The following is a 57671-nucleotide window of genomic DNA, read 5'->3' as shown; positions in this document are numbered from 1 at the left end:
AAACGGCAGAGGACCCGCTGACGCTGATGCACCACTTTGGCCAACTTGCCGCGGAGGTCAGCCCGCTTGTGGTGCCCATTAACCTTCTTATTCGTGATGCCGCGGTGACCGGGGACTCAGCCATGGCCGAGTTGTTGCAAGAGATCGAAGAGGCACGCCACAACCGAATGCTGCGCAACGCGCAGCATTTGCTTGAACGAGGATTCCTCCGAGCGGATGTGAGCGCGGAGCAAGCAGCCGATGTCATGTTTGCCTGCACTGCCCCTGAACTGTTCGAAACCCTCGTGATGAAGCGCGGCTGGACAGCGGAACAGTTCGGCACATTCGTTGCCTCAACCCTGGCGGCCAACCTCTCCTGAGGCTCAGACGGTCCGGTCCACCCGGGAACGCCACAGCAGATACACGAAGTACGGCGCGCCCACCAAAGCCGTCATAATTCCGGCAGGGATCTGGGCCGGTGCGATCAACGTGCGGCCGATGATGTCGGCCAGCACCACCGTGCAGGCACCAATTAACGCTGCCACCGGCAGGACGCGTGAGTGTCGTGCGCCCACGAGCGTGCGGGCGGCGTGGGGTGCTACGAGCCCTACGAAGGCAATGACGCCTACCGAAGAGACGGCGCCGGCCGTCAAAAGTACCGCCACGGCAAGGAGGAGCAACCGGGATCCGGACAGCCCGATTCCGAGCACTCGGGGAGAATCATCATCTACCGCAAAAGATCCAGATCCCGCCGCATGCCCGCGAGCACGGGAAGTGCAAGCACCACTGCCAGCAGCGGGGGCAGGACGGAGACAAAGTTGCGGCCATAGGTGGAGCCGGACAACCAGGTCAGTGCCTTCGTCTGGTTGAACGGGTCAGTGGTTACCAGGAGAACGGTGATTGCCGCTGCCAGTCCTGCGGAGACCCCGATACCGATCAGGACCAGTTTGTTCTGTTGGAGCCCGCCACGGAAGGCCAGCCCGAAGACCAGCAGAGCAGACAGCGCCGCTCCCCCAAGTGCAGAGCCGGTAATCACCCAGGAACCGGCAGTGGGGACAGTGGTGATGACAATGATTGCTGCAAGACCGCCGCCGCCGGAGACACCAAGGATGCCGGGCTCGGCCAGGGAATTGCGGGACACGGCCTGGATCAATGCGCCGGCCAGTGCCAGTGCAGCTCCGGCAAGAACAGCGGCCACAACACGCGGCATCCGGGTTCCCAGCACAGCGCTGACCCGGTTTCCCGACTGACCGGTAAGCCAATTGACGAGATCTCCGAGCAGGAGCTTCGCATCACCCAGCAGCGCTCCGGCCACCAGCAAGCCGGTGAGCAGAATCAAGAGCCCAATCAACACGGCGAGGAAGAACCTACGGGAGCGAAGCCTCGCGAGGGCGTCGCCGGCGACACTCAATCCGGACGCCAGCAGACGCACGATCGCCGGAGCGCAAAGCCCGACGAATCCGATCGGGCCCGCGATCGTCACCGCAGCGGCTGAAAGGACGACGGCAAGGACGACGGCGCCGACCCGGGCCAGGCGCGGATCGGCACCTGCCAGCCTCGAGGCGTCGTCGCCGAGCCCGAGCAGATCCATCCGACGTGAAAGGAGAAGGAGCGCGGCAATAGCTACCAGGATGATGGGCGCGAACTGGATCAACTCATCGGTTCGGGACTGGGCAAGGCTGCCCTGGCCCCACGCATATATGCCAGTGGTCTCCTGGCTGAACAAAAGCAGGAGTGCGCTGGTGGCCGAATGCAGTCCCAACGCCAAAGCTGTGCCGGCGAGCACCAGGCGGATCGGGCCGCCGTTGCCGTTGGCGCCTCCGCCCGAGAGCGCAAGCACCAGCACCGCCGCAGCAAGGCCGCCGATGAATGCGATGCCACCGGACAAGAGCGCCGGAAGTGTCAGGCCGAACGCGGCCACAGCCACAATCGCGAAATGCGCGCCGGCATTGACAGCCAGCGTATCGGGGGAAGCAAGGACGTTACGGGTGGCAGACTGCAAGGCTGTGCCGGCCACCCCCAACGCGACTCCCACCAGCAGGCCTGCGAAAAGGCGCGGTACCCGCGAGGCAAGCAACACCGCAGTTTCCTGGTCTGGTCCGTCTCCGGTGAGCAGCCCCAGCAACTTCAAAGGGCCGACGTCGGCCGTTCCTTGAGTGAGGTGGATCATCGAAAACAGGGCCAGGACAACTACTCCAATGCCAGCCACCAGCGCTGGGCCGGAACGAAAGCGGGCATCTCGTCCAGCAGGCGCGGCTGGCACGGGAGCACCCGCCATGGCCGTGGGTACGGTCATGGCGGGCCTCTTCACAGTGTCGGTCATGCGGGTGGGACTACTTGGTGAGGGACGCGACGATTGCGTCGACGTACTGGGTCATCGAGGCAGGACCGCCGAACATCCAGATGCCATCGACGTCGGTGGAGCCCAGTCCGTAAGCCGGGTCTCCTTCGACCGTCCACGGGTTCACGAGGCCCAGTTCAGTGTTGATATCGGCCAGCAGTGAGCCCTTGGTGAACGGGCGGATGGAGACCTTGCCGTCAGCTACCCAGCCATCGGCGAATGCCACGCGGGAACGGCCGAGGCCGGCCTTCTCAAGCTCAGCTTTGCCCTTGGCAACGGCGGCATCGAAGGCTTCGATGGTCTCATCAGCCTTCTTCTCCGTGCCGGTTGCCTTGGCGACGAGCCTCAGGTTGTCCTCGGCCTGGGCGATCTGGCGGCTGCCATCGGCGGACTTCACCACAACCACGGGGGCCAGTTCTTCGAGCTGCTTGATAATGGGCTCGGCGAGGTCGGTGGTGGCAACGATCAGGTCCGGGTCGAGGGAGGCAATGGTGTCGAAGCTGGGCTGGTTGCGGGTTCCGATGTCCGTGGGGGTGCTGTCCAGCTCGCCGGCGGTAACCCAGGTGCTGTAGCCCTTGACGTCGGCGACACCCACAGGCATGACGCCAAGGGTGGTCAGGTTTTCCACCACGTTCCATTCCGTGCCGACCACGCGCTTGGCGGGGCCGTCGAGCTTAACCTCGGTGCCGCGGGCATCGGTCACGGTGATCGCTTCTCCGGCACCGGCACTGTTCGAAGCGGAGCTCGCGGGGCCTTCGGTGGTACCGCAACCGGTGAGCAGGACTGCCAAGGCAGCCGTGGCGGCCAGGGCTTTGTGGATCTTCATGGACACAGGGGTCCCTTTCGAGTGGGGGGGCTTTCGTCTTTAAAGGGGTGTTCAGCTGTCGCTGTGCCGACCAACCGCGCGCGTGCGCAGCCTGCCGGTCAGCGGCCTTCCGAGAGAACCACCACATGATCGGCAAGTGCGGCTGCCTCATCGAGGTCGTGCAGAACAACACCAATTGCAACGCCGTGAACGCGGGCGAGGTCGTACACGAGGTCGAAGATCTCCACCTTGTAGCGGAGGTCCAAGTGCTTGGTTGGCTCATCGAGCAACAGCACCGACGTGTCCTGTGCAAGGCAGCTGGCCAGCCACACCCGCTGGAGTTGTCCATCGGAAAGTTCGTGGACACCCCGGTTTGCGAGCTCAGCCACACCGGTCAGTTCCATGGCGCGGTGGACGGCGGCCGGCCCCTCGGGATCGGCTGCGCGCCACCGCCCACGGTAGGGGTGGCGACCGAATTCGACCACATCGCGGACACTGAGGCCCCGCGGCACCGGCCGGCTCTGAGAGAGCAATGTCACATGCCGGGCGAAATCGCTGCGCTTCATCATCAACGCATCCGAGGCTTCGCCGTCGGCGGGTTTGACCGTAACGCTTCCCGAGGACGCCTCGTGCAATCGCGCAAGTGCGCGGAGCAGGGTGGATTTGCCGCTGCCGTTCGGACCCACCAGGGCAACGATGCGCCCTGGCTCCAGGCGGAGTCCTGCTCCATGGACCACGTCTTTGTCCCCGTAGCGGAGAACCAGGTCAGTAGCCTCGAGCCCGGAGAGTTCGCTCAGTTCAATCACAAAATGAAAAATTAGCTTAGGGTTACCTAATTATGAAAAACGTGTCGGAGAATGTTCGCCGAACCCGTCCGCACGTGCGCCAGTGGCATGAAAGGCTTGACCCATGGACCTGGAAATTCCGCCTTCGCTGACTATCCCCGCCTCGGAACTGAGCTGGCGATTCTCCCGCTCGTCCGGGCCTGGCGGCCAACACGTCAACACCACGGACAGCCGGGCGGAACTAACGTTTAACGTTGCCGAGTCCGCAACTCTAACGGATGAGCAACGGCAGATGCTGCTTAAGCGCCTCGCGCGAAAACTCGTCGGCGGTGCCATCACCGTGACTGCATCCGAGGAACGGTCGCAGCTGCGAAATCGCGAGATCGCCATGGCCAAGCTCGCTGAGCTGATCAAGGCGGGTCTCGTCCCCGAGTCCGTCCGCCGCGCCTCCAAGCCAACGCGCGGTTCGGCCCGCCGTCACCGTGCAGCGAAAGAACTTAGATCGGTAACCAAACAACAACGACGACGACCTGCCGCCGAGTAGCCAAACTCCCCTGTTGATGGACGGCCTTCGGTGGGACTATACAGTCATGGCACCTATCCAACGCCTCCGCCCTGACGGCCTCGTATCCAGCCCTGCTTTCAGTCACGTGGCCGTGGTTCCACCTGGTGCAACCATGATCTACATCGGCGGACAGAACGCCGTGGACGCAAGCGGTGCACTCGTAGGAGAAGGCGATGCGGCCGTTCAGTCTGCGCGGGCATTGGACAACGCCAAGACCGCACTGGAAGCTGCGGACGCGACACTCGGAGACGTTATCCAGTGGACCGTGCTCTTCGTCGAAGGCGCTGACCTGGCGGCCGGCTATGGAGCGATTGCGGGCAAACTCGTCTCCGAGGAGCCACCCTTGGTCACCGCAGCGTTTGTCACCGGACTTGGCGTTCCCGGAGCGCTGGTGGAGATCAGCGCGGTAGCCGCCGTGGAGCGTCAGTGAACAGGACGTTCGAAAAATACACCTGAGAAAGCGTGGCAAGACCGGCGCATATTTGCATGACAGCATGGGCCAGTCAAGCGAAGAGTCACAAGGCCACTATGTCCGGGCCCTGGCATTCGGACTTGTGCCGGATCAGGTGGCTCCCAAGACTGCCGAACGCCTGGTTGAGCTCATCCGCCTCAACGGAAACCGGCTCGGCACAGGCTTCCTCACCACAGGGCATTTGCTCCCAACGCTGGCTGGCCATGGCTACGCCGACGTCGCCTACGAGCTCCTGCTCTCCGGCCACACCTTCCTGGCTCGGAATGCTCGACGCCGGGGCCACCACCTCGGCGAGTGCCGCCGTCGAGACCGTCCAGGGCCGCATCAGCAGTGCCTGGACAATCTCACTAGGGGTGTTCCGCCTCAACGTCGTGATTCCGCCTGCCGTCCAAGCGGTGGTGAGAAACTGCCGGACGGGTCAACGCATACTGCTACCGCAGGTTCACATCACTTCAGTGCGCCGCTTCTTCAATCCCGCACCACTCCGCGATGAACAATGCAATGCTTTTGGTGATCCGCCGGATGGATTCCACGGAGACACGTTCGTCGAACCCGTGGATTGCTTCCGAGACCGGGCCGTACACCAGCGTAGGAGTGTCCGCGTAGAGGGTGAACACCCGTCCGTCGAGGTAGCCGGGGGTGGTGAAGCTGCCCAGCTCAGTGCCGAACACCTGCGCATGGGTACGCTCCAGCACGGCTTCGGCGTCGCTTCCTGGTTCCAGAACGTACCCCTCGGCGAAGAAGCCCGTCTTTACCGGAACGGCATCAATGGGCTCCTCACCGCGGCCCAGGTTGGCAAGGCATTCCTGGAGCTCAGACCAAGCCTGATCGGCACTGATTCCCGGGTAGATCGCTGCCCTGACATCGAACTCGCACCACGCAGGGACGCTGGAAGGCCAGTCGCCGCCCACTATGCCGCCGAAGTTGAAGTTGATGGGATGATCCAGATCCTCGAAGTACCGATGATTGGCTCGTTCAGTGTTCCATTTGCCTTCCACCTCGCGAAGGGCGGCGATGGCTGTGTACGCGGCGTCAATGGCATTGAAGCCCGAGCCCATTTCACGGGGATGGGTGGGGTTACCGGACACCCTGACCTTGAACCACAGGACGCCCACGTTGGCCCGCACCAACATGTCTTCCTCAGGTTCAGGGATGACGACGGCGTCCGCCCGGTAGCCGCGCATGAGGGCCGAGAGTGATCCGTTTCCCGTGCATTCCTCTTCCACCACCGACTGGAGATGAATCCGACCCGCGGGGTCGTAACCGGCAGCACGGACGGCGTCGAACGCGAACAGGTTCGCCGCCAGACCTGCCTTCATGTCTCCTGCCCCGCGCCCGTACATCCACCCGTCAATGATGGGCGCGTCCCACGGGGAGCGGGACCACATATCTGCCGGTCCTTCCGGGACGACGTCCACGTGTCCGTTCAGGATGAGCGACCGCCCCGTTTCGGTGACAGGCTGGTAGGTGCCCACAACGTTGGTGACATTCTCGTAGGAAACTGTCACCGCCCCGTGGCCCGAATGGGTGGAAAGCTCCTCTGCGTCCAACTCCCACTGGTCCATCGCCAAACCGCGGCCGGCCATAGCCGCGTGGAGCAGGTCCTGGGCACTGCCCTCATTGGTGCGGAGCGAGGGGTGTTTGACCAGTTCCTGGGTGAAAGCCAGTTGTTCATCGAAGGCGGCGTCCACGGCGTGGAGGATTCGCTGGGCCTGTTCGTCTGTGATCATGTTCGGCGTCCCTTGTTCTCGTTCGGCGTGTCTAGTTATCCCGAACCAGACGCTTGTCTTCCACCCTCAGGCGCTCCCCGAGGAAGCCGCCCACTGCGGTAAGCACCGAGATGATGGCCAGGATCAGAGCTGCGCCCCACGACTGGTTGCCTGATACTCCGAGCATGGCGGTGGCGAGCAAAGGCATGAAACCGCTGGTGGCACCGGCGATGTTGTAACCCAGAGCCACACCGGAATAACGCAGCTTCGGCGGGAACAGCTCGGTCAGCAGTGCACCGTTGACGGCATAGGCCACGGCAATCAGCATGATTCCAACGGTGATGGCAAGGGTAATCAGCAGCGGCGACTTGGTGTCGATCATCGCGAACAGAGGGAAAGCCATGATGGCACTGGCAATGCCACCCCACATGGTGACCTTGCCGGGGCCGATCTTTTCAGCCAGACGACCCATGAAGAAGGTGACCACGATCTGTGCCACAGCAGCGATCAGGGTGGCGTTTACCATGACGTTGCGGTCTATGTGGAGGGTGTTGGAGCCGTAGCTAACTACGAAGGTGGTGATCATGTAGAAGCCACCAACTCCAAGCAATGCTGCGAGAACTGCTACTACCAGGCGACCGCTGGCATGACGGAAGACTTCGAACGCCGGGACCTTGGAAGTCTCCCCCATGGACAGGAGGTCCTTGAAGATCGGTGATTCCTCCACCTTGAGTCGGATCCAGAGGGCGACGGCCAGCATTGGAAAGGCCAGCAGGAACGGGATACGCCAGCCCCAGGCATCGAAGGCCTCTGAGGGGAAGAGCAGGACCAGTGAGAACGCCCCGGATGCGAGCAGGGTAGCAACCGGTGATCCTACCTGGACCAGTGCTGCGTAGCGGCCGCGCTTTTCGGCGGGGGCATGTTCTACGGCCATGGTCACCGCGCCACCCCACTCACCGCCAACTGCCAAACCTTGAACCAACCGCAGCACGGCCAGCAAGATGGGGGCCGCCAAACCGATGCTGCCAAAGTCAGGCAACAGGCCGATCAGCGCAGTAGCAAAGCCGATCATCACAATGGTGATGAGCAGTGCAGGACGACGCCCGAACCTGTCACCGATGTAACCAAAAATCATCGCCCCCAGCGGTCTGGCCGCGAAGCCGACTCCAAACGTGGCAAAAGAAGCCAGCAGAGCGGCGGTGGGGTCCATGTTGGTGAAGAAGAGACGATTAAAGACCAGTGCGGCAGCAGTGCCGAAGAGGTAGTAGTCGTACCATTCCAGCGCAGTGCCAACGAAAGCGGCGCGGGCAATTTTTCCGGCATCCTTGCCGGATATCACCGGAGCGGTACCCTCGGAGGTTGGAACGGGATGTGAGGTGGTCACGATGTGAGCCTTTCGAACAGGTGGAGTGTAGTTCGCATCCTGCGGCCGGGATGTTTACGGCCGTTGGTTGGGGAGTTATCTTCGACACTAGGCCAGTGACAACGCACTCATCAATGACAATATCCACCCGCCTCACAACAGTTAATTGTGCATAGTCACAACTTCCCTTCTCTGTCCTCGTAACCGCTCAAGGCCACCAGCGCCAGGGCGGCCTGGACCGGGACCGTGAGATCCAGGCCGATCACTTGCTGCAGGTTATGCAGTCGGTTCACGGTGGTGTTCCGGTGGCAGTACAGCTCCTCCGAGGTCTCCTTAATCGACCCGGTTCGACCGTAGATCCGGGCTACCTGAAGCAGGCGCTGGCGTTCATGGGGTGTGCACTGGTCCAGGGCTTCGGTGATGGGGGCAGAAAACCCCGGGAGTGCCTGCTCCAGGAGGGCAGATGCGATACCCATCCAGGTGTTCTCCACTGTTGCCAAGCCGGCGCCCGCGCTTCTTTGGTTTGCCAGGACAAGTGCGCCCTTGGCGGCAGAGGGGACCGCCGTTAGTCCCTTGACATCGGGAACGTATCCAGCCGGAAAGTCCGGTCCGGCCTCCCCCCAACTCCGGTTCTTCCGCTGCTGCCGGAAGATGTAAAGGGCTCCGGCATGTTCATACAGGAACGCGCGGGAGACGGACTCGAATTGGCGCTGGGCCTGGGCGATGTCCCGGGACGCCACGCCCAACACTTCAAAGGTGTCGGTAGCCTCCACCCCCAAAGCCGCAGCCATTTCCTCAACCTCGTCTGCGGTCTGAAAGTCACCCGGGATGCCTGCGTCCCCGTAGACCCCTACATCGCTGTTGAAGAGGCGCGAGAGAATCCGCTGCCGGTAGAGCTGCTTATTCCTGGTCAGCCGGGCCTCCTCCTCCGCGTACGCCTGCTGGATACTGCTGACATAGCCTTCCACGGTGTCCAGGACCCTGGTCATGTTGGCCACCAGGAGCGCGATTCCCGAGTCCCCCGCAACTCGCTCAAGACCTTTCCAGAGGACACGGAAGTCATTTCTGATGGCCTCCAGGAAGGCCTCAAGCGGGACTCCCTGGTTAGCCCGGCGCCTCGCTATTTCACGGGGAAGTGACTGCAGGTCCGGCGGCAGGTCCACTCCGGCCATCCGGAAGAGCAGCAAGTCCATGGTGTCCTCTGCCGTGCGGTAAATGTCCTCAGCGGGAACCAGCGCTTGGCCATATGAGATCTCGGCGAACCGCTCAAGGAAGTCGCTGACCAACAACGCCCGTTCCTTCCACAGCCGCCCTATCAGGTCCGTCCAATCGGGTTCGATTGAGCGCGGAGGATCAAAGACCCGGTTACGTGTGGAGACCGCGCCGATGCGTTCGGGAGAATCTGGAGTCATAGAGCAATTTTAGGCAAACGCCCAAGTTCTGTCAGCAAGGCGGCGGCTTTTGTCCATTGAAGTCATCATTTTTCCAGCGTTGAATTGAAGTCGGCTTCGTTTTGCTCCGGACATCCCGGGCCTTATCAAAGAGGATTCATGCTGGTAGACCTCCTGATCCGCAATGCTCATATTCTGACGCAGGACCCCTCCCGCCCCGTCGCGGAAAGCCTGCTGATCCATGACGGGAAAATATTGGATGTGGGCCCCGATGCCGGCGTAGCTGCTCTTGCCGCCCGGACCATTGACGCTGAGGGCGCTACGATCGTCCCCGGCTTCAATGACGTTCACGCGCACAGTGTCTGGTTTGGCCTGGGTCTGATGGAAGCAGGCTTGGGGGCGGTAAAGAACCTTGAAGACGTTTACGACGTCATTGGGAACGCAGCGGTGTCGCTGGGAACCGACGAATGGGTGGTCGCTTCAGGCTTCAGCCCACTGCTTCTCGACGGCGAGCAGCCGGATCGCGACCGGCTTGACGCCGCCGCCGGTGGACGCCCCGTATGGATCAAGCATTCGTCCGGTCATGCCTGCACCCTCAACGGAGTGGCGCTGGCCTTGATTGAAGCCGAAGGCGCCGACTTGCGCGCAGAGGTCGACGGCGGTGCAGTGGTGATGGGGCCCGACGGCCGTCCCACCGGGCTGCTGGAAGAAAATGCGATGCGGCTCGTCCAGGACCTCCTGCTGCCCTATCCTCTGGAAACCATCGAACGCGCCCTGGACCTGGCCACCACCCACTACTTGAGCGAAGGCATCACCAGCGTCACTGATGCTGGAATTGCGGGCGGCTGGATCGGTCATTCACCGCAGGAGTTCGCGGCCTACCAGAACGCAAAGGACAAGGGCCTGCTCAGCGTCAGGATGCAACCGATGGTTGTGCTCGATGCGCTGCGCCCGTTGCAGGGACATGCAACGGACGCAGTAACGAAGGGCCTTGACACCGGGATACGTACGGGCCTGGGCGATGATTGGCTCCGGCTTGGCCCAGTGAAGATCTTCAGCGACGGTTCGCTTCTGGGAAGTACCGCTTATGTCACCGAAGAGTACGTCGGTTGCACCCACAACCACGGCTACCTTCAGATGGACGCAGACAAGCTGCGCGACGCGGCGCTCAAGGCCTACAGTTCCGGCTGGGCGGTTGCCATGCACGCCATTGGCGACCATGCAATCGACCATGCGATCGACATCCTCACAGAAGCCCAGGAGACTTTCGGCCTCAACGCCCTGCCCAACCGGATTGAGCATGGAGGCGTTGTCCGGCCCGATCAGTTGGACAGGATCGCCGCGGCGGGAATCGTCCTGGTGCCTCAACCGCATTTCATCACCGAGTTCGGCGACGGAATGGCCCGCTTACTGGGACCCAAACGCACACCGTGGTCCTATCCGGGCAAGAGCCTCTTGGACCGTGGTGTGGTACTGCCTGGCAGCTCTGACCGGCCGGTCTCCAACGGCCGCCCACTGGACGTCATGCAGTCCTTCGTGGAGAGGCTCACACCCTCCGGAGAGGTTTACGGTCCTGCCGAAAGGATCACCGCTGCCGAAGCCTTGGCGGCCTACACCACGGGGTCGGCTGCAGCTACCGGCGCCGAAGGTATCAAGGGCCGCCTATCCCCTGGCTATCTGGCGGATCTGGTATTCCTTGACCAAGACCCCACCACCGTGAAGTCCTCGGCCATCGGAGCCACCCAGGTCCTGGCAACCATGGTGGGCGGTGACCTCCGTTGGGGCGCGGATAAGTACCCACTCCAAACCCCAACCGAAGAAAGTGAATCAGCGCTGAGTACGCCAGCCAGCACTGAGTACGCAGCACTGACAGCTAAGGAAACACCATGACCAGCACCTTCCCCGATTTCCTGGACGACTTCGCAGAAATGTCCTCCTTTGGCGCCACCAATGGTGGTGGCGTGGACCGGCAGGCCGGTACCCCGGCAGACCACGGTACCCGTCAGTGGTTTGGAGAGTGGTTGGCCCGGAACGGCTACACGGAGTCAGTGGACGAGGTTGGAAACCAGTTCGGTACCATCGAGCTGGTTCCGGGAGCCCCCTACGTTCTGCTGGGGTCCCACCTTGATTCACAACCCCTGGCCGGAAAATTTGACGGCGCCTACGGGGTGCTTGCTGCGGCCTCCGCCGCCAGCGTCGTGGCAGCTGAAGCCCGGACGCGGATGCTGAGCCCTGTCTACAACCTTGCCGTGGTCAACTGGTTCAACGAGGAAGGAAGCCGGTTCGCACCCAGCATGATGGGAAGCTCGGTCTTTACGGGGAAAATTCCACTCAAGGACGCATTGGCTACAACGGATCACAGCGGAACCACTGTGGCCGAGGCCTTGTCCGGTGGGCACCTTCTCCCGGACGGTACCGCACCAACCCTCAATAGCGTCGCCCTCTACGCCGAAATACATATTGAACAAGGCAGGAACCTCGAAGAGAGCGGCACGCAGGTGGGGTTGGTTGACCGCACGTGGGCGGCCAGCAAGTTCCGGGTAACAGTGGATGGAGCCCAATCCCACACCGGTGCCACACGCATGGAGGATCGTCGGGACGCCCTCTACGGTGCCGCACTGCTGATCGCCGCTGCCCGGGAACTGGCCGCCGAGTTTGACCCCGGCCTGTTGCACACTTCCGTGTCCGAGCTGTACGTCCTTCCCAACTCACCGGTCACCATTGCCAGGCAGGTCACCATGAACCTTGATCTCCGGTCCCCTGATGAGGAGGTCCTTGCCCGTGCAGTAGACCTTCTGGGGAAATGGGCAGGCGAGGCCAGTGACCGGTCCCGTACGGACATCGGCATGGAACTGACGCATCACTGGAGCTTGGTTGCCTACCAGCCGGAGGGTGTGGCCTTGGGTGTGGCAAGCGCTGAACGTCTGGGCTTCACCCACAGCAACATCATGACCGTGGCCGGACACGATTCCACCAACATGAAGGACGTGGTTCCCACGGTCATGCTGTTCGTCCCCAGCGTGGAGGGAATCTCGCATAATGAGGCCGAGTACACCAGGGATGAAGATGCGCTGCGTGGTGTGGAGTTGCTCGCCGAAGTGACACGTCGTCTGCTTCAGGGCGAGCTGGGCTAGCCGGCTTTGAGAACTACGCTGCCACTGGAACCGAACCAAGTGATGATACCGCCCTGGTAGTTCTGGACCACGGCGCCGGCGGAAACGTACTCATCCGAGGTGGGGTAACCGAGTTTGCCCTTTTCGTAGCCGTGCTTGGCCCATAGGCTTCTGATGGCTCCCGTGCTGACGTGGGCTCCCGTGGCTGGGGTGAAGTAGATGGAGCCACCTTCATAGGCCTGACCGATGCCGCCCTGGGCCATGCCGGGAATTTCGTCTGTGGTGGGGTAACCGAGGTAGCCCTTTTCGAATCCGGTGGCACCCCAGGCAGCACGGATGGCGCCCATGCTGATGTGCACCCCTGTGCTGCCGCCCCAATGGATGGAACCGTTCTGGTACGCCTGCCCCGCTCCGCCGTTCTTGAGTCCATACATTTCATGACTCACGGGGCCCCCTGCGAAGGCAGGCCCACCGAGGGCAGCATACTTGTTGGTGATCGCCCCGAACGGCGAACTGCTGTAGGGAGTGAAGACGTCGTCCACTGCTCCCATGATGATCCGATCACCGGGTCGGTTGGTTTTCAAGAGCTGGGTTACGGTGCCCAAATTCGTAGAGATGCAGCCCGCGCTGGGCACGTTGCCTGCATGGAAAAAGATCGCAAAGGATGCCCCCTGGACAGTAGGCATGTCCGGGTAGCGGTTCCAGTTGATCACCGCGGCTTGCTCGTAGAAGCCTTGGTTCATGTAGGTCCAAAGGTTCTCATCGGACTCACCCCCGGCCCCTTCGAAGTACTGGTTATAGGTGGGCCCATGCTCTCCGCCCCAGCGGGAATTGGGGTTCACTGAGTAGTACTTCAACGCGGTTCCCGGATTGGATCGACCCAGGGCCTCTGTGAAACTGAAGCTTCCGGTGGGAGACTTCCAGGAATCTTCCCATGCGAGGTTCTGGGCTGAAAACCCCTTGGATCCGGCGAATCCGGTGGTTTGCCATTCCTGCACGTACCCGCTGCCGGATCGGACACATCCGGTGATGAGCACGGCCGACTGTGAACGGTCCGTCGCCGTGGCGAAGGTGACGCGATTGGCTCCGTAGGACGGGAATTTCACCTGCCCGGCGCTGAGTCGCTGGCATGGGTTGTACACTTGCGAGCCCGCTTCGGCCGGCATCGCGAACACCAGCGACGCCGCTGCCAGAGCGGCAGCAAGAAACGAGGCGCACAAAATTCTTCTGATCATGAGTCTTCCCCCAACGAGACAATCAAAGCCAACTTCACTGCCGGGACCATCCGGAAGCTACTTGATGGTCCCATACCGTGGTGGTGGCCAGGCGTACCGGTGCGGACGCGGATAGAGTCGTATCAATGGACAGTAATCTGACAGTTGACCGGCGGACCGATCCCCACCAACCCACGTTCCCTGTTGCTGATGCCGAGGACGGCTTCGTCAGGGTCCGTGGGGCCCGCGAGAACAACCTCCGCAATGTGGATGTGAATGTGCCACGTGACGTAATCGTCGCGTTCACCGGAGTTTCAGGGTCTGGAAAGTCGTCTTTGGCGTTCGGCACCATCTTTGCCGAAGCACAGCGACGCTACTTCGAATCCGTGGCCCCCTACGCCCGCCGCCTCATCCAACAGGGACACAATCCCAAGGTGGAATCGATCACGGGGCTGCCGCCCGCCGTCGCACTTCAACAACGCCGGGGCACAGCAACCGCCCGTTCCAGTGTTGGCACGCTGACGACGCTGTCCAACTCGCTGCGGATGCTCTTCTCCCGTGCCGGCCGTTATCCGGAAGGTGTCCCGCAGTTGGACTCCGACGCTTTCTCCCCCAATACGGCCGCCGGCGCCTGTCCTGAGTGCCACGGGCTGGGTGTGGCCCACACCGTCACGGAGGAGTCTTTGGTTCCCGATCCTTCCCTGAGTATCCGGGACGGTGCGATCGCCGCATGGCCCGGTGCCTGGCAAAGCAAAAATCTCCGTGACATCCTTACCCACTTGGGCTACGACGTCGACACGCCGTGGCGGCAGTTGTCCAAGAAGGATCGCAACTGGATTCTCTTCACCGATGAGCAGCCGGTGGTGGAAGTGACACCGCAAAGGGACCGGGTTGCCAAGCCGTACAAGGGCCGGTTCTGGAGCGCCAAAAGCTACGTGCTCCACACCCTGGCCGACTCGAAAAGTTCCACCATGCGTGACAGGGTGTTGCGCTTCATGGAAACGGGCCAGTGCCCGCAGTGTGGTGGCAGCGGCCTCCGCCCGGAAGCGCTTGCCGTCACCTTCGCCGGAAAGACCATCGCCGAGCTCAATGCCCTGCCGATGACCGAGCTGGCCGCCATCATTGCACCCACCACGGAGTTGACGGCGTCCGGCACAGCCTCCAGGACCCAGACCTCCGGTGAAGCCAACGAAGTGGCCGTCGCTATCACCCGAGACCTCTTGAGCCGGGTCACGGTACTCCTGGACCTTGGCCTGGGTTATCTCGCCCTGGGCAGACCGACGCCAACCCTCTCCCCTGGCGAAATGCAGCGTCTCCGCATAGCCACGCAGCTGCGGTCAGGACTCTTCGGCGTCATCTACGTGCTGGACGAACCATCCGCCGGGCTTCACCCGGCCGACGCCGAGCCGCTACTGGCAGTACTGGACCAGCTGAAGAGCTCCGGAAACTCCGTGTTCGTAGTGGAGCACAACATGGATCTTGTCCGGGCAGCCGACTGGTTGGTCGATGTTGGGCCGCATGCAGGCGAGGGCGGTGGGCAAATCCTCTACAGCGGCCCCGTGGCTGGGCTGGCAGATGTAAAGGATTCCGTGACGCGACCCTTCCTGTTCCCTGAATACCCGCTGACCCCTAATAAACATCTTCCATCGGTCAGGGCGCGTCGGCACACAGCACCCCGGCCGCCCAAAGAGTGGCTCACACTTCGCAACATCAACAGGCACAACCTTTGTGACGTCCAGGCCGAGTTTCCTTTGGGTGTGCTGACAGCCGTGACGGGCGTCTCAGGCTCGGGCAAGTCCACTTTGGTCAGTCACGTTCTCGCCGAGGTGGTGGCGGCCGCGCTGCATCCGGAAGCTCTCGAGTCAGACACCCAACAGACGCCCGACGCTGTGGGCTTGGTTTCCGGGCTCCACCAGCTGGATCGCCTCGTCAAGGTGGACCAAAAGCCCATTGGCCGGACGCCTCGCTCCAACCTGGCCACTTACACAGGGCTCTTCGACGGAGTCCGGAAGGAGTTCGCAGCCACCGAAGAAGCACGCTCGCGTGGCTTCGGCGCAGGAAGGTTCTCCTTCAACGTGGCCGGGGGCCGCTGCGAAACGTGCCTGGGCGAAGGCTTTGTTTCCGTGGAGTTGCTGTTTCTGCCGGGGAGTTACGGTCCCTGCCCCGAATGCCACGGTTCAAGATTCAATCCCGAAACCTTGGAAGTCACCTACCGCGGACGCGATATTGCCGAGGTCCTGGACATGACCGTGAATGCCGCGTCCGAGTTCCTGGCTGATCTCCCGGGCGTCGCCCGCAGCCTCCAAACCCTTCGCGAGGTGGGCTTGGGCTATCTGCGCCTGGGCCAGCCTGCCACGGAGCTTTCCGGCGGCGAAGCACAGCGCATCAAACTTGCCACCGAGCTGCAGCGCATCCAACGCGGCCACACCCTCTATCTGCTGGATGAGCCCACCACAGGCCTGCACCCGGCAGACGTCCAACTCCTGATGGCCCAATTGCACAAGCTGGTGGATGCCGGCAACACGGTCATTGTGGTGGAGCACGAGATGGACGTCGTGGCAGGTGCTGACTGGGTGATTGATCTGGGCCCGGGCGGCGGCGACGCCGGCGGCAAGATCATGGCCGCCGGCCCGCCAGCCGTCGTCGCGGGTTCCCAAGTAAGCCGGACAGCACCGTTTCTTGCTGCCGCTTGCCGACTGTAGCTAGCGTCGGGGAATATTCCGCAGGTTGCTTCGCGCCATGCTGACAGCTTCCCCGGCGCCGCGGTTCAGAACCACTTTGGACATGGCCGTAGCGAATCCGATGACTTGGGAACCCGAGATTTTTGGCGGGATGGACAGGGCATTGGGGTCAGTGATGAGCTCCACCAACGACGGACCAGGGTGCGCGAACGCCGCCCGGTAGGCTGCCTCAATGTCTGCCGGATCCGTGACGCGCACAGCGTGGAAACCCAGGGATTCTGCCACCGCTGCGTAGTTGGCGTCCGGCACGTCCACACCGAAATCCGGTAGCCCGTCAACCAGCATTTCGAGTTTCACCATGCCCAGCGTGGAGTTGTTGAACACCACCACGTTCACCGGCAACTGGTGCGCGGCCACCGTGATGAGCTCACCCAGCAGCATGGACAGGCCGCCGTCGCCCGAGACGGAAATGACCTGCCGTCCGGGAAAGGCCACCTGCGCGCCAATGGCGTGCGGAAGGGCGTTGGCCATGGACCCGTGGAGGAACGAGCCAATCAGCCGACGGGTGCCCAGCGGGTTGATATAGCGCGCAGTCCAGACGTTGCACATACCGGTATCCGCTGTGAAGATTGCGTCTTCCGCCGCAATCTGGTCCAGAAGCGAAGCGGCGTACTCGGGGTGGATAGGCTGCTTCTTCTCCACCTTGCGCGTGTAGGCGCCCACGGCCTTGTTCATCAAACGGTCATGCTTCTTCAGCATCTGGTCAAGGAAACGTCGGCTCTTCTTCGGCGTCACCAACGGCAGCAGGGCCGTTAAGGTTGGCAGCACGTCGCCGTGGACGGCAATGTCGACGTCGGTCCGCCTCCCCAGCCGCTGTGCGGCCCGGTCCACTTGGGCTGTCCGGGTATCGGGCAGAAACTGGTCATAGGGAAAGTCGGTGCCGAGCAGTATCAGCAGGTCCGCGTCTTCAATGCCCTCCGCCGCCGCTCCATAGCCGAGCAGCCCGGTCATGCCAATATCGAAAGGATTGTTGTACTGGACGAAGTCTTTGCCCCGCAGGGAATGACCTATGGGTGCGTTGACCAGTTCAGCCAGGGCCCTCAGTTCACTGTGGGCGCCTTCGACGCCGGCGCCGGCAAAAATGGCAACCTTACCGGCGTCGTTAATGGCATCGGCCAGTTCGCGGACACTCTCCGGATCCGGAACCAAGGCGGCTGGTCGGAACGTGGCCGGAAGTGGAGTTGGCGCCGAGGCTTCAAGTCCGGCGATGTCGCCGGGCAGGGTGACAACTGCGACTCCCCCAAGACCTATGGCGTTCTGGATGGCACTGTGCATCACCCGCGGTGCTTGCTCGGCGGTACTGATCATCTCCGAATACACAGAGCACTCATTGAAAAGCCGGTCCGGATGGGTTTCCTGGAAGAAGCCGCTGCCAATTTGCTTGCTGGGGATGTGTGAGGCGATGGCGAGCACCGGCGCTCCGGTGCGGTTGGCGTCATAGAGCCCATTGATCAGGTGCAGGTTGCCGGGGCCGCATGACCCCGCGCAGACAGCCAACTTACCCGTCAGTTGCGCCTCCGCAGCAGCAGCAAAGGCGGCTGCTTCCTCATGACGCACGTGGATCCAGTCAATTCCGCCTTTCGCAGAGCCTCCTGTTTGCCGGACAGCGTCCACGATTGGATTCAGGCTGTCGCCAACGATTCCGTAGATCCGCTGCACCCCGGCAGCTTGGAGTTGTTCAATGAGTTGGGTGGCAAGTTCCTTGGCCATAGTGTGCAAGCTCCCTCAATGGTGGTGGTGGGCTGACAGGGCCAAATATAGTCGGCCTGTCCAAGCCCCACCTGGGAATGCCCGCGGCTTAAGCTGCCAGCCGAGTCCCGAACAGTCGCTCCGCCACACTCACCAGATGTTCCGGCACATCTGCGTCGCTGCCGCTGCTCCGATGACCGAGGAAAACAGCCGTGCCACTAACAGTGTCCTCCATGGGAATGCCCGCTTCCCGAATCAAGACTTCAGCCCGCGGGTTCAGTAGCAAAGGAATGTGCCTTGCCTGGTCATTAAGAAGAACATGCCAGCCACGTCCGGAAATGGCTTCGATATTCCCCTCCACCAGAGACTGATGGTTTTCCATGGAAGCCTCAATTCGTTCGACTCGAATTACCTCATTAAGGCGCGCAGGAACAATGAGCGTAGTTATTAATTGCCGCATGACTTAAAGGTTCCATTTCTTCACAGCAACCGCCGCCCTTTCCGGCAGGAAATGACGGTCGGCTGCGTCGCTCGTAGCTCTTATGCCGCCGTGCCGCAGCTACGTGGCCGCTAGCGGTGGTTTTTCCTTGGCTTGGAAAAGAGATTTTCGCTGCCTTCGGCCTTCGCCCTCTTTTCCGCCCGTTTCTCCAGAATGGTCTTCCCCGTCTTCTTCGACTTGCCACTACTCGATGATTTGCCGGACATTATCTCTCCTTCAATATTCTCGGTATGAGAACACCATACCTACTTATATTTTTAAAGCCAGTTACCGAATTGGGTGGGGCGATGTCGCAGCCCTTTTATGTTTTTTCCTGTACGGGGCTCTGGCTGGGAAGGCTGTTAATTGCTAGCGTTGCCGCATGAACCCGTCGAAGCCCCCGGCTGAGATCCTTGATATTGCCGGCCAAGAGGTCCGTATCTCCAACCCGGACAAGGTGGTATTTCCCGAGCCGGGGGTGACCAAGCTTGACTTGGTGAAGTACTACCTCGCCGTCGCGGAAGGGGCACTGCGTGGAGCAGGCGGCCGCCCCATGGTGCTCAAGCGCTTCCCCAAGGGCATCGACGCCGAACCGTTCTTCCAGAAACGCGTACCCGAAAATCACCCTGGCTTTATTGATACGGCAACCCTCCATTACTCCTCCGGTACCTCCGCCGAGGAAACGGTGATCCGGGATGCTGCCGGCCTTGCATGGGTGGTGAACCTGGGATGCCTGGACCTTAATCCGCACCCGGTGCGCGCTGAGGACCTTGATCACCCCGACGAACTGCGGGTGGACCTGGACCCCATGCCTGGGGTCGGCTGGTCCCGGATTGTGGACACCGCCTATGTAGCCCAGGAGGTTCTGGACGACGTCGGGCTGGTGGGGTGGCCTAAGACGAGTGGCTCCCGTGGACTCCACATCCTGGTCCGCATCGAACCCCGATGGTCATACCGGGAGGTGCGCCTCGCCGCCGAAACCCTTGCCCGCGAGGTGGAAAATCGCGCGCCGGGACTGGCAACAGCCAAATGGTGGAAGGAAGAACGCGGTGAGAGCGTTTTTGTGGACTTCAACCAAAATGCCAAAGACCGCACCGTGGCCTCAGCATACTCGGTTCGTTCCCGCCCCGACGCCCGCGTCTCAACCCCGCTCACTTGGCAAGAAGTGCGCTCCGCGCGGCCAGAGCAGTTCACAGTCCAATCAGTACCGGCACGTTACGCTGCGCTGGGAGACCCACACGCAGGAATCGACGACGCGGCCGGCTCACTCGACGGACTGCTTGCCTTGGCTACCGAGCTTGGACCCGCCGAGAAAGCGCCCAAGAGCGGAGATGGATCAGGTCGCCGGGTCTCGGTGATGCCGCTCATCGAGGTTGCCCGCAGCAAGACCAAGCCCGAGGCCCAGGCGGCTCTGGATGAGTGGAAGGCCCGCCACCAGGATGTTGTTTCCCTGCTGCATCCTGCCGACGTCCTCATAGACGGGATGCGGGGCTCGAGCTCGCTCTGGTACCGCGTACGGGTAAACCTTCAGCACATCCCCGAAGACCGGCGTCCGCGCCAAGAGGACCTCATCGTGGACTACGACCCGTGGGCAGGTAAAGAATGGCCGGGCCGGCCAGCTTCCTGAGGTCGGCCGGAATCCCGAGAACGTTCGGCTAGTCCTGGCCGATGGTGATGCCCGTAACCGGCGCGCCGGCACGCTCATAGGAGAGCAGCACCGCCCCCTTGGGGAACGCCCGGGGTGGCTGGGCGAAGCGGAAGGCTGCGGGGACGCCTGAGCCGTCGGCAAACAGTCGCTTTCCCGAGCCGAAGGTGAGCGGATACAGGAACAGGTTCAGCCGGTCGAGGAGGTTGGCTTCAAGAAGCGAGCGAATGAGGTGGCCGCTGCCGAACATGTGGATGTCATGGAATTGATCCTTGAGTTCAGCCAGCCCGGAGATCTCCGCCAATGAGGTGGTGCCTTCCCACTCCGGCCGGGTCAGGGACCGCGACACAACAAATTTCGGCAAGGCGTTGAAGGTTTCGCCGATGTGATCCTTCTGATGGGGCCAAAACCCCGAGAAGATGTCGTAGGTTTTTCGTCCGAGGAGCAGGGCGTCCATGCTGTCGATTCCCGCGCCGATGGCTTCACCTGTTTCGTCGTCAAAATAGGCCGCTTGCCACCCACCGAATTCGAAGCCACCGGCCCTGTCCTCTTCAGGGCCGCCCGGCGCCTGGTAGACGCCGTCAAGGGTGATGAACAGGTTGGCGGTAAGGATTCCCACGATGCACTCCTTCGCATGGACCGCGGCCGGATGCTGCGGGTCTGTGGCATCTTCCTCACATTAGTATGCTGCTTCCCGGTTTCCTGCGGAACCCGGCAGCGGTGATAGGACTTGCTGGATTCTCCCCTTGGAATATTCGGCTTTCAAGTTATGGCGCACCGTAGGAGGTGGCGGTAGCTTTGGAGTACTTTTCCTTGAAGCAGCCGAGGTACCGGAGGCACTGCCGATGCAAGGCTTGTCCACGTCACTGGTCCTCATCGCCGTCATGGCTGTGGTGGCTCCTCTTGCCACCCGGCTCCTTAATCGTTGGGTCAAAGTGCCAATCGTGGTCTTTGAGATTGTCCTTGGCATCCTGTTAGGTCCCAGCCTGCTGGGCTGGGTCCAGTCCACCGCGTTCACCGACACGCTGGCCGACTTCGGACTGGCCATGCTGTTCTTCGTTGCCGGCAACGAGATCGATTTCACGGCCATTCGCGGCCGTCCCATTTACCGTGCTTCTGCAGGATGGGTCATCTCCCTGGCTGCGGGCATCGGGGCAGGTTTTGTCATGGTCCCCTCACCGGAGTCTGCCGTGATCATCGGCGTTGCCCTGTGCTCCACGGCCTTGGGCGCGCTGCTGCCGATCCTCCGGGACGCCGGCGCTTCCACGTCGCCCATTGGTGTGGCCGTCACCGCTTTGGGCGCCGCCGGCGAGTTTGGTCCGTTGATAGCTATTTCGCTGTTCTTCAGTGGCAAACAACTTGGAGTGGCATCAGGAGTCCTTCTGGGCTTCGTTCTCTTGACCGGCGTGGCAATCTACCTGGCCTCCCAGGCGCGGCACACCTTGTTCCACGCCCAAGTCACTGCCACGCTTCACACCAGCAGCCAATTCGCCATGCGGTCCATTCTGTTGATTCTCAGTACGCTGGTGGTGCTCAGCATGCTACTGGGGCTGGACATGCTGCTGGGTGCCTTCGCCGCAGGAGTCCTCTGGAAGGTGACCATAGCGCGCGCTCCTGAAGCGGACCGTGAAGTCATTGAAACGAAGATCGACGCCGTAGCTTTCGGGTTCCTGGTTCCCATCTTCTTCATCGACACCGGCATTGACTTCGATCTTGGGGCGCTGATTTCCAACCCGGTAACCCTCGCTATGATCCCCCTGTTCCTTGGCCTGTTGCTGATCATCCGCGGTCTGCCATCATTGCTCGCCGCGCCCCCCGGCTCCAGTCGAGCGGACAAAAGAGCCCTCATGCTATTCGGTGCCACAGCGTTGCCCATCATCGTGGCTGTGACCACCATTGGCCGGGAACACGGGCTGATCACCAGTGGGATTTCGTCCGCCCTGGTAGGTGCGGGGATGCTCTCGGTACTCCTGTTTCCTTTACTGGCGCTTCGCCGGCTGCGTCGCCCGGAAGCGGCAGACCCTGAGCTGCGCGCACCGAAAGCCTGACTGCCTGGCAGCCGGCTGCGCAAAGTCCGAGCAAAAGTGTTGCCCCAAGCGGACCCGGCCCATAGGCTCATAACGTGAGTGGCAGGGACGGCAACCGACCAGCGGGACCGACCAGCGACCGGGTGAAGGAAATAAAGGCATGGCAACAGGAACAGTTAAGTGGTTTAACGCTGAAAAGGGTTTCGGATTCATCGCCCCGGACGATGGAGGCCCAGACGTGTTTGCTCACTACTCAGCGATCACGTCGAGCGGATACCGTTCGCTGGAGGAGAACCAGAAGGTCCAATTCGACATCACGCAGGGCCCCAAGGGTCCGCAGGCGGAGAACATTCAACCCGCCTGAGTTCACAACATAAAGTTCACAATCAAGAGACCGGCCGGGCCTGGTGGCCTGACCGGTCTTTTGGCGTCTCTACGCCCGGCCTTTAAGAATCAGGTGCCAGTAAACCTGCGGGAACATGTCGCGGTCCACCCACCAGGAAAGCCGACTTTCCTTCCATGTGGGCACCTGAGGGATGGTGGGCATGGGCTGGTAACCATCATCGAACTCGGCAAAGACCACGGTGCTCCGCGAAACGGTGAATGGACAGACGGAGTATCCGTTGTACTTCGCACTGAGTGGTTCGCCTTTGCGGACCGAGAGCAGGTTTTCCGCCAGGACCTTCGTCTGCTTACGGAGCGCACCGCCGGCCTTCGAGTTCGTTGTTCCTGCAGCGTCGCCAAGTGACCAGACGTTGGGGTATCTGGGATGCCGCAACGTCTGCGTGTCCACCTCCACAAAGCCGTGGCGGTCTCCATCTGCAGGCAAGTCCGTGGTTTTGAGCCACTCCGGCGCTGACTGGGGCGGAACAGCGTTGAGGACGTCGTAGGGCAGCTCCTCCGAAGTGTGGTCCTTGATGCTCCGGATGGTTGCTGTTCGATCGGCAGGATTCACTGCCACCAGCTCGCTGTTTGTCCGCAACTCAATGCCGTACTCGGCGATCTTGCGGTCAAGCTCCCCATCAACTTGGGGAACGCCGAAGACTGTGGGATAGGGCTGGACCATAACAACCCGGATGTTCTCCAGAACGCCTTGTTCCCTCCAATAGTCACAGGCCAAGTACATCGGTTTCTGGCTGGCCCCGGCGCACTTGACAGGTCCTGAGGGCATGGTGAAGACGACGGTTCCGGACGTCATGGAGCTCAGGAGTGTCCAGAGCTTTGGCGCAAGCTCAAACTCGTAGTGCGATGAGCCGTACGCCGAGTGCACCGCCTCAGCCAGCCCCGGCACGGCATCCCAGTTGTACTGCAGCCCCGGGCACACAACGAGGTGCTCGTAGCTCACCGTGGACCCGGACGCCAGCGTCACCGAATTGGCCTTGGCATCCACATCCACAGCTTTGTCCTTGATCCAAGCCACACCCTTGGGGGTTACGGAATGCTGGCTCCGAACGGCTTCCTTCACCTCGGCCCGACCGCCGGCGATATGCGAGAACAGTGGCTGGTAGAGGTGGTGCTCCTTGGGTTCGATCAGGGCAATGTCCTTAATGCCGTACCGCTTCAAACGCGCGGCCAGGGACACGCCTGCATTGCCTCCGCCGATGATGACCACCTCGTGATGCTGTGCCATGCCACTAGTTCTTTTCGGTCAAAGCGGAGCCCTTGTGCGCTGCTCTGGCCCCGGTTTTCCCGGATTCCACCACGTATTGCGGCTCGTCCTCACTGGCCACGTGTTTGTTTCCGTCCAGTTCAAAGTCGCTGGTCTTCTTTTCCACGATCTTTCCGTGCGTCTTGCCCTGCGGGGTGTTCCACTCCACGCGTGTTCCCTTGCTCAGTGCCATGTCCGCTCCTAGTGTGGTGTCCCTCTCCAACTTCCACTGCTCCACAATAGTAAGCATGATGATCATTGGTGGTCACTCGGCGGAGCAGTCGGATTAAAGTGCTGTGGAAAGGACTTCTGATGCTGATCTGCGCTACCTGTGCCGTGGAACGCGACGAACCCGTGCCGGACCTCTGTCCGATGTGCGCCGACGAACGCCAGTACGTGCCCGAGGACGGACAACACTGGCTCACCTTGGACGAGCTGAGCCGGACAGGGCGGCAGGCATTACTGGAGCAAAATGAACCCGGGCTCATAGCGATCAGTACTGAGCCGAAGGTCGGCATCGGCCAAACTGCCCAGCTTGTGGTGACGCCCCAGGGTTCACTCCTGTGGGATCCTGTGGGTTATCTTGATGACAACGCAGTGCAATCGGTCCTTGAGCAGGGTCCGGTTGTGGCGATCGCCGCCAGCCATCCACACATGTTTGGTGTGCAGGTGGAATGGTCGCGCCGCCTTGGAAACGTCCCGGTCCTGGTGGCCGAGGCAGACCGCCAATGGCTCGGCCGCCATGACCCAAGCGTCGCATACTGGTCCGGCACTATAGAAATTGCAGAAGGATTGGCCCTGCATCAGACAGGCGGGCACTTCCCGGGCAGCGCCGTGGCGCACTGGGCAGCAGGAGCTGACGGCAAAGGAGTACTGCTGACCGGTGACACTGTTTTTCCCAATCCTGATCGGTGCACGGTCGCCTTCATGCGCAGCTATCCCAACCGATTACCGCTCTCCGGTGCCGTGGTGCTACGTATCGCCGCCCAGCTGGAGGGGCTTGAGTTCGATCGGATTTACGGCAACTTCAACAACGTCATCTCTTCCGGCGCGAAGGACGTTCTGCGCGACTCTGCCCAGCGGCATGCAGCATGGACACGGGGAGACTTCGACCACCTGACCTGAATTCCCCGCCGTAGTACTCGCGCAGCCTGGCCAGTCCTTCATCAAGGGAGACAGCAGGTGTCCAGTTGAGGAGTTCACGGGTTGCGCGTTGGTCGAACCAGTGCGCGGTGGAGAGCTGCTCAGCGAGGAACCGTGTCATGGGCGGTTCCTCTTCGCGTCCCGCCCAGGTCCACACCCTTTCCACTACCGCTCCGGCCGCCCGTGCCAGCCCGCCCGGCACAGACCACGACGGCGGGGCCACGCCGCCCGCTGCACAAATGCCTGACAGCAGCTCCCCGATCGGCCGGGGCTCGCCGTTGCTCACCACCACGGCCCTGCCATGGACGTGTTCCATGCGGTGCAGGGCTGCGACGATGGCCGACGCGGCATTGTCCACGTATGTCGTGTCGATCAGGGCCGCGCCGGAGTCGAGCAGCGGTAGGCGGCTGTGGCTGGCACGAGCGAGGACGCGTTCAACCAGCTGGGTGTCGCCGGGGCCCCATACAATATGGGGCCGCACTGCTGCCACCCTGAAGTCGGCACCATTTGCCGCGAGGGCCAGTAATTCAGCCTCAGCTTTGGTGCGGGCATAGTCTCCGCGCGCATGCCGTGGGTCGGCCTTCTCCGCACCTGCCCCCATGATGGCCGCTCCGGAGTGGGCCACAGATGGTGAGGAGACATACACTACGTCCCGCACCCCGGCAGCCCGGGCCAGATGCAGTAGCCGACGCGTTCCTTCAACATTGACTGCGTCGAACTCCGTGGCGCGGCCGGTGATGGAAACTTTGGCCGCAAGGTGGATGATTCCCTCCACACCGTTCACTGCCTGGCGGAGGGCAGCGTCGTCGTTGATGGATCCGCGGAAGTCTTCCACGCCCTCCACCCCCGACGAGCGGCGCTGAAACGAGACCACATCATGGCCTTGACGCACCAGTTGCCGAGCCACCTCGCTGCCAAGGAGCCCACTGGCACCAGTGACGAGTACCCTCATGGCTTCCCCGGACGGCCGCCGGCCAGCACCCGTGAAGCCCAGCGTGCCAGGCGTGTCCTGTCAATCTTGGCGTTATGCCTGATGTCGGTGGGTTGTGCAGGCACTACGAGCACGGCACTGACATCGACGCCGGCCTCGGAAGCTGCTCGTCGGACACGCCCTGCGAGTTGCGGCGCTGCGGGACCGGCCTTGGAAACTGGAGGAACGGTCTCGACCACGGCCACTACAGCTTGGGTCCCGCTCGGTCCAACTCCGGCGATGGCAGCAATCCGCACAGCGTCCAACTGTTCGATGCATTGCTCGGCACCAACCGGAGTCACTGCATTCCCGGGCGCCGTCACCACATGGGCAAGCCGTCCCTCCACCCAGAGGCGGCCTACGGCGTCGAAGTGGCCTACATCCCCCGTTCGGTGCCATCCGCTCAGGCCGGCACTCTGACGTTGAGTCAGCCAGAGCTTGTCATAGGCTTCTTTCACGTGCGGCGCGCTGACCAGTATCTCCCCCGTCACCCCGGCCTCAGTGCCGCGATGCTCTCCCGATGCTGTGCCATCTGCCGCCAGCGGGACGATCGCCAACCGGGTTCCGTGCACGGGCATGCCCACGCAGACTCCGTTGCCGGCTCCCAGGACTGTCCCGGCAGCGGCATCGGCACCGGCCGCCTGAATCTCCTCAAAGCTGATGTCAGTGACCGGCAACGCCTCAGTCATTCCGTAGGGCGTATGCAGGGAAGCCTGGGGCATCAACTGTTGCACTTCAGCAAGGAGGGACTCCGGGACCGGCGCGCCGGCGGATAGGAGCATCTCCACGTTTTCAAGAGCCTCCCTGAGTGCGCCGCTGAGGTCATCCCGGGTGGCGACGACATTACGCAAAGCCGCCGGGGAAGCGAAAACCACGGTCGCGTCAATGGCATTTACCGCCTCCGCCAGCGTCTTGGCCGTCAGGGTTCGGGGGGCAGTGACGTCCATGGCAGGGGTCACCGAAACAGCTCCCAGTGCCGGCCCCAGCAACGCAAAGGGCGCGAAACCCGCCACTAGCCTGGCGCCTGCACCGATCCCGAACGTGGCGGCAACCGTGTCCCGCATCGCAGCCAGCTGCCGGTGTGTGTACAGGACGCCCTTGGCGGGCCCGGTGGAGCCGGAGGTAAACAGCACGGCGGACGGCGCGTCCGGGTCCACGATCTCCACGTGCTTGTCTTCGGCGCGTTTGGCGCCGCTGTTCGCGCCGCTCTTTGTCAAAGCAGCCAGTGAAGTCTCGACACCGAGGATTCGACGGCGGGCGGTTGGGAGATCCTGAACGCTGATCCGGCGCCCAGGCCACCCAAGGACCGCGGCGGCGGCCAAAGCCTTGTCGATGCCAATCAGGAAATCAGCGGTAGCGCCCTTCACAGCGCGGCTCATCCCCTTGGTTCCCAGTCCGGCGTCGGCTACAACTACAACCGCACCCAACTTCAGGCAGGCGTACAGCGCAACGGTGAGGTCGGATCCAGGAGGAACCATCAGGCTTACGCGGCTGCCGCGTCCCACTCCGGCTTCACGCAAGCCCTCCACCAGATCCAGAATGCGCTGGTCCAACTGCTGCCAGCTAAGCGACCGACTCACGCTGCCGTCGGTCGCCATTTCGGCAACAGCGATCTCACCCATAACCGGCCCCGCCGCCAGTTCGGTCAGCGAGTCCCAAAGGGGTCGGAATGCTGCCCTGTCTTCTTCGGCTGGCTCCTCAGGCATCTGGCGGCCGTTGGCTACGGCGTACCGCGAGTCCCCACCGCTGATGTCGGTGCCGTGCACAGCAAGCCAGTCATAGACCGGCGCCGCAATATCCCTGTCCTCTGCCACCAAGTGTCCGGCACCTTCAAAGCGATGCACATCCGCGTGGGGAAGCCGGCCGATGAGGTCTTTGAGGTAACGGTCGGAGAAGATCGGATCCTTGGGACCCCACAACATCAATGCCGGAACCTTTAGCCCGCGCAAGCCCTCCGCTACTTGGTTCAGAGTTGGGTAGCTGGGGTGGGTAGTGTCTGCGGGGATGTCTGCCACAAAGTTCCCCACTCCGGCCCGGCGCCCGGCACCGCGATAGGGAGCCATGAAAGCCCTCCCCACGTCAGCCGGCAGCGGCGGGTTAGCCAGCGAGTGCGTCACGCGCAGAAAGGCATCCGACGTCGTAGTGCCCCACCGGTGCACGGCAGGATGCAAGGCGAGCCGGAGAGCCGGCGGGATTGGTGTATCAGCAGGGTGGTGGACGGCGGTGTTGGTCAGTACCACTCCTGTAAGGAGCTGCGGGTGCTCCAGAGCCCAGCCTGTACTGATCACTCCACCCCAGTCATGGCCAACCGTCACCACGGGTCCCTCCAGGCCCAGGGCATCCGTGAGGTCACCGAGGTCATTGATCCGGTCAGCCAGGCGCCGGAACGTGCCGGTGCGCTCGGAGTAGCCCATGTCCAACTGGTCCACCGCCACAACCCGCCACGGATGAGCCGTGTCCGCTCCGGCGCTTAACAGCGTCCGCCACAGATAGGACCAGGTAGGGTTGCCATGCACGCACAGCAAGGTACCGATCGGAGTCAAGCCACGGCGCGTGAGTTCGGCTCCGTTGTCCAGCAAATGCCAGCGACGCATCGCGCCGGGCGCGTCTACCTTGGACGTGGACCTTACCCGGATCGTCCGGGACCATGCGGGGTCAACGCCGGGCCAAGTGGCGGCTACCAAACGATCTCCACCATTCCTGCGTTCAGCCCGGACCCCACGCCCATGCACAGGACCCGGTCACCGGATGTTAGTGACTGAGCTTGGGCAGCGAGTGTCATGGGAAGCGATGCAGGACCCACATTGCCCCAGTGCGGGAAAGTGATGGGGACCTTATCCGGGTCCAGGTCTATGGCGTTGATGATCGCCTGGGTGTAGGCGTTGCTGACTTGATGAGTGACGTAACGGTCCATGCTGGCCCAATCCCACTCGGGCTGGGCCTCATGCCAGGCGTCCACCACAAGCTGCAGACCGCCGTCGAGCAATCCTTTGGTATCGGTGGACATGCCATCGATTCCGCCAACACACAGCTCGTGATGTTCCGTGCCGGCACGCATAACGCCTCCAACAAGCCGGTGTGCCCCCGGGTGCTCGTCAACAGGGCCCAGGACCGCTGCAGCAGCCCCGGATCCAAGTGTCAGCGTGGCGAATTCGCGGTTGAAATCTTCACGAGTGGTTTCAGGACGCTGGAGCCGCGCCAGGGTGGCTTCCTGTGTGCCTTGCGCGTCCTCGCCATTGACGATCACCGCGTACCTGATCTGTCCCGAATCGATCATATTTGCCGCCAGGATCAAGCCATTCACGAACCCGAGGCACGCGTTGGCCAAGTCAAAGTTCATGGCCGACGACGGCAAGCCGAGTTCGTGGTGAATCTTGACCGCCACGGACGGTTCGAGGTTGCGCCTCGTCACCGAAGTGTTGATCAACAAGCCAATTTCCGAGGCTTCGATGCCGGCCTCTGCCAAGGCTTTGGCACCTGCTTCCACGGCTGCGTCGTCGAACGACGTCCCGGCGGCCCACCAGCGGCGGTGCGTGATGCCCGCAACGCGCTCAAGCAATCGCGGCGGGAACTTCAGCCGCTGCAGGGTCGAAGCCAATCTCCGGTCGAAATCCGTGGAGCTCACTATCCTCGGAGCTTCTACGCTGCTCACCGAGAGCAGCGCGGTGTTGCTGTGCCGGAAGGTCGCATTCCCTGCCAAGTTAAGCCCCTGTTCGTTTCTGTCCTGCCTTCATGCGGTGACTGTACCCATAAAGTGCAACCCCAAGACGTTAACTATGCCGGTGTGAACCCGTTCCTGCATATTTGGCATGCGTCCCGCCGACGTGAGAGTGCACACTTATATCCCGGATACACCATGATGCCACCATAAAAATTACTCATTCGGCAACGAGCAGCGCCTGCGGCGCAGCCTGCTTGATCCGCGTTTTGAGCCAGCGGAGTTGGACTTCAGTCTCTTGATGGCACTGCTCCACCACGGACAAGAGTTCACTGTCGCGCAGGGCCTGCCCTGCTTGCTCCATCACCGTCCAGGTGATGTCCACCAAGCTGGCCAACACATAAAGGTCCTGCAGATCGCGTAGAAGACCCACCGGCCCGCTGCGGGTTTCCGATAGGCCCTGGGCGTGGAGCCTTTCCGGCTCATTATCCGAGCCCTCTTCCCCATAGCGCTCAACTACAGGTAACAGGAGGGCCACATGATGCTCGGACTGCCCACCCAGGCTCTGACACAGGAAATGGATATCCGGCTCGTCGCCGTGGCCCTCGGACACCTGGCGGAATGAACTTGCCAGGGTTTGTTCGCCCCGGTGGAGAAGGCCAAGGTAGATGTGGAGGTTCATGGCTCCCTCCGTTCCGGCCGGGACGCGGTGGTGAGTGGAGCCGGGGCCGGGCCAGCACCTTTTGCGATCCTCTCCACCCTTACGGCTGCGTTCTTGAAGATCGGTTGCTTGGACACCGGATCCCATTCAGTGAGGGTCAGTTCGTTGGCAGCGGTGGCGTGGCGGCCTGTTTCTCCGTCGTCGCTGTCCCAGTAGCCATAATGAAACGGCGCAAAGACCGTCCCCGGACGGACCCCGCTTACGCGGGCCGGAGCCTCAATTCGCCCCCTTCGCGATGTCACCCGCACTATGTCGCCCTCGGAAATTCCCAGCTCCGAAGCGTCCTGCACGGAAATCTCCACCCACATTTTGGGGGCGGCAGAATTGAGTTCACGGGAGCGTGCCGTCTTGGTGCGGGTATGAAAGTGATACGCCGTTCGTCCTGTGGTGTAACGGAGCGGATACTCACTGTCCGGTTCTTCGTGAGGTGGGTGATACTCCGTGGTCTTCAGAAAAGCCCGGCCGTCCGGTGCCGAAGCGCGATAGGACGCAGGCTCCACCTCGGCTCCGGTGAGCAGGTCGTGGCCGTAGTTTTCGCAATGATCCGGATCGGTGGGAAAGCGGCCATCTGCGTAGAGCCGGGTGGTGCCGTCAGGGTTGTCGTCATTGCATGGCCAAGGGATGCCGCTTCCGCCCCGCAGTTTTTCGTAGGTCAACCCCGTGTAGTCGCAAGGCCGTCCCCGCGAGCATTCCTTCCACGCCTCGAACGCTTCCTCAGGGCCTTCCCAGGTAAGCAATGGCGAGCCCTCCAGCGTTGTGAATCCCATGCGGCGGGAGTAGTCCAGGAAGATCGCCAGATCACTGCGGGCTTCACCAGGTGGATCCACGGCCTTATCCGAAACATGGACCACACGTGAGGCGTTGGTGAACGTTCCTGTCTTTTCGCCCCAAGCTGCTGCGGGTAGGACGACGTCGGCCAGTTCGGCCGTTTCGGTCAGATACATGTCCTGCACCACCAAAAACAGCTCGGGCTTGGCCAGGATGTTCCGGATCCGATGGAGCTCAGGCATGGACACAGCGGGGTTGGTGGCTGACACCCAGAGGAAATTGATGGATCCTTGCTCCGCATAGCGGAAAATCTGCAGGGCGTGAGTGGGCGGTGCCCAATGCGGAATGACGGCCGGGTCCACGTTCCACAGCTTCGCCAATTCCTGGATGTGCTCCTGGTTGCCCCAGTTACGGAAGCCCGGAAGGTCGCCGTCGGCACCGCATTCCCTGTTGTTTTGGGCTGTCGGTTGACCGTTCATTTGTAGAAGTCCGGCTCCCGGCCGGCCAAGCATGCCGCGCAACAGGTGCAGGTTATTGACCTGGCATGAGGCGGCCGTGGCCTGGGCCGACTGATAGAACCCTTGCAACACAGTGGACAGCACACTGCTTGAGGTACCAAAGATTCGCGCCGCTTCCCTGATGTCGGCGGCAGCGACCCCGCAGACCTCGGCAGCAACCGCGGGGGTCCATTTCTCCACAGTGCGTCTCAGCTCATCGAAGCCAAGTGCGTGCTGTTGGACGTACCCGGAGTCGAACCACCCGTTCTCGAGGACTTCACGGATCAGAGCGTGCATGAGCGCCAGATTGGTGCCGGGCCGGACTGCTAAATGAACGCTTGCATGCCGTGCCGCCTCGGTATTCCGGGGATCAACGCAAACCAGTTTGGGCGGTGTAGGTCCGCTAAGACGGTCCAGAATGCGGGACCAGAGAACCGTCTGTGTTTCCGGCATGTTGTGGCCATAGAGGAAGATTGCGTCGGCAGAGTCGATGTCCTCGTAGGCGCCGGGCTGCCCGTCCGCTCCAAAGGTCTCTTTCAGGGCTGATGCGGCTGTTGCCGTGCACAACCGGGTGTTGCCGTCCATGTGGGGGGTCCCGATGCCTGCCTTGCCGATCACGGCCAAAGCGTAATACTCCTCCAGAAAGAGTTGACCGCTGGTGTAGAAGCCGTGGCTTAGGGGGCCTTTGTCAGCCAGCAATTGCTTGCTTCGTTCCACCACCCGGCTCATGGCAGTGTCCCAATCGGTCTCCACCAAAGAATCGCCTTCGCGGATCAAGGGCCGGGTCAGGCGGTCTTTGTTTGCCACGCCCTGCCAACTGGCAAACAGGCCTTTCGGCCCAAGACGTCCCTTGTTCACGCGATCCTCGGCGCGACCCCGGATGCCCACCATGACACCGTCTTTGACGGCAATGTCACAGCCACAGCCGTTGCTGCACAGCACGCAGGCTGATTGGACCCATTGGTCGACGTCGCCTTCGCTGAGACCCCCATCCAGTGCGAAGTCCACCCGGACCGGCCAGTCTCCTCCGGCAGGAAAGGGTGTTCTGGTTCCCCAAATGTCGGTGATGCGATCCGCCATCATGCACCTCGAATAGCTAAATGTCCTGAAGTCTTTCCAGAACTATCAGCATACTTACCATCAGTCCAAAGGCAATGTCACCCAGCTGCGCGCCGGGCACTTTTGCATCTACTGGACACCTAGCTTTCCCGCGCCTTCCGGGTCGCGGCGTCGTTTGCCTTCTGAAGCGCTTCCACCAGCTGATTCTTATCCATTTTTGAGCGGCCCTTGATGTCCATTTCCTTCGCGCGGCGGTAGAGATGCTCCTTGGAAGCATGGGCATCCACTCCCCCGGCCGTGGGCTTGCTGGAGTCCACCCCTTCCTCGGCCCGGTCGTCTGAAGGTCCGCGTTCCTCCTTGGGTTCCCAATGATCGCCCACCTTCTCGTAACTGTGCTTCAGTGCAGCGAAAGCCGTCCGGGCCGACCGGCTCGGATCGTTGTCATAGGTCTCCATTGCCGAATCGTAGGTCTTGGCAAAAGTGTCCCGGGCTTTCTGCTCCGAGCGCTGCAGGGTGGACGGCAGCTCGTCCTTGCGGGCGTGATCATTCTTTCCGGTCTTGGGCATGGCACTCAAACTCCCTGCATCCTGGTTGTCCTCGGGTGATCCAAGTCTGAAGGCAACCAAGGGCCCGGATCAAGAACCGGGGCCGGATAAGGTCTCCTGTGCCCTCTACCACCAGGTGGGGCCATGCACCCCTCTGGGAGACCGAAGTAAATTCCACCAGAGGCCGCCGCCAACGTCTCCTACCCGGGCTGGTCACGGCGGCAGAGCCGCCCGGCACAGGTCTCCCCTCCGCATGCCCTGTCATACCAACAGCCTGCGGCTAAAGCGCGGCCCTGAATTTCTTCAGGTGCAGGCCACGGCACGGTATGGCAGCGGAGACCAGGGCCTGGCTGTGCTGATGCTGCGGGTCCGCAAAGAACCTGTCCGTGTCAGTGAGCTCCACAAGGCATCCTTGGTAGAGGACAGCCACCCGTTGGCACATATGCCGCACCACGTCCATGTCATGGGTGATGATCACCAAAGTCAGCGCGCGGTCCCGATGGAGTCGCTGGAGCAGGTCAAGAATGGTCCGCTGGGTCAGCGCATCCAAAGCGGACGTTGCCTCGTCACAGATAAGAACTTCGGGCTCCAAAAGCAACGCCCGGGCAATGGTGACCCGCTGTAATTGCCCACCTGAGCATTGACCTGGCCGCCGGTCCAGGAGTGCCGGATCCAACTCCACTTCTTCCATTGCTGAAGTAAGCTTCCGGGACCGCTCCTCTGCCGAGAGCTCGTTCTCTGATCGGAGCGGTGCTTCAAGGCTGGCTCGGAGTGTCATGCGCGGATCGAAGGAATCGTGGGGCTCCTGGAACACCAGTTGCACGGCTGTTGCCCTTGTGTCATTTGCCATGAGCGTCCTGCTGATGCTGCCACTGCTGATGCCTTCCAACCCAACAATGGCCCGGGCGAGCGTGCTCTTCCCTGATCCTGATTGGCCGAGGATGCCCAGGATTTCGCCTTGTTGGACCTCCAGTGAGATCGAGTCCAAGGCAGGGCGCCCGCCGCGCTTTCCGGATCCGAACTGCTTGACCACGTTGGTCAGTTTCAGGGCACTGCGCTGGTGCTTGGGGGGCGCCGGGATACCGGTGGGCGCCAGGTTGGACGCTTCAAGGAGTCTGCGGGTGTACTCGGTCTTGGGGCTGCCAAGAACCGATTCCGTGGTGCCGGATTCAACGATCACGCCCGCGTCCATCACCAGGACCCTGTCCGCAAAGGCAGCCACCGAGGCAAGGTTGTGGGTGATGTAGAGGATCCCCAGGCCGCGCTGGATCCGTTGCCGGTCCAGCAGCTCAAGGATTTGTTGCTCCAACACCTTGTCCAGTGCGGATGTTGGTTCGTCCGCCAGGAGGATCTCGGGCTGGCCAGCCAGGGCCATAGCCGTCATGGCCCGCTGCGCCATGCCGCCGGAGAGCTGATGCGGGTAGGAGCGCGCACCCCTCCGCGGGTCCTCGAAGCCCACCTCTGCCAGCAATTCAAGAGCCTTCGCCTTCGCCGCATGGCCGCGTAGGCCGCCATGCAGTTTGAGGGGTTCCCGGAGATGGGCTCCGATGCTTTTGTTGGGATTGAACATCTTTTTTGGCTGCTGGAACAGCATTCCCAGCCGACCACCCCGGATGCGGTTCAGCTCTGCTTCCGGCGCTCCGGCAACGTCCAGCGACCCGAGGCGGATGGAGCCGGATTCAATCCTCAACGGCTGAGGCAACAACTGCAGAACTGATCGTGCGGTCATGGTCTTCCCCGAGCCCGAACCGCCAACGAGCGCCACAAATTCGCCTGGTTTGACGGTCAGGCTGACGCCGGTCAGGATGGGGCGGCCCATGTTCCCGCCCCGGACGCTCAGATCCTCAATCACCAGCTCAGGCATGCTGGCCCTCCACTATCAGGACGTCCACCGGATCCGAGGCACGGCGCGAAGCCCTTTGACCAATGAGCGTCACGCACAGGGCAACCAGGAAGACAGCGAGCCCGGGGGCGATGATCCCCCATGGCGCCCTCTCGGCGTACGGTTGCGCTGCAGCCAGCATGGAACCCCAGTCCGATTGCGGTGGTTGGACGCCGAGTCCGAGGTAGGACAAGGCACCTACGCTGATCAGGAGCTGACCAAAGCGCAACGTTGCCTGACCCAGCATCGGGGCCGCCAGATGCGGGAGGATGTGGCGGAAAACAATGAACGACGGCGAACAGCCCACCACCCTCGCTGCTTCAACAAAGCCGCGCGCCGAGATGTCATAGGCCAGCGTCCGGGCCAACCGCGCAAACGGCGTCCACCCTGTCACAGTCAATGCCACCAGCAGGGAGGTGAAGCCAGTGCCCATGGCAGCCACAATGAATAACGCCACCACCATCTCCGGCAAGGCGAGCAGGACGTCATTGGTGCGCGTGAAGAACTCGTCCAGCCAGCCTTTGCGGCGGGCACTGAGCACACCCACCACCAAACCGATGATGCCGGTGAGTACTGTGGCCAGTGCGGCCACCACCAATGAGAAGCGGCCGCCGTCGAGCAATCGGCTTAGCGTGTCCCGCCCCAGGTGGTCCGTTCCCAGCCAATGCGTGACGCTGGGCGGTGCAAGACGTGCGGCCAGGTTCTGATCGTCAGGAGGAAACGGCGCCAACCAGGGCGCTGCCGCCACGGCGGTGACAATGAGGACGAGGATCACGACGGCGGCGGCGTCGATCGCTGAACGGTTACGCAAGGGCGCCACTCACTTTCGGGCTCAGGATCCTATGCAGGAAATCGGCGAGCGTAGTGATCGCAACAGCCAATGCCACAACCACCACCACACCGCCCTGCGCCAGCGGGATGTCGCTGTTGACCACGGCATCGAACAGGAGCCTGCCCATGCCTGGAATCGCGAAGATCACCTCAACAATCACCGAACCGCCCAGCAGCCCGGCGAGCCACACCGCAAACAGTGTGGACAGAGGCACCAGGCCGTTCGGTACAACATGCCGCATGACTGTTTGACCGTGGCTCAGTCCCCGGGCGCGTGCGGCGGAAATATGCTCGGCATCGAGGGCATCGATCATCCCTGCCCGCACGGCCGAAGTGAAGAAGCTGATGGGTCGCAACGCCAACGTCGCCGCCGGAAGCACAATGGAGGACGCCGTGTTCCATCCCGCCGAGGGCAGTACGGAGAGCTTGAGGGCAAACAGCAGAACCAACAGGGGCGCCAGCCAGTACTCAGGCATGGCAATGAAGGACTGTGTGACCGTGGTGATGAGTTTGTCCGTTCTGCTGCCTTGTTTCAGTGCAGCAACGATTCCCAGAGGCAGCGACACCACCACGGCAGTGACCAGTGCGACGATCACCAGGCTCAGGGTGATCCCCAAGGCCGGCATCACCTGATCAACCACGGGTGTCCTGCTGATATGGGATAACCCCATATCCCCGGTGAAGAAGTCCCCCAGCCACCGCAGGTATTGCACGGGAAGGGGATCGTTCAGTCCCAGGCTCTCGGCCAAGGCCCGAACCGTGGCGTCGTCCACCACATCCCCGGCCACACGGGAACGGATGATCTTCCGGACGGGATCACCCGGGGTGACGTAGGGAATCAGGAAAACAGCGAAAGACGACAGCAGGACGGCGACCACGAGGGTCGCCGTCCGCTTTACAAGGAACGTGATCATACCGGCTTGTCTGACGGTGGCAGATTCGGTTGTTAGGAGCCGGACTTGGCCGTTTGCGCGGTCAGGACGTAGCGGGACAGCGGATCTTGAACGTAAGAGAGGACGTTGCTGCGGACGGCGTCGGTGGCTTGTTCGTTGACCAGCCAGAGGTTGACTGCTTGGTCATTGAGCAGTTGACCGGCCTTGGCATAGAGCTTGTAGCGGTCCTCGGTGTTGGAGGTGCCGGCAGCCTCACCAATGATGGCGTCGTACTCTTCATTGCAGTAATGGCTGAGGTTGTACGAGCCCTTGCACGTGTAGTCGGCCGTGAGGAAGCCAATGGGATCAGCGATGTCGATGAGCCGGTTGCGCTGACTCAGGATCATGTCGTAGTTCCCCGCCAGGACGTCGGGTTCGGCGGAGGCGTACTCCTTGGCCTGGATGGCGACAGGAACACCGATGTTCTTGAGGTTGTCCTGAATCACGGTTGCGACGTCGGCGAATTCGGCGCGTTCAACAATTGCAATGATTTCCAACGGCTTTGCCGCAGTGTAGCCGGCGTCAGCGAGGAGCTTCTTGGCTTCCTCAACATTCTGCTTGGGCGAACTTGCATCGCTGGACGCCCACGGTTCCGAAGGCGCATAGGGGCCGGCTGCCGGAAGCGCAGCGCCCTCGTAGACGCTGGCCGCCAACGCTTCAAGGTCCAGTGCCGAGCGGAGTGCCTTGCGGAAATCGACGTTGTCAAAAGGTGCCCGGCCGTTGTTCATGTACAGCGTGGCCGTGCGTGGTGAATCAGCCTTCACCACGGAGACTTCGGGTGCATTCTCCAAGGTGGACAAGGCAGAGGCAGGGATGGAAAGGGAAATATCAGCCTCTCCGGTCTGTACCTGCGCGGCGCGGGTAGCACCGTTGGTGATGAAGCGGACCTCAGCGCCTGCCAACTGCACATCTCCGCCCCAGTAATTTTCATTGCGATCCAGCGTCAGGGATTGCTTCGCCTTCTCCGATACCGGAGTAAACGGTCCGGTGCAATGACCGAAGGGGTCCACAGTGGCGCCTCCGTAGGCGGCCGGAGCGAGAATGCCGGTGTTCACGCTTGCAAGGCGGAATGGCACCAGCGGGTTCTCCACGGGCGTGGTCACACGAACAGTCCTTGCATCAGTGGCTTGGACAGCACTCACGACGCTTGGGCTGAACGCCCTGGCAGGCACTTTGGCCTTGAGGACGTGATTCAGCGAGGCGGCCACAGCTTCTGCGGTGAGATCGGTGCCATCCTGGAATTTCACGCCTTCACGGATGGTGAAGTCCCATTCCAACGGTGAAGCCTGCTTCCACTCTGTGGCAAGGAAAGGAACTACTTTCCCTTGCGCGGAATCGTACTTGGTGAGGGTTTCCAAGCAGCCGGACAATGACAGGATGTACGCGGCGTCGGACTCAGGGGCCCAGTTGGCCACGGGTGCGCGGAAGTTGTCCACCACGATGCGCTGATCGGTGTCGGCCGCCTTTTCGGCGGAACCAGGCCCAGGCTGGCCGCCGCTAAGGCCGCAACCGGAAAGAGTGAGGAGGGCTGCCAGCCCGAGAGCTGCCGTGGATCGGCTGGGAGTGCGCAAAGGGAACCGCCTGCTATTTATGCCCGAACAGGTGGGCATGAGGAAAGTGAAGACTATTTAGGTTAGCCTTACCTGCTCCAATCTGGAAATTAACGTTCCCTCGAACCGTAATAGTGTGTGCAGGTTCACGGCCTTGCCTGAGGGGGAATCAAACTCAGGAAACAGCAACGAATCCAAGCCGTTTGTCCACCATATTCTCCAACGGTTCACCTCGGCTGAAGCGCTTCAAGTTTGCCACAAACAGCTTCCCAAGATCATCGAGATATTCTTCGGTGTCCCCACTCATGTGCGGGGTGAGGATGACGTTGTCCATACTCCACAAGGGATGATCGGCGGGCAGCGGTTCCGGATGGACAACATCCAGCGCCGCCCCGGCGATGGCTCCCGAACGGAGCGCGTCCACAAGCGCATCCGTGTGCACCAGTTCTCCCCTGCCCACATTGATCAGATGGGCTGTTAGCTTCATGGCCGAAAGGACGTCAGCGTCTACCAGGCCTTTGGTGTCTTCGGTCAACGGGGCAGCCAACACCACATAGTCGAAGTCACGGACAACCAACGCCAGGTCTTTCGAAGAGCGGATCTCCTCGAAGTGCTCATCTCCGGGGCGGCTGCTCCGCCCGGCCCCGCTGACGCGCAGGCCAACAGCATGGAACAGAGACGCAATTTCCAGTCCTATGGATCCTGTTCCCGCCACCAGCGCACTTTGGCCCTGGATTTTCCGTGTGACCCGGTGCTGCCAGCGTCCGGCCTGCTGGAGCCTGAGTGAACCTTGCGCGTCTTTGGCAATGTCCAGGACAAACCCCAGGGCGAACTCGGCAATAGCCCGGCTCAGGACTCCGCGTGAATTGGTGTACATCACGTCGCTGTTGATCAGGTCTTCGAACAGGAGCTGGCTGACGCCTGCCGCTGATACATGGACCCATATCAGTGACGAGGCCGCAGCCCAGCTCTGCCGGAGTGCAGGCGAGAAGGAATGCCATTGGTACAGCACATCAGCACCTGCCGACCCCTCCGAGCCTGCCACGGCCTCTGCAAGTCCCTCAGATGTGGTCAGGCGGACCTCCGCCAGTTCCTTGATCTCATCCAAGCGGGGCGGCAGTGCCTCGCGGTACAGGACAGCGACGACAGGTCTCTTACTCTCGCGAGATGCCGAGCAGTGGCCAGCAGATACCACGGGTTGGCCTTTCGCCTCGTAGCTGATCTAGAGCCCGAGGTGCTTGTTGAGCTCGTCCAACGACGCAACGGTGGTGTAGTCGTAACCCCCGGTTATGGGGTCGTAGCCACGGTCCAACAGGACAAGGTTTCGGAATCCCAGGTCGTGCATGGGATGCATGTCGTAGCGTGTGTGGGAGGAAACATGCAGGAAGTCCTCCGGCTTGGCGTTCAGGGCGTCCAACATGTATTCGAAGGCTTGATATCTGGGCTTGTACGCCTGGGCCTGCTCCGCAGTCAGCACCGCATGGTAATCGGCGCCGAGCTTGGGAATGCTGATGTCCAGGAAGCCGGTATCCGCGTTGGACAAAGCAACCAATTTATAGTTTTCGCCCATGAGCTTCAGCGGCGCCGGCACGTCCTTGTGGGCAACCCAGCCGCGGACGGCGTCAGCGAATGCTGCGCCTGCACCTTCGGTAGGCCCAATGCCCCAGCGCTTGCACACACGGTCAAAAGAATCCTGAAGGATCTGCTCATACGGCTTATAGTCCCCAAGGACTTCGTCAAAGCGGTATCCACGGAACTGCTTCTTGAAGGTTGGCCATTGCTCTTCAGAGATACGTCCATCGAGCAGACGCTGCGTGGTGGGATCGAGGTCGAAATTGATCAGCGTGCCGTAGACGTCGAAGGAGATGTATTTCGGCCTGAGATTGTTGAATGCCATATTGATTCCATTTCTTGCGGGGGTCACAGCACGGGCTCCATTGCTACTCTAGTCAGCACCCGCATCGCGACTAGCCTCAGAGATAGTCGCCGCCACGCTCACGGGCAATTTCCAGCAGGGTTGAGTGGAAAGCCACCTCCGCGGGCGCATAGACCTTGTCCTGGCGCTGGGCCAGGAGAACGCGGCGTAGGGGTGCCTCGGCGCCGAGGCTGAGGATCCTTACATCCGGATGCTGCAGGGCCACTGCTGTCTTGGGGACGATTGCCACGCCCATGCCCACGCTGACCATGGCCTGAGCTTCCTGGTAATCGTTGGCAAGGAAACCGATGTTCGGTTCAAAGCCGGCGTCGTGGGCGGAGCGTTGAAGTACCTCCACTACCGGGTGAGCCTCCGCCCGGACTATCCATGACTCCTTTCGGAGGTCTTTCATTGTCACTTCGTCGCGGTCTGCCAAGGGGTGTCCCTTGGCCACCAGGATCACCGTGCTTTCCTGGAAAACTTCCGTGATCCGGATTGCTTCGTCATTGAACCGGTTCCAGGGGTAGTCCCAAAGCAAGCACAACCCCGTCACGCCGGATTCCAGATCCGAGACGAGCTCGTCGAAGCGGGCGCTGCGCACGGAGAGGCCAATGGCCGGATACCTCTTCTTGAAGGCGCGTATTACCAGGGGCAGGAATGAACCGGCCAGCGTGGGGAACGTGCCCACTGTCAACGAGCCACGATTCAAACCGGCGATCTGGCCGAGGTCGGACCGGGCGGCACGCATCTGCCCTACGATCTTCCGGGCATGACCCGCCAGTACCTGACCCGCCTCTGTGGGGACAACCCCGCGGGACCGACGATTGAGCAGCGGCTGGCCCACTTCCTGCTCCAACTTACGCAGCTGCTGTGAGACCCCCGACGGCGAATACATCATGATATCTGCCGCCGCAGTGATCGATCCCTGCTCTACCACCTCCACCAGGAGGGCGAGCCTGCGGATGTCGAATAAATCCAGGTTCTCATCGTTAAGCATTGCTTCACTCTTCTCCCTATTTGGTTCATTCTATGCACCAGTGCGGCGTAAAGCTGGTGTTACAGTGTGAAAAACCGTGGCTGGGAGATTTTCATCATGCTTTCGGAGCTGGACACGTACTGATTGAAGAGTTGCTACAGTACCCCTGAGATATCCAACATTGTCTTCATATGTGATCCGCATCATTCTCGTAACAGGCAACAAATTTGAAGGATGCCACGAGAGGTAGGGAACACCATGAAGATCAAAGCCGAATGGATGCGCGGAGGCACCAGCAAGTGCTGGGTCTTTGAAACCGAGCACTTGGACAAGGCCAACGCCAACCTGGACGATCTCCTGCCACGACTCTTCGGCAGCCCGGATTCCCGACAGATTGATGGCGTAGGCGGGGCCACGTCAACCACCAGCAAGGCAATGATCCTCAGCCGGCCGGCGGACAGCGAGGTGGACGTCGAATTCACTTTCGCCCAGGTGGGCATCGAAGAGGCCGCAGTTGACTGGGGAAGCAACTGCGGTAACTGCTCGGCCGTGGTTGGTCTTTACGCCATCGAGAAGGGCTGGGTTGTGCCGGACGGCGATTCCACCCGGATCGTCACCCGTAATACCAACACGGGCCAGATCATCATTCAGCGGGTTTCGACTCCAGCGGGCGCCCTGCCGATCGTCCCGGACGCACAGATGCCCGGCGTCGTGTTTCCCGGGTACCGGGTGGGCCTCGGCTTTCAAAATCCTGCCGGCAAGACCACCGGACAGCTGCTGCCCACCGGCTCGCCAACTGACACGATCGTTGCCGGCGGGACCCGTTGGACGGTGTCGATGGTTGACGCCGGCGCACCTGTAGTAATTGTCCGGGCCGAGGAGCTTGGACTGGACACCGGCCGCTACGAGACGTGGAAAGACGGCGTCGAATTGCAACTGGACACTTTGGACCAGATTCGTCGCCAGGCGGCGGTTCGGATGGGAATGGCGGCTACTCCCGCCGAAGCCGCACGGGCTGTACCCAAACTCGCAATCGTCGGTCCTCCCGAAGTGCCCTACGCCGGAGGTGATGTCAACGTCATGATGCTCTCCATGGGCAAACCGCACCCGGCCTTGGCCATCACCGGCAGCATCGCCCTCACGCTTGCAGTCCGGACACCCGGCACCGTACTGAACACCGTTGCCGGCAACACAGAGGAATCTGTTCTGAAGCTCAGGACGCCTGCCGGCGTGATCGAAACATGGAGCGAAGAACAGGACGGGTCCCTTTTGGTGGGGGTCGACAGAACAGCGCGCACCATCGCCTCCAGCATCATTCACCTCCCGGAGACTCTCGGCAACGTCGTCGAAGCCTCACTAGCAACAGCCACTCGATGAGGAGAAACACCATGGCTAAGACTATTTTCAAACCAGCTCCCGAGGCTGAGAGCGACATCCGGGAAGTACGTTCCCAGCGTCCCAACAACCGCCGCCGTATCCTGCTGGTAACGGTTGCCGCTTCTGTCATCCTGGGTCTGGCTGCCATCCTGTTCGGGGGTGCCATCTTCAACCCGGCGGCTACCTCGGAATCGGAGCCGACCATGACTGCCACCCAGATCATCCCGCTGGTAATCCTCGTGGTGATGTTCGTCGTCGCCACCAAGTGGCCGTTGAACATCGGCGTCATGGGACTCGTAGCCTCCTTCGGCGTCGGCTACTTCATGCTCGGCATGACCGACAAGGAAATTCTGGCCGATTTCCCGGCGAACATCGTAATCACCATCATCGGTGTCACCTATTTCTTCAGCATGGCCCAGAGGAACGGGACCATCGACATCATTGTCCAGAACTGCGTCAGGGTGGTTCGTGGCAAAACACTGCTCCTGCCGTGGGTATTCTTCCTTCTGGCAGCGTCACTCACTGCATTGGGCACCTTCTCCCCCGCCGCCGTCGCACTGCTGGCACCCGCCGCAATCGGACTGGCCTACGAATCACGTATCCATCCGGTTCTCATGGGCGCGTTCATTATCAATGGAGCCCACGCCGGCGGCTTCTCCCCGCTCTCCGTGGCAGGCGTTCTGGTGCATGACATCGCCGTAAAGAACGGCTTCCCTATCTCCCAAGGCGCACTTTTCGGAGCCAGCTTCGCGCTGAACCTCATCCTTTCAGTCCTCACTGTGGTGCTGTTCGCGATGTTGGGCAAACTTCGCGACGGCGCCGCAGGCCATAACGCCGACCTTGAGGCACGTTCCACACGGCCTCATGGCCAGCAAATCCTCACCCTGGTACTCATCGTGGCCATGCTCGTCTGCGCCTTGGGCTTCCACATGCCCATCGGCTTCGTCGCCCTTTCAGCCGGACTCCTGCTGGCACTTGTCAACATCAAGGAGCACCAGACCTTCATCGGCGGAGTGTCCTGGTCCACCGTGCTGCTGGTCGCCGGCATGATCACTTACGTTTCCCTCCTTCAGCACGTCGGTGTGATCGATACCCTCGCAGAGCAAGCCCTTGCACTTGGGGCACCACTCCTTATTGCCCTGGTACTCTGCTACGTCATCGGCGTCGGATCCGCCTTCGCCTCATCCACCGCACTACTGACCGCCTTCATCCCCTTGGCTGGTCCCCTGCTGGCAACGAGCTCGCTCAGCGCCTCGGGAACCGTGGCGGCCCTCGCGATCGCTGCAACCGTGGTGGATGTATCGCCGTTCTCCACCGACGGCGCCCTGGTGGTGGCCAACGCCCGCGAGGATGACCGTCAGCGTGTTTACAAGCAGCTGATGATGTACGCCGGCGGAGTGGTTTTGGTGGCACCCGCACTCGCCTGGGCATTGCTTGTCCCCACAGGCATCATGTAGCTCGAGGGCGTCAAGAACCGCCGAAGAACAGGTTCGGCACGCGTAAGGAACCGCTCCAGCACACCATCGCAACAGGTAACCCGATCTCCGGGCGCAGGGGCGCGAGCCGACGCAGCAAGGGCAGGACCACACACCAGTGGTCCTGCCCTTGTTCGTCCGGCTTGTTCGTCTGCCCTTGTTCGCCATGGCCAGCTTAACAAGAATCATTCTCAATTAAGATAGGGTTCGGAGTGTGAATGGACACTCCTATGACCACTGACGTCACGCGCCTCCCCAGTGGTTCCGGCATCCGCCCCACCGACCCACCGCCGATCCCGCGCAGATCGGTGTTTGAACGTCTTCCAACACCTTCCCTGGTGTTGGGCATCGTGGTGCTTCTGGTGGTTTCGGGCAGCACAGGACCACTTCAAACCACCTTCATGGAATCCCTGCAGATCATGACCGGCCACGTCGTCCCGGGCATGCCTTGGATGACCGACGGCTCGCTCACTGTGTCCCAGGACCAAGCTGTGTGGAGCTTCCGTGTCCCCAGGGCCCTGCTGGCGGGGATCGCCGGTGCGAGTCTCGCTTTAGCCGGTGCACTCCTGCAGGCCAATGTCCGCAACCCCCTCGCAGAGCCCTACATTCTCGGCGTTTCGGCCGGCGCCGGAGTGGGCGCCGTGGTGGCCCTCGTAGCGGGCTCGACGGCGGTGGCAGGGATCGGCTTGAACGCCTCAGCCTTCGCAGGAGCTGCTGCGGCGACGGCCCTGGTGTACCTGCTGGCAAAGCAGGATGGAGTAATTGCGCCCTCCCGCTTGATATTGGCCGGGGTAGCCCTTGGCTCACTGCTCGCTGCCATCACGAACTTCCTCACCATCACCACTGATGTGCAGAACGTCTACAGCGTGCTCTTTTTCCTGTTGGGCAGCGTCTCTGCGGCCTCGTACCCGCAACTGCTGCTACCGGGATTGGCTTTGCTGGCTGTGAGTGTTTTCGCCCTGTTGCGCTCCCGTGCTCTTAACGCCTTCCTGGCCGGGGATGAGACCGCCACGGCTTTGGGAGTGAACGTGGAATCGATGCGTCGAACGCTCCTTCTGGCTACTGCACTGCTGACGGCCACTACTGTTGCGGTCTGCGGCGGGATCGGCTTCGTTGGACTCGTGGTGCCGCATGCAGCGCGCATCCTGGTTGGTTCGGACCACCGAAGAATGCTCCCGGTTTCGATCTTCGGCGGCGCCCTCTTTCTCATGGTCACCGACCTCTTGGCGCGCACTGTCGCCCAGCCGGCGGAGATCCCCCTGGGCATCCTGACTGCCACTGTGGGTGCGCCGTTCTTTCTGTGGCTCATGCGCAGCAATGGCGCTGTCCGTGGAGGTATCAAGTGATGAATGTCGAATTTGAAAACCTGAGCGTCACCTTGGGCAGTACGCCCGTGGTTCATGATGTCAGTTTCTCCGCGCCCCGCGGCTCCGTCATCGGAATTCTGGGCCCCAACGGTTGCGGCAAGTCAACCCTCCTCCGCACTCTTTACCGGGTGAACAAACCATCCGCCGGCCGTGTCCTGCTTGATGGCGAAGACGTCCGCCGTCTCAGCTCCCGGCAGGTGGCGCTGCGAGTGGCTGTGATGGCACAGGAATCCAGCCAGGACTTCCCCATGACGGCCCGTGAGGTAGTCATGCTGGGCCGGGCCCCTCACCAGCACGGATTCGGCGCGGACTCCCCTCATGACCATCACCTGGTGCATCAGGCACTACTCGACGTCGGAGCGTCCTCACTCACGGACCGCTACTTTGCCGGATTGTCCGGAGGCGAAAAACAGCGGGTGCTATTGGCTCGCGCCCTTGTCCAGGAAGCGCCGGTACTGGTGTTGGATGAGCCCACCAACCACCTCGACGTCGCTTTCCAGCTGGAACTCATGCATCTGGTCACTTCACGGGGACGGACTGTCCTGGCAGCCCTTCACGACATGAACCTTGCAGCAGAATTCTGTGACCACGTCGCAGTCCTGCAATCCGGGAAGCTGCAGGCCTTCGGTCCACCGTCGTCGCTGTTGGACCCGGAGCTCATTCGAGACTGCTTTGGCGTGGAGTCACGGAAGCTCAAGCATCCTCTCACCGGCAGGCCGCTGATTGCCATCGCAGCCACAACACCGAACGCAGCCACAGCACTTGGTGGAGATCCTGAATTGTCTGCGTCCCGCCCCTGAATCGTCATCACCAAACACAACCCTGGAGGCACATCCATGAAGAAATCCACCCTGCCCGGAACGGCTGCAGTACTGTCCGTAATGACGCTCAGCGGAATGCTGCTCTCGGGCTGCGGACAGGCAGTCAGCCAAAGCCCGGCAACGGAAAAGGCCGGTGTTGCAGCCCAGCCCGCGGGCACTATTGAGAACTGCGGGCGCACTCTGACCTTCACGTCCGTGCCGGAGCGCATTGTGGCCATGACACCCGGACAGTCCGAGCTGTTGGTGAAGCTGGGTGCCGCGAGCAAGGTAGCGGCCGAGGCCCAAACCAAGGGCCGCGAGTTGCTGCCGGAGCTGAAGGAGCGCGGGGACGTCAAACAACTGAGCGATCAGATGCCGCCGTCCCGTGAGGTCCTGCTTGGCGCCAATCCGGACTTCGTCTACTCCCCCACTGCCTACGAATACACAGCCGAGCAAGGCTTTGCGAGCATTCAGCAGCTCAAAGATGCAGGAGCTGAGTCCTACATAGCCACGGCAGGATGCATGGAACGCCGGAGCAAGGCGGAGGTCAAGGACATCCTCACCGACATAGAGAACATAGGCGCAATTGTCGGCGCCGGCAGCAACACCTCAGCGGTACGAACGGAAGCCGCTGAGGTGCTGTCCTCGGTGAAGAAAGCAGTGGACGGCAAGGACAAGCCCACCGTGGTGGAATTGTTCGTGGAGGGAAACTCCATAGCAGCCATCGGGGCGGGGATTGAATACGACATGATCAAAACCGCCGGAGGCAACAACCTCTTCAGCCCCTCCGACGAGGCTTTCGCGAAGTTCTTCTCTGCAATCATCTCCCCGGAAACCTTGGTGGAGAAGAACCCCGAGGTCATCGTGTTCACCACCCTGGACAAAGCCCACGAGGACGCCACCCGAACATTCCTCAAGGAGAAGTTCCCGGAGGTAGCCGCGGTAAAGAACGACCGTTTGGTGGCCATCAGCTCTGATGACGTCATGCCCGGCACCTGGGGCAACCTCCGTGCCGTGGAGCAGATCGCGAAGGGTCTGCACCCGGACGCCTTCTAGCCCCTTCCCGGGGTGCGTGTGCAGCTACTCCCCCAGGTGCACCCGCCGATCGCATGCGGCCAGGGTCGACTCCCTGTGCGAGACCGTGATGACGGTGGTCTCACCGGCAATCGCTCCAAGAATCTTCACCAACGCTTGCTCCGAGGCAGGGTCCAGGCTTGCGCTGGTTTCGTCCAGGACTAGGATCCTGGGCTTGATCAACAGCGCCCTGGCCAGACAGAAGCGGGCACGCTGGCCCCCGGACAGGCTCATCCCCTGCTCACCGATCACAGTGTCCACCCCTTCAGCCCAGCGATCCCCGGTGAGCGGCAGCCCTGCACGTTCCAAAGCCTCCAGGACCTCGGACGCGGTTACGTTGGGGCATGCCAGGCGCATGTTGTCCAGGACAGAGCCATGGAACACCGGCGAGTCCTGCTCCACCAGAGTGACCATACGACGGAACGACGCCTCGCTCACGGCCCAGGCATCCACCTCCCGCCCATTGCGCGATACCAATGAAATGCTCCCCGAATCCGGCGCCCACAGCCGCACCAACAGCCGAGCCAACGTCGTCTTCCCGGCGCCGGACCGGCCACTGATCCCCACGTGCTCGCCAGGTGCCACGGACAGGGAGGTCGGACGCAAGGCTGGCTGACCGTCGTCGTAGGTGAACTGCAGGTTCTTCACCTCAACGCCCAGTGGCCCGTTTGGATCGAATTCCAGCACGGCCGGCGCGGCACCTCTGTCCGAGGGCAGACTGATGCCTTCCAATACGCGCTGGGCGCTGGCGCGGTGCGGCTGAAGTTGCGTCATGGTGGCCACGCCTTCGGCCACCGGTGCCAGTAATGTCAGGGTTCCCGCAACCAGCGCGGGCAACCACACCGCATCCAGCCCTGGCTTGGAAATTGCGGCAAGGAACACCGCCACTACGGTGCCCAAAACGCATAACTCACGCAGGGATCCCGCTAAAGCGAGGAAAGAGCTGAGCTTGCGTTGTCCGGCGTCCACCACGAGGCTCCGCTCCGCCAACTGACGCTGCGCATTCTCCTGGAGACCAAAGCCGAGGATTTCGCGCCTTCCGGCTAACAGGTCCACAGCCAGGACAGATACCGCAGACCTCGCTTGCTGTACCCTCGCACCGAGCATGGCACCCCGACGCAGTCCTGGCAGCGTCACCGCCACCAACGCCGCGAACCCCAGTAGCAGCGCCCCGGCAACTTCCGGGCCGAGGGGCAGCAGGAATGCCACACCAGAGATGAACAGTATTGCCGAGCCTGCAAGCTGGGCAACCGTGTGGGCGTAGAAGAACTCGAGCTTTTCAACATCCCCCATGGCGGTGGCGCCAAGTTTGCCGGAGTGCTGACCAGGTTTGCGGGAAGGGACTCCGCGGGCGAATCCGTCGAAAAGTGCCATGCGTAGCGCCGCCAAAATCCTGTAAGCGATGCTGTGGGAAAGATCCATTTCATGCCAGGTCAGCACCGCTCTGAGGACCACCGCTGCGGTACCGACAAACCACCACACCGGGGCAGCGATTTCCTGCCTCATGACAGCCAAGGCGACCATGTAGGAACCGATCACTGCCAGGACAATGAGTGCCGAATTATTCAGGATCCCCACAGCCGCGGTCCACACGATGGCGGCCCATTCTCCGGACATGTGCGGGATCAGGCCACGAAGCGGGTTACGTGGAGTACGTGTTGTAGAGATCATCGTGTGGCTGTTTCCGGTTGCCAGGTTGTGAAGAGCTGGCCGTCGTCGAGTCGAAGTACCGTGTCTGCGGCGGCAAGGGCCTCGGGGCGGTGAGCGATCATGAGGACGATCCGCCGGGTGGACTCCCGGCGAAGGCCTGCCAGGATTCGTCCGGCAAGCTCGGTGTTGAGGGCAGATGTGGGCTCGTCCAGCAGGAGAACAGGCCTGTCCACCAGGAGTGCCCGTGCAATGGCGAGCCTCTGCAGTTGGCCACCTGAAACGGAGCCGCCGCCCTCGGACAGGACGGTATCCAAGCCATCAGGCCATGCCTGCAGCTCTTCCGCCAGTCCGGCTGTTTCAAGGGCGCGCCGGAAATCCGCCTCGGTGGCAGTTGGCGCCACCACCCGGAGGTTTTCCCGGATGGTTCCTGGGAAGAGGTAGCTGCGCTGGGAGACCACGCTGACATCACTGGGCCTGAGCGGCCGGCCGTCCATGTGAATGCGGTTCTCTGCCGAGGGCAGGAATCCCAGGAGGAGGTCGAACAGGGTGCTCTTGCCCGCCCCTGACACGCCTGCGAGCGCGGTAAGTCCACCGCGGCGGATCTCGGCGGATGCCTCGTGGAGGACCCAGGGGTCGGCGTCGGAGTAGCGGAAGCTCACTCGATCCAGGGCGAGTGTTGTGGGAGGTTCGACGGCGCGGCCCGGCTCAGGCGTCCGGGTCCCGGTCCCGGTCAGGCTTGTGGAGGGAATCGTGGAGGTTTTGCCGTGGTCGGCGCCGCCTGCTGCATCAATGCTCCCCAAAGCTGAGAGCCCCAGATACCCTGCGTGCCACTGCCGCGCCAGATCCCGTACCGGCCTGAACACCTCAGAAGAGAGCATGAGGAGGAAATAGGTCATGGCAGCGGTTTCCGGTCCGGGTAACGCGCCTTGGCCTGTGACAGCGATCGCGGCCAGTGCCGCTGCGGCCAGCATTCCTGCCTGGATGCCGAAATCTGCTAAGGCGGTGTCGACCAGGGAGGTGCGCATGGTTGACACGGTTGCCCGGTGCAACTGGTGCGAGCGGTCGTTGAGCCTGGCCCGGGTCCGGGGAACGGCATGGAGGATTTTGAGGGTGCGCATGCCTTGGAGTGCTTCAAGGAAATCGGCACTGAGTGCTTCGTAAGTGTCCCAGTGGTGCTGCCCGCGTTTCGCCAGTGCTTTGCTCCATAGTTTTGGGGCGCCTACGGCCGCGGCGACGGCGAAGGCAAGGGCCAGAGCCAGGAGCGGATTCATCCAGGCGATCCAGAGCAGGAGTGCGGGCACTACGATCTGTAATTGGAAGGCGTGCGGGATGTACTGGCTGATGTAGCTGTCCACTCCGTCCACGCCTTCGCTGAGAGCAAGCCGCCGGGCTCCGCTGCGGTCAGAGGTGTCCCTCAACCTCTCGGGCTGGAGCAGCCGATCGGCCAGGGAGAGTCGAACCTTGAGGCGCACTCCGGATCCCAAGGAACTGGCCAGCCGGGAGTGGAATTGCTGGAGCATCAGCCGGCCGAGCCCGCAGGCGAGCACCCCGGCCAGGTAGGGAATCAGTGGGCCGTAGGTACCGCCGTCGTGGTCTTCGGGTACCTTCACCCAAAGCACCAGTGCCGCCAGCGCCTGGGCCAGGAACCATGCCTGTAACCAGTAGCTCGCGGTGATGGCGCATAGTAGTGCCGTGACGCCGGCGAGTCTGCCGCGGTGGCCCACTGTCATCTGTAGGAGCCTTTTATTGACCAGCATCGGCGGGCCTTTCTTGGTTTTAAAACAGCAGGTGCCGCACCCGGAAGGGTGCAGCACCTGCTGTTTTAGTCTTCATACAAGGGTGGTGCGCTCCGGTTAGTGCGCTCCGAGGGTGATGGCGATTTCGTTGGGCACCACGTCCAGCTTGGATGATGCAGTGACCTTGCCGGTGGTCAGGTCCACTGAATGAACGGTGTTTGCTGCCGGTTCGGTGACATAGGCGGTGTTGCCGTTGACCACGATCGCCGGGTGGGCGTCCTGCCAGTCGGCCGGACCTTCCCAGGCTTTGATCACGGGGAATTCGTTGACGATTTTCCCGTCCTTGGGATCCAGCACGTGGATTGAGCCGTCTGTGGAGAGGATGTAGGCCAGGTCTCCGGGTCCCCGGGCCACGTCCCGGAAGGTGTACTGGACAGTTGCGGGGAGCTTGACCACGTTGAAGGTGTGCTTCTCGGTGTCGATCAACGCTACGGAGTTGAGGAGGTAGCCTTCGGCGTCCGGATCAGTCTTGTAGTCGCCCACCACAATGGGGCTGGTTTCGGAGACGAACGCGTTGCCCATCCGGCCGTACTTGTCCGGGGCCGTGAACTTCTCGAACTTGCCGTGGTGGTACAGGAGGGCTCCGTCCTCGCAACCAAAGATCACTGCCTCGTCCATGGCCGTTCCCTCGCCGTGGATGCCGGGGCATTCTTTGCTTTCGGCCACTTTGTCCCAGTGGTCGCCATGGGATTCGAGGGCCATGGCTCCGCTGCGTGAGGTCTTGTCCCCCAGGGTGGTCAGGAGCTTTCCGTCTTCGAGCACAATGGACACACCGTGGTGGGCTGTGTCGGCCTTGTACGTCTGCGCTTCGGGAATAGCACCCTCTGCTTTGGCAAGGTCCTCGGTCTTGAGGATGGTGGTGGTTCCCGTGCCGTCGTCGAACAGGACCGTGTTGCCGGCGTGCCGGACTACGTGGCCTGCCGCCGTTGCATCCACCCTAAGATCGGTGAGTTTGGGTTCAACAGTGTCCAGCAGCTGGAAGCCTGCCTTGGTGGTGACGAAGACGTGGCGGCCGTCCCCGGCAGCGTTCAGCCTGGTGAATTCCTCGGAGTCGAACTTCTTCACGACCTCCAGTGTTTTGCTGTCCAGGACGCTGATGCCTCCGGGGTAGGAGATGGTGACGCGTCCGTGCGGCCCGGCCGAATCCGGCGAGGATGCGCCGGGGGTAACGGACGTACCGGCGGCAGTGGTGCTGCCGGGTGTGGTGTTGGCGCAGGCGGAGGCCAGGAGTGTCATCCCGGCAATCAATGCGATGCCACCCAGGCGGGTGCTTCTTTGGCGGAGCATGTAGGGGTTCCTCATTCTGTTGTGTTGTTTGGAGTGCGGTGAAGTGATCAGGGTTTAAGCCCGGAGACGATGCGCTCAGTGTTGGCGCGCATCATGTCCAGATAGGTTTCCGCGCCGCCATCGGGTCCTGTCAGTGACTCGGTGAAGAGCTGTTCAACCTCTACGTTGACGCCGGCTTCGCTGGCGAGGACTTGCACCAGCCGGTCGGGCTGGGACGAGTCCGCAAAGATGGTGCGCACACCGACACCACGGATGGCCTGGCTGAGTTGGCGCAGATCAGCAGCACTCGGTGCCGCCAACGTGGTCCCCCCGGGAATGACCGCACCAACAACCTGAAAGTCGAAGCGTTTGGCGAGGTAGCCAAAAACATGGTGATTTGTGACCAACGCCCGCCGTTCTTTGGGAATGGCGGCAAAGGCCCCGATCATTTCCTCGTCCAGTTCGGTGAGCTTGTCCCGGTATGCCGCAGCGCTGGAAGCAAGCTTCGTGGGATCGATCCCTTCGATGTCGCGTGCGGCATCTTCGACGGCGTCCACGACATCGATCATCGCTGCCGGATCGGTCCACAAATGGGGATCGGGCGTCCCTTCGGCGTCGCCGGAGCTGTAAGGGACGACGTCGACGACGTCACCCGCCGCCAGCACTGGTGCGCCGGCTTTCACGGCCCGGTCCAGGTGCTGCTGCAGCCCTTCCTCCAGACCCAGGCCATTGGAAACCACCAGGTCAGCGCTGCCCATGAGGGCAGCTTGCTGTGCCGAAATTTCGAAGGAGTGCGGATCAGCGTTGGGCTGCATCAGAGTAGTAACCTCAACCTGGTCGCCGAGGACTTCTCTGGTGACGTCTCCCAGGATGTTGGTGGTCACCACTACCTGCGGTTTCTCCGGCGTCCCGGGTTGGGAGCAACCGGACAAAACCAGCCCAGCCACCGCGATGAGGGCAAGGAGTGCCGCCCGCCTCACCGGCCGGTCTCCACAACATGAACCGGCTTTGTCGGCAGCTCGAGGGTCCGTGCGATCCGGGCGTCATCAGCGTAGTCAATTTCGTAGACCAATCCCTCTGCGGGCGCATTGACGTAAGCACGCTGGGCGTCCACTGTGAGCCGAATCTTGTCGGCATAGACGGGCTCGGCCAGAGATGCGGCCACCAGTGGTTTGGTACCGGCAATCAGTTTCCTGGTTGATGCGTCATATACCTGCACCGTGCCGTCGGTGCCGATGACCACAACGTGGTGACCGGCGTCGTCGGCTGTGGCAGCAGCGATGACGGGGGTGGCGGTTGGCAGCCATTCCCAGGTGCGCTGGCGGGTGTTCAGGAGCCAGGCTCCGGAATCAGGACTCAGGCCGGCAACCGTAGGCCTGCCCTTGCGGCCGTTGAATTCGGTGGCCGGGGCTGCGGCTCCCGCCGGGTAGGGAACCCGTTCGAAGACCGCCGTTGTGCCTTCCGTGGTTGCGATCACCGCTCCATCCGAGCAGCCGATGACCAATCCCACCCGGGTGGTGATGGCTCCTGCCGCTGATCGGCATTCGGTACTGGACAGTTCTTTGCCCTTGCCGTCAATGGCCCGGAGGCGGACGGCATTCCCGTCGTCGTCGGATTCGGTGACCACCGCCCCCTCGCCCAGCGGGGCCATCAAGCCTGCGTGTGGTTTGGTCTTGATTCGAAGAGTTTCCGAAATGGTCCCGCCGGAGAGCGATGCATTTTCCAAAAGGACCGCCTCCCCGGAGGTTGGGAAGAACATGCCTGTTGTTCCGGCCGTGGATAACATCCCCGTGGCGATGGTGGCGGCACCTTCACCGTCTACCTTGCCAATGTTCCGGGGATCGGCCCGGTAGTAGTGGAAGTGGTCCACGTGATCCCAAGTCCACGCACCGCTGTCCACGATCTCTACGCCAGTGTTGCCGACCGCAAAGACGTAACGCCCGTCGGTGCTGACGTCAACCGGCGATTCGACTCTCCCCAGCCGGGACTGTGTCCCGTTGAGGAGATCCACCATGGAAGTTTCCCCTTCGGCGTCGATCGCCACCAGGTGAAGCTGCGGCTCGGCCATCTCAGCCACTCCGGTGATCGCCCCGTGCCCGTCAGCGGTCGACGCCGATTCGCTCACCTCAGGTTGCGGCGTCTGCCCAAGGTCCGGGGCCTGCGGGACGGACGGACTGCCACACCCTGCAAGAAAGAGAACGAACGTAGCGACGAGGGCCGTCGGTTTAGTGCGGTGATTCGGTGGTTCTGTGCGGTGATTCATAGTTACTTTCCAGTGAGGGATACCAAGGCAGAGGCAGGTTCCGGCTGAGGAGCCTTGATGGCCTGCCTGCTGCGCCTTAAGTTCAGGCGCGCTAACACGCCGGACAAGGCGGCGAGGGTGATGGCGGCCATGGCGATGGATGCGCCGGCCGCTGTACCGGCATACCAGGAGCACAGCAAGCCAAGAGCCACCGCCCCAGTGCCGAAGGCTGCTGCAGCCACCATGCGGGCCGGGATGCTGCGTGTCCACGGGCCGGCCGCAACTGCCGGGGCGAGCAAGAGTCCCACCACCAAGAGCGACCCCACGGCTTGATAGGAAGAGACCACGGCAAGGGTTACCAATCCCACCAGTGCCAACTGGGCAATGTGTGGACGGAGCCCCAAGGTTTGGGCAATACGTGTGTCAAAGGCTGCAGCCACGAAACTGCGGTGGAGGACGGCGGCAAGGGCCACTGTGGCAGTGGCCGCCAGCAGCAACCCCAGCAGGTCACTTTCGTCCACCGCGAGGATGTCACCAAACAGCATGGCGGTTGCGTCGGTGGCGAAAGAACGCGAGTGGGACACAATGATGACCCCGAGCGACAACATTGAGACGAAAAGAAGGCCGATGCTGGTGTCATACGAAAGGCGGCCACGGCGCTGCAGGAGGCTGATCATTGCGCTCATGACGACGGCGCTCACCGCACCGCCCGCTATGGCCGGAGCGCCGGCAACTGTCGCCAGCGCCACCCCGGGCAGCATTCCGTGCCCTATGGCTTCACCAAGGAAGGCCATGCCGCGAATGACAACCCAGGTCCCTACAACACCGCAGATGGTCGCTACGAAAGCTCCGCCGATGAGGGCCCGGAGGAAGAAATCTGCGGTAAACGGTTCAGTTAGCCAATGCACTCAGTCACTCTAAAGCATATTGAGATTCATTATCAATAATGCTTAGAATCAAGTGTGGACTCTTCCGATTCAGCCCTGCGCGCCCGTAACCTTCACTTCAGTTTCGGTGACTCTCCCGCTTTGGTGGGCGTCGGCCTGGACCTTGCGTGGGGCAGAGTGACCGCAATCGCCGGCCCCAATGGAGCAGGCAAATCGACCCTCATCGAAATCCTCGCGGGGGTACGCCAAGCTGCCCTCGGGACGGTGGACCGCAACGACGATGTGGCCCTGGTAGTCCAACGGGTGACCACCCCGGACACTCTCCCCCTCACCGTTCACGACGTTGTGACCATGGGCACGTGGGGTGAGGGATTCGGCCGGACACCCAAAAGCCGGGCACCCAAAATAGGAGCAGCGGAGCGGAAAGCGAGGGTCTCTGAGGCACTGGCTCGGGTTCAGCTCACAGAACTGGCATCATCACCGTTCAATGCGCTGTCCGGCGGCCAGCGACAGCGCGCGCTCTTGGCCCAAGGCATCGCCCGCCGGGCTCGGATCTTCCTGCTTGATGAACCAGCGGCGGGCCTGGATCCGGAGAACCGGCAGCGCACACGGACCATGCTCGCAGCAGAAGCAGCGCGGGGCGCCGCAGTGGCCTGCGTCAGCCATGATGAAGAGTCAATTGAAGCTGCAGACGATGTCGTAAGACTGGTGGGCGGCCGACGGGTCAGCTGACGGTGATGCATTCATTGCCGCTGGCGGACGATGTCCGCGGTGAGGGTCACACTCACCCCGCGTTGCCCGCGGCCAGGTGCTTTGCAGCGCCGATGTCGGGAGATCAATGGGCTGTGGTTTAGGATGTCTCCTGTACCGCTGCCTGGGTGGTGTTTCGCTGAGTTGCGGCCCAGCTGGCGAGGACTTTCAGGGCGTCCTCGGAGGGTGTCCCGGGATCTGCCGTATAGATGTTGATCCGAAGTCCCGGGTCAGCGGCCAGCTCGAGCGCTTCGAAGCTCAGGTCCAGGTCCCCCACGATTGAGTGGTGGAGCCGTTTGCGGCCGGTGCGGTGGTACTTCACGTCATGGCGTGCCCACCGGGTACGGAATTCCTCGCTCCGGGTTGAGAGCTCACCGATCAGGTCTGTGAGGTCCTTATCATAAGGGTTTTTCCCTGCCGTCGACCGCAGGACGGCGACCATGTCATCCGCCGCGCGTTCCCAATCGGCGAAGAACTCCCGTGCTTTCGGGTTCAGGAACGTGAACCGGGCACTGTTCGGAGGTGTGGTCTGTTCGGCCATCAATTCCAGATACAGCGCGCGGCCGAGGTCGTTAGCGGCCAGAACGTCCCCGCGGTCGTTGCGAACCCAAGCCGGTGCGGCCGTGATCGCATCGAGGACGCGTTGGACGCTCGGCCGTACCGATTGGGGACTGCGCTTGCGCCGCACCCGCGGAGCTGCGGTGGCGGCACGGGCCAGGTCAAACAGGTGCGCCAATTCGGCGTCGTCAAGTTTCAGCGCACGCCCGAGCGCTTCCAAGACGCTGTCCGAGGCGCCGGAGAGGTTTCCGCGCTCAAGACGGATGTAATAGTCGATGCTCATCCCGGCGAGCATCGCGACCTCCTCCCGGCGCAAGCCACTAACGCGCCGGTTGCCGCCATAGGCGGGCAGCCCGGCCTCCTCAGGGGTGATCCTCGATCGGCGGGAAGTCAGGAACTTCCGCACGTCCTCACTGTGTGTCATGGCTTCCACGCTACGCCCGGTCGCTGGGACGAGGGAGGGACTGGCATTACCCGGAACACCCGTGACTCCCCACAGTCCAGAGATCACGGTTGCATGGAAAGCATGAAACCTGAACCCACACCAGCTGCCCACCCCGCGGCGATCCTGGCAATCATCCTCGTCAGCTACTTCATGATCCTGCTGGACAACTCGGTGATCTTCACAGCACTACCGAGCCTGGAGGCTGAACTGCACCTGAGCACCGGTGAACTCGCGTGGGTTCAGGATGCGTACACGCTGGTCTTCGGTGGCCTGCTGCTGCTGGGCGCCCGGGCCGGTGACCTGCTCGGCCGCCGACGGGTCTTCGTCTTCGGCCTGGTCGTGTTCTCGCTCGCATCCCTGCTGATCGGGCTGGCACCGGACGGCTGGTGGGCGATCACCGGCCGCGCCGTTCAGGGCATTGGGGCCGCGATCGTCGCCCCGGCTTCCCTTTCCCTGCTCACGGCGAGTTTCCCGGAAGGCCGCGAGCGCACACGGGCCGTGGCGTTATACGGTGCAACCGCCGGGATCGGCGCCAGCCTCGGACTGGTCATCGGCGGGGCACTGGCACATTG

49 protein-coding genes and 3 pseudogenes (2 of these 52 cut by a window edge) are annotated in these 57671 nt (G+C 62.0%); 19 read left to right on the top strand and 33 right to left on the bottom strand.

The window, feature by feature from the left end:
- Positions 1–359, top strand: the 3' portion of a protein-coding gene (locus J7I86_RS11325; protein ID WP_286179672.1) for a TetR/AcrR family transcriptional regulator. Its footprint begins 304 nt before the window's first position; 359 of the gene's 663 nt are visible here — the last part of the coding sequence; its start codon lies beyond the left edge, outside the window; it ends in the stop codon at positions 357–359.
- 3 nt (positions 360–362) lie between these two features.
- Here the strand turns inward: J7I86_RS11325 and J7I86_RS11320 are convergent.
- The 3 genes and pseudogenes from J7I86_RS11320 to J7I86_RS11310 all read right to left on the bottom strand — a co-directional run bounded on the left by J7I86_RS11320 (position 363) and on the right by J7I86_RS11310 (position 3931).
- Positions 363–2302: pseudogene (locus J7I86_RS11320) on the bottom strand (iron ABC transporter permease).
- 10 nt (positions 2303–2312) lie between these two features.
- Positions 2313–3152: an iron-siderophore ABC transporter substrate-binding protein gene (locus tag J7I86_RS11315; RefSeq protein WP_309476707.1), complete on the bottom strand. Its 840-nt coding sequence runs from the start codon at positions 3150–3152 to the stop codon at positions 2313–2315.
- A 92-nt stretch (positions 3153–3244) separates the two neighbouring features.
- Positions 3245–3931 carry an ABC transporter ATP-binding protein gene (locus J7I86_RS11310; RefSeq protein ID WP_309476706.1) on the bottom strand — a complete coding sequence of 229 codons (687 nt, stop codon included), beginning with the start codon at positions 3929–3931 and terminating at the stop codon, positions 3245–3247.
- A 103-nt stretch (positions 3932–4034) separates the two neighbouring features.
- On the opposite strand from J7I86_RS11310, the gene arfB reads away from it, so the two are divergent.
- From arfB to J7I86_RS23265, 4 genes and pseudogenes are all read left to right on the top strand, one after another.
- Positions 4035–4454 (top strand): alternative ribosome rescue aminoacyl-tRNA hydrolase ArfB, encoded by a 420-nt coding sequence (gene arfB / locus J7I86_RS11305; RefSeq protein ID WP_214819853.1) that lies wholly within the window; start codon positions 4035–4037, stop codon positions 4452–4454.
- A 46-nt stretch (positions 4455–4500) separates the two neighbouring features.
- Positions 4501–4905, top strand: a complete 405-nt coding sequence (locus tag J7I86_RS11300; protein WP_214819851.1) for a RidA family protein — start codon at positions 4501–4503, stop codon at positions 4903–4905.
- A gap of 64 nt (positions 4906–4969) precedes the next feature.
- Positions 4970–5128 (top strand): annotated as a pseudogene (locus J7I86_RS23270) (hypothetical protein); the annotation flags it as partial.
- A gap of 22 nt (positions 5129–5150) precedes the next feature.
- A pseudogene (locus tag J7I86_RS23265) lies at positions 5151–5294 on the top strand (hypothetical protein); the annotation flags it as partial.
- 105 nt (positions 5295–5399) lie between these two features.
- Here the strand turns inward: J7I86_RS23265 and J7I86_RS11290 are convergent.
- The 3 genes from J7I86_RS11290 to J7I86_RS11280 form a co-directional block, all read right to left on the bottom strand.
- Entirely contained in the window at positions 5400–6677 is a 1278-nt protein-coding gene (locus J7I86_RS11290; RefSeq protein WP_214819849.1) for an ArgE/DapE family deacylase, read from the bottom strand.
- Positions 6678–6708: 31 nt separating this feature from the next.
- On the bottom strand, positions 6709–8040 hold the full coding sequence (locus J7I86_RS11285) for an MFS transporter (RefSeq protein ID WP_214819847.1): 1332 nt from the start codon (positions 8038–8040) through the stop codon (positions 6709–6711).
- A gap of 155 nt (positions 8041–8195) precedes the next feature.
- Positions 8196–9431, bottom strand: coding sequence for a helix-turn-helix domain-containing protein (locus tag J7I86_RS11280; RefSeq protein WP_214819845.1), 1236 nt, complete (start codon positions 9429–9431; stop codon positions 8196–8198).
- Positions 9432–9569: 138 nt separating this feature from the next.
- On the opposite strand from J7I86_RS11280, the gene J7I86_RS11275 reads away from it, so the two are divergent.
- Entirely contained in the window at positions 9570–11300 is a 1731-nt protein-coding gene (locus J7I86_RS11275; RefSeq protein ID WP_214819843.1) for an amidohydrolase, read from the top strand.
- Positions 11297–12544, top strand: coding sequence for a M20 family metallo-hydrolase (locus J7I86_RS11270; protein WP_214819841.1), 1248 nt, complete (start codon positions 11297–11299; stop codon positions 12542–12544). The genes J7I86_RS11275 and J7I86_RS11270 overlap by 4 nt, the downstream gene beginning before the upstream one ends.
- On the opposite strand, the gene J7I86_RS11265 is transcribed toward J7I86_RS11270, so the two are convergent.
- A complete protein-coding gene (locus J7I86_RS11265; RefSeq protein WP_286179669.1) occupies positions 12541–13758 on the bottom strand; it encodes a hypothetical protein in 1218 nt (405 codons plus the stop codon). The two genes, J7I86_RS11270 and J7I86_RS11265, sit on opposite strands and share 4 nt — an antisense overlap.
- Before the next feature lie 125 nt (positions 13759–13883).
- Here J7I86_RS11265 and uvrA point away from each other — a divergent pair, with 125 nt between their 5' ends.
- Entirely contained in the window at positions 13884–16439 is a 2556-nt protein-coding gene (uvrA, locus tag J7I86_RS11260) for an excinuclease ABC subunit UvrA (protein ID WP_286179668.1), read from the top strand.
- Here the strand turns inward: uvrA and J7I86_RS11255 are convergent, their stop codons facing one another.
- From J7I86_RS11255 to J7I86_RS22785, 3 genes are all read right to left on the bottom strand, one after another.
- The gene (locus tag J7I86_RS11255; protein WP_214819839.1) at positions 16440–18188 is read right to left on the bottom strand and encodes a pyruvate dehydrogenase; all 1749 of its coding nucleotides are present in this window, start codon (positions 18186–18188) and stop codon (positions 16440–16442) included.
- A gap of 88 nt (positions 18189–18276) precedes the next feature.
- Positions 18277–18549: a hypothetical protein gene (locus J7I86_RS11250; RefSeq protein WP_286179667.1), complete on the bottom strand. Its 273-nt coding sequence runs from the start codon at positions 18547–18549 to the stop codon at positions 18277–18279.
- A 188-nt stretch (positions 18550–18737) separates the two neighbouring features.
- Positions 18738–18872 (bottom strand): hypothetical protein, encoded by a 135-nt coding sequence (locus J7I86_RS22785; RefSeq protein WP_286179666.1) that lies wholly within the window; start codon positions 18870–18872, stop codon positions 18738–18740.
- Between the two features lie 155 nt (positions 18873–19027).
- Here J7I86_RS22785 and ligD point away from each other — a divergent pair, with 155 nt between their 5' ends.
- Entirely contained in the window at positions 19028–20272 is a 1245-nt protein-coding gene (gene ligD, locus J7I86_RS11245; protein ID WP_214819835.1) for a non-homologous end-joining DNA ligase, read from the top strand.
- A gap of 28 nt (positions 20273–20300) precedes the next feature.
- Here ligD and J7I86_RS11240 read toward each other — a convergent pair whose 3' ends face one another.
- Entirely contained in the window at positions 20301–20909 is a 609-nt protein-coding gene (locus J7I86_RS11240; protein WP_214819833.1) for a dihydrofolate reductase family protein, read from the bottom strand.
- Between the two features lie 127 nt (positions 20910–21036).
- On the opposite strand from J7I86_RS11240, the gene J7I86_RS11235 reads away from it, so the two are divergent.
- Both J7I86_RS11235 and J7I86_RS11230 read left to right on the top strand, forming a co-directional pair.
- Entirely contained in the window at positions 21037–22338 is a 1302-nt protein-coding gene (locus tag J7I86_RS11235; RefSeq protein WP_286179665.1) for a cation:proton antiporter, read from the top strand.
- A gap of 139 nt (positions 22339–22477) precedes the next feature.
- Positions 22478–22681 (top strand): cold-shock protein, encoded by a 204-nt coding sequence (locus J7I86_RS11230; protein ID WP_014921815.1) that lies wholly within the window; start codon positions 22478–22480, stop codon positions 22679–22681.
- A gap of 69 nt (positions 22682–22750) precedes the next feature.
- Here the strand turns inward: J7I86_RS11230 and J7I86_RS11225 are convergent, their stop codons facing one another.
- Together J7I86_RS11225 and J7I86_RS11220 are read right to left on the bottom strand one after the other, a co-directional pair.
- The gene (locus J7I86_RS11225; RefSeq protein ID WP_214819831.1) at positions 22751–23947 is read right to left on the bottom strand and encodes an NAD(P)/FAD-dependent oxidoreductase; all 1197 of its coding nucleotides are present in this window, start codon (positions 23945–23947) and stop codon (positions 22751–22753) included.
- 4 nt (positions 23948–23951) lie between these two features.
- On the bottom strand, positions 23952–24158 hold the full coding sequence (locus tag J7I86_RS11220; RefSeq protein ID WP_214819829.1) for a DUF2945 domain-containing protein: 207 nt from the start codon (positions 24156–24158) through the stop codon (positions 23952–23954).
- A gap of 119 nt (positions 24159–24277) precedes the next feature.
- On the opposite strand from J7I86_RS11220, the gene J7I86_RS11215 reads away from it, so the two are divergent.
- A complete protein-coding gene (locus J7I86_RS11215) occupies positions 24278–25090 on the top strand; it encodes an MBL fold metallo-hydrolase (RefSeq protein ID WP_214819827.1) in 813 nt (270 codons plus the stop codon).
- On the opposite strand, the gene J7I86_RS11210 is transcribed toward J7I86_RS11215, so the two are convergent.
- The 13 genes from J7I86_RS11210 to J7I86_RS11150 all read right to left on the bottom strand — a co-directional run bounded on the left by J7I86_RS11210 (position 25002) and on the right by J7I86_RS11150 (position 41433).
- Entirely contained in the window at positions 25002–26060 is a 1059-nt protein-coding gene (locus J7I86_RS11210; protein ID WP_214819825.1) for an NAD(P)-dependent oxidoreductase, read from the bottom strand. The genes J7I86_RS11215 and J7I86_RS11210 overlap by 89 nt on opposite strands.
- Positions 26057–28762, bottom strand: coding sequence for an alpha/beta fold hydrolase (locus tag J7I86_RS11205; protein ID WP_214819822.1), 2706 nt, complete (start codon positions 28760–28762; stop codon positions 26057–26059). Before J7I86_RS11205 ends, J7I86_RS11210 begins: the two co-directional genes overlap by 4 nt.
- A complete protein-coding gene (locus J7I86_RS11200) occupies positions 28756–29778 on the bottom strand; it encodes a 3-oxoacyl-ACP synthase III (protein ID WP_214819820.1) in 1023 nt (340 codons plus the stop codon). Before J7I86_RS11200 ends, J7I86_RS11205 begins: the two co-directional genes overlap by 7 nt.
- A gap of 178 nt (positions 29779–29956) precedes the next feature.
- Entirely contained in the window at positions 29957–30418 is a 462-nt protein-coding gene (locus tag J7I86_RS11195) for a hypothetical protein (RefSeq protein WP_214819818.1), read from the bottom strand.
- Positions 30415–32802 carry a molybdopterin oxidoreductase family protein gene (locus tag J7I86_RS11190; protein ID WP_214819901.1) on the bottom strand — a complete coding sequence of 796 codons (2388 nt, stop codon included), beginning with the start codon at positions 32800–32802 and terminating at the stop codon, positions 30415–30417. Before J7I86_RS11190 ends, J7I86_RS11195 begins: the two co-directional genes overlap by 4 nt.
- A 119-nt stretch (positions 32803–32921) precedes the next feature.
- Positions 32922–33347 (bottom strand): ChaB family protein, encoded by a 426-nt coding sequence (locus J7I86_RS11185; protein WP_214819815.1) that lies wholly within the window; start codon positions 33345–33347, stop codon positions 32922–32924.
- Positions 33348–33606: 259 nt separating this feature from the next.
- Positions 33607–35190 carry an ABC transporter ATP-binding protein gene (locus tag J7I86_RS11180; RefSeq protein WP_214819813.1) on the bottom strand — a complete coding sequence of 528 codons (1584 nt, stop codon included), beginning with the start codon at positions 35188–35190 and terminating at the stop codon, positions 33607–33609.
- Positions 35183–36028 carry an ABC transporter permease gene (locus J7I86_RS11175; protein ID WP_214819811.1) on the bottom strand — a complete coding sequence of 282 codons (846 nt, stop codon included), beginning with the start codon at positions 36026–36028 and terminating at the stop codon, positions 35183–35185. Before J7I86_RS11175 ends, J7I86_RS11180 begins: the two co-directional genes overlap by 8 nt.
- The gene (locus tag J7I86_RS11170) at positions 36012–36953 is read right to left on the bottom strand and encodes an ABC transporter permease (protein ID WP_214819809.1); all 942 of its coding nucleotides are present in this window, start codon (positions 36951–36953) and stop codon (positions 36012–36014) included. The genes J7I86_RS11175 and J7I86_RS11170 overlap by 17 nt, the downstream gene beginning before the upstream one ends.
- A 32-nt stretch (positions 36954–36985) precedes the next feature.
- Positions 36986–38581: an ABC transporter substrate-binding protein gene (locus J7I86_RS11165; protein WP_214819807.1), complete on the bottom strand. Its 1596-nt coding sequence runs from the start codon at positions 38579–38581 to the stop codon at positions 36986–36988.
- Positions 38582–38696: 115 nt separating this feature from the next.
- Positions 38697–39629 carry a D-2-hydroxyacid dehydrogenase gene (locus tag J7I86_RS11160; RefSeq protein WP_286179663.1) on the bottom strand — a complete coding sequence of 311 codons (933 nt, stop codon included), beginning with the start codon at positions 39627–39629 and terminating at the stop codon, positions 38697–38699.
- 114 nt (positions 39630–39743) lie between these two features.
- A complete protein-coding gene (locus tag J7I86_RS11155) occupies positions 39744–40418 on the bottom strand; it encodes a haloacid dehalogenase type II (protein WP_214819802.1) in 675 nt (224 codons plus the stop codon).
- A gap of 76 nt (positions 40419–40494) precedes the next feature.
- On the bottom strand, positions 40495–41433 hold the full coding sequence (locus J7I86_RS11150) for a LysR family transcriptional regulator (RefSeq protein WP_214819800.1): 939 nt from the start codon (positions 41431–41433) through the stop codon (positions 40495–40497).
- 237 nt (positions 41434–41670) lie between these two features.
- On the opposite strand from J7I86_RS11150, the gene J7I86_RS11145 reads away from it, so the two are divergent.
- The 5 genes from J7I86_RS11145 to J7I86_RS11125 all read left to right on the top strand — a co-directional run bounded on the left by J7I86_RS11145 (position 41671) and on the right by J7I86_RS11125 (position 47487).
- Positions 41671–42789 carry a PrpF domain-containing protein gene (locus J7I86_RS11145; protein WP_214819798.1) on the top strand — a complete coding sequence of 373 codons (1119 nt, stop codon included), beginning with the start codon at positions 41671–41673 and terminating at the stop codon, positions 42787–42789.
- A gap of 11 nt (positions 42790–42800) precedes the next feature.
- On the top strand, positions 42801–44246 hold the full coding sequence (locus J7I86_RS11140) for an SLC13 family permease (RefSeq protein WP_214819796.1): 1446 nt from the start codon (positions 42801–42803) through the stop codon (positions 44244–44246).
- A 248-nt stretch (positions 44247–44494) separates the two neighbouring features.
- Entirely contained in the window at positions 44495–45610 is a 1116-nt protein-coding gene (locus J7I86_RS11135) for an iron ABC transporter permease (protein WP_214819794.1), read from the top strand.
- Positions 45610–46431: an ABC transporter ATP-binding protein gene (locus tag J7I86_RS11130; protein WP_214819792.1), complete on the top strand. Its 822-nt coding sequence runs from the start codon at positions 45610–45612 to the stop codon at positions 46429–46431. Before J7I86_RS11135 ends, J7I86_RS11130 begins: the two co-directional genes overlap by 1 nt.
- A 36-nt stretch (positions 46432–46467) precedes the next feature.
- Positions 46468–47487 carry an ABC transporter substrate-binding protein gene (locus J7I86_RS11125; protein ID WP_214819790.1) on the top strand — a complete coding sequence of 340 codons (1020 nt, stop codon included), beginning with the start codon at positions 46468–46470 and terminating at the stop codon, positions 47485–47487.
- Between the two features lie 24 nt (positions 47488–47511).
- On the opposite strand, the gene J7I86_RS11120 is transcribed toward J7I86_RS11125, so the two are convergent.
- The 6 genes from J7I86_RS11120 to aztB all read right to left on the bottom strand — a co-directional run bounded on the left by J7I86_RS11120 (position 47512) and on the right by aztB (position 55367).
- Complete coding sequence (locus J7I86_RS11120; protein ID WP_214819788.1) at positions 47512–49176, bottom strand: amino acid ABC transporter ATP-binding/permease protein; 1665 nt, start codon at positions 49174–49176, stop codon at positions 47512–47514.
- Complete coding sequence (locus J7I86_RS11115) at positions 49173–50885, bottom strand: ATP-binding cassette domain-containing protein (RefSeq protein WP_214819786.1); 1713 nt, start codon at positions 50883–50885, stop codon at positions 49173–49175. The genes J7I86_RS11120 and J7I86_RS11115 overlap by 4 nt, the downstream gene beginning before the upstream one ends.
- 123 nt (positions 50886–51008) lie before the next feature.
- Positions 51009–52253, bottom strand: a complete 1245-nt coding sequence (aztD, locus tag J7I86_RS11110; RefSeq protein ID WP_214819785.1) for a zinc metallochaperone AztD — start codon at positions 52251–52253, stop codon at positions 51009–51011.
- A 32-nt stretch (positions 52254–52285) separates the two neighbouring features.
- Positions 52286–53197 carry a zinc ABC transporter substrate-binding protein AztC gene (aztC, locus tag J7I86_RS11105; protein WP_214819783.1) on the bottom strand — a complete coding sequence of 304 codons (912 nt, stop codon included), beginning with the start codon at positions 53195–53197 and terminating at the stop codon, positions 52286–52288.
- Positions 53194–54480: an ABC transporter gene (locus tag J7I86_RS11100; protein WP_214819781.1), complete on the bottom strand. Its 1287-nt coding sequence runs from the start codon at positions 54478–54480 to the stop codon at positions 53194–53196. The genes aztC and J7I86_RS11100 overlap by 4 nt, the downstream gene beginning before the upstream one ends.
- Positions 54481–54482: 2 nt before the next feature.
- Positions 54483–55367: a zinc ABC transporter permease AztB gene (gene aztB / locus J7I86_RS11095; RefSeq protein ID WP_214819778.1), complete on the bottom strand. Its 885-nt coding sequence runs from the start codon at positions 55365–55367 to the stop codon at positions 54483–54485.
- Positions 55368–55421: 54 nt separating this feature from the next.
- On the opposite strand from aztB, the gene J7I86_RS11090 reads away from it, so the two are divergent.
- Positions 55422–56078 carry an ATP-binding cassette domain-containing protein gene (locus tag J7I86_RS11090; RefSeq protein WP_214819776.1) on the top strand — a complete coding sequence of 219 codons (657 nt, stop codon included), beginning with the start codon at positions 55422–55424 and terminating at the stop codon, positions 56076–56078.
- A 118-nt stretch (positions 56079–56196) separates the two neighbouring features.
- On the opposite strand, the gene J7I86_RS11085 is transcribed toward J7I86_RS11090, so the two are convergent.
- Entirely contained in the window at positions 56197–57078 is an 882-nt protein-coding gene (locus tag J7I86_RS11085) for a helix-turn-helix transcriptional regulator (protein WP_214819774.1), read from the bottom strand.
- A 102-nt stretch (positions 57079–57180) separates the two neighbouring features.
- On the opposite strand from J7I86_RS11085, the gene J7I86_RS11080 reads away from it, so the two are divergent.
- Positions 57181–57671, top strand: partial view of an MFS transporter gene (locus J7I86_RS11080; RefSeq protein WP_214819772.1) — the beginning only. The gene runs 958 nt beyond the window's last position; 491 of the gene's 1449 nt are visible here — the first part of the coding sequence; its start codon is at positions 57181–57183; its stop codon lies beyond the right edge, outside the window.

It is taken from the genome of Arthrobacter sp. ISL-95 (genome assembly GCF_018613695.1).
GTDB lineage: Bacteria > Actinomycetota > Actinomycetes > Actinomycetales > Micrococcaceae > Arthrobacter.
Note: the sequence above shows the minus strand (reverse complement) of the source record. Positions and strands in the feature narration are given on the sequence as shown.

Coding starts and splice junctions, on each gene's coding strand:
- arfB (WP_214819853.1), top strand. CDS start 4,035: ATGGACCTGGAAATTCCGCCTTCGCTGACTATCCCCGCCTCGGAACTG.
- J7I86_RS11300 (WP_214819851.1), top strand. CDS start 4,501: ATGGCACCTATCCAACGCCTCCGCCCTGACGGCCTCGTATCCAGCCCT.
- J7I86_RS11290 (WP_214819849.1), bottom strand. CDS start 6,677: ATGATCACAGACGAACAGGCCCAGCGAATCCTCCACGCCGTGGACGCC.
- J7I86_RS11280 (WP_214819845.1), bottom strand. CDS start 9,431: ATGACTCCAGATTCTCCCGAACGCATCGGCGCGGTCTCCACACGTAAC.
- J7I86_RS11275 (WP_214819843.1), top strand. CDS start 9,570: ATGCTGGTAGACCTCCTGATCCGCAATGCTCATATTCTGACGCAGGAC.
- J7I86_RS11270 (WP_214819841.1), top strand. CDS start 11,297: ATGACCAGCACCTTCCCCGATTTCCTGGACGACTTCGCAGAAATGTCC.
- J7I86_RS11265 (WP_286179669.1), bottom strand. CDS start 13,758: ATGATCAGAAGAATTTTGTGCGCCTCGTTTCTTGCTGCCGCTCTGGCA.
- uvrA (WP_286179668.1), top strand. CDS start 13,884: ATGGACAGTAATCTGACAGTTGACCGGCGGACCGATCCCCACCAACCC.
- J7I86_RS11255 (WP_214819839.1), bottom strand. CDS start 18,188: ATGGCCAAGGAACTTGCCACCCAACTCATTGAACAACTCCAAGCTGCC.
- J7I86_RS11250 (WP_286179667.1), bottom strand. CDS start 18,549: ATGGAAAACCATCAGTCTCTGGTGGAGGGGAATATCGAAGCCATTTCC.
- J7I86_RS22785 (WP_286179666.1), bottom strand. CDS start 18,872: ATGTCCGGCAAATCATCGAGTAGTGGCAAGTCGAAGAAGACGGGGAAG.
- ligD (WP_214819835.1), top strand. CDS start 19,028: ATGAACCCGTCGAAGCCCCCGGCTGAGATCCTTGATATTGCCGGCCAA.
- J7I86_RS11230 (WP_014921815.1), top strand. CDS start 22,478: ATGGCAACAGGAACAGTTAAGTGGTTTAACGCTGAAAAGGGTTTCGGA.
- J7I86_RS11225 (WP_214819831.1), bottom strand. CDS start 23,947: ATGGCACAGCATCACGAGGTGGTCATCATCGGCGGAGGCAATGCAGGC.
- J7I86_RS11220 (WP_214819829.1), bottom strand. CDS start 24,158: ATGGCACTGAGCAAGGGAACACGCGTGGAGTGGAACACCCCGCAGGGC.
- J7I86_RS11215 (WP_214819827.1), top strand. CDS start 24,278: ATGCTGATCTGCGCTACCTGTGCCGTGGAACGCGACGAACCCGTGCCG.
- J7I86_RS11210 (WP_214819825.1), bottom strand. CDS start 26,060: ATGAGGGTACTCGTCACTGGTGCCAGTGGGCTCCTTGGCAGCGAGGTG.
- J7I86_RS11195 (WP_214819818.1), bottom strand. CDS start 30,418: ATGAACCTCCACATCTACCTTGGCCTTCTCCACCGGGGCGAACAAACC.
- J7I86_RS11190 (WP_214819901.1), bottom strand. CDS start 32,802: ATGGCGGATCGCATCACCGACATTTGGGGAACCAGAACACCCTTTCCT.
- J7I86_RS11185 (WP_214819815.1), bottom strand. CDS start 33,347: ATGCCCAAGACCGGAAAGAATGATCACGCCCGCAAGGACGAGCTGCCG.
- J7I86_RS11180 (WP_214819813.1), bottom strand. CDS start 35,190: ATGCCTGAGCTGGTGATTGAGGATCTGAGCGTCCGGGGCGGGAACATG.
- J7I86_RS11170 (WP_214819809.1), bottom strand. CDS start 36,953: ATGATCACGTTCCTTGTAAAGCGGACGGCGACCCTCGTGGTCGCCGTC.
- J7I86_RS11165 (WP_214819807.1), bottom strand. CDS start 38,581: ATGCCCACCTGTTCGGGCATAAATAGCAGGCGGTTCCCTTTGCGCACT.
- J7I86_RS11155 (WP_214819802.1), bottom strand. CDS start 40,418: ATGGCATTCAACAATCTCAGGCCGAAATACATCTCCTTCGACGTCTAC.
- J7I86_RS11150 (WP_214819800.1), bottom strand. CDS start 41,433: ATGCTTAACGATGAGAACCTGGATTTATTCGACATCCGCAGGCTCGCC.
- J7I86_RS11145 (WP_214819798.1), top strand. CDS start 41,671: ATGAAGATCAAAGCCGAATGGATGCGCGGAGGCACCAGCAAGTGCTGG.
- J7I86_RS11140 (WP_214819796.1), top strand. CDS start 42,801: ATGGCTAAGACTATTTTCAAACCAGCTCCCGAGGCTGAGAGCGACATC.
- J7I86_RS11135 (WP_214819794.1), top strand. CDS start 44,495: ATGACCACTGACGTCACGCGCCTCCCCAGTGGTTCCGGCATCCGCCCC.
- J7I86_RS11130 (WP_214819792.1), top strand. CDS start 45,610: ATGAATGTCGAATTTGAAAACCTGAGCGTCACCTTGGGCAGTACGCCC.
- J7I86_RS11125 (WP_214819790.1), top strand. CDS start 46,468: ATGAAGAAATCCACCCTGCCCGGAACGGCTGCAGTACTGTCCGTAATG.
- J7I86_RS11120 (WP_214819788.1), bottom strand. CDS start 49,176: ATGATCTCTACAACACGTACTCCACGTAACCCGCTTCGTGGCCTGATC.
- J7I86_RS11115 (WP_214819786.1), bottom strand. CDS start 50,885: ATGACAGTGGGCCACCGCGGCAGACTCGCCGGCGTCACGGCACTACTA.
- aztD (WP_214819785.1), bottom strand. CDS start 52,253: ATGAGGAACCCCTACATGCTCCGCCAAAGAAGCACCCGCCTGGGTGGC.
- J7I86_RS11100 (WP_214819781.1), bottom strand. CDS start 54,480: ATGAATCACCGCACAGAACCACCGAATCACCGCACTAAACCGACGGCC.
- J7I86_RS11085 (WP_214819774.1), bottom strand. CDS start 57,078: ATGACACACAGTGAGGACGTGCGGAAGTTCCTGACTTCCCGCCGATCG.